The organism is Commensalibacter sp. Nvir (assembly GCF_963921845.1).
Taxonomy (GTDB): Bacteria; Pseudomonadota; Alphaproteobacteria; order Acetobacterales; family Acetobacteraceae; genus Commensalibacter.
Genome location: NZ_CAWUGZ010000016.1, coordinates 1 through 56827, shown reverse-complemented (window position 1 = coordinate 56827; position 56827 = coordinate 1). Strand labels below are relative to the sequence as shown.

The 56827-nt window shown below is 37.6% G+C and carries 53 protein-coding genes; 31 read left to right on the top strand and 22 right to left on the bottom strand.

Going from position 1 to position 56827, the window contains the following annotated elements:
• Window positions 1-47: 47 nt before the first annotated feature.
• The 3 genes from greA (at window position 48) to AABE15_RS01150 (ending at window position 2474) form a co-directional block, all read left to right on the top strand.
• Window positions 48-524: a transcription elongation factor GreA gene (greA, locus tag AABE15_RS01160; protein WP_338329446.1), complete on the top strand. Its 477-nt coding sequence runs from the start codon at window positions 48-50 to the stop codon at window positions 522-524.
• Between the two features lie 17 nt (window positions 525-541).
• Window positions 542-1741 (top strand): threonine ammonia-lyase, encoded by a 1200-nt coding sequence (locus tag AABE15_RS01155; RefSeq protein WP_338329445.1) that lies wholly within the window; start codon window positions 542-544, stop codon window positions 1739-1741.
• 193 nt (window positions 1742-1934) lie between these two features.
• Complete coding sequence (locus AABE15_RS01150) at window positions 1935-2474, top strand: chorismate lyase (protein ID WP_338329444.1); 540 nt, start codon at window positions 1935-1937, stop codon at window positions 2472-2474.
• Window positions 2475-2686: 212 nt separating this feature from the next.
• Here AABE15_RS01150 and carB read toward each other — a convergent pair whose 3' ends face one another.
• Window positions 2687-5935, bottom strand: a complete 3249-nt coding sequence (gene carB, locus AABE15_RS01145; protein WP_338329443.1) for a carbamoyl-phosphate synthase large subunit — start codon at window positions 5933-5935, stop codon at window positions 2687-2689.
• A 20-nt stretch (window positions 5936-5955) separates the two neighbouring features.
• Window positions 5956-7323, bottom strand: a complete 1368-nt coding sequence (carA, locus tag AABE15_RS01140) for a glutamine-hydrolyzing carbamoyl-phosphate synthase small subunit (RefSeq protein ID WP_338329442.1) — start codon at window positions 7321-7323, stop codon at window positions 5956-5958.
• Between the two features lie 156 nt (window positions 7324-7479).
• Between carA and AABE15_RS01135 the strand changes: the two genes are divergently transcribed.
• The 8 genes from AABE15_RS01135 (at window position 7480) to AABE15_RS01100 (ending at window position 15569) form a co-directional block, all read left to right on the top strand.
• Entirely contained in the window at window positions 7480-7935 is a 456-nt protein-coding gene (locus AABE15_RS01135; RefSeq protein ID WP_338329441.1) for a GatB/YqeY domain-containing protein, read from the top strand.
• 8 nt (window positions 7936-7943) lie between these two features.
• Window positions 7944-9755, top strand: coding sequence for a DNA primase (gene dnaG, locus AABE15_RS01130; RefSeq protein ID WP_338329440.1), 1812 nt, complete (start codon window positions 7944-7946; stop codon window positions 9753-9755).
• Between the two features lie 246 nt (window positions 9756-10001).
• Window positions 10002-11984 carry an RNA polymerase sigma factor RpoD gene (gene rpoD / locus AABE15_RS01125; protein ID WP_338329439.1) on the top strand — a complete coding sequence of 661 codons (1983 nt, stop codon included), beginning with the start codon at window positions 10002-10004 and terminating at the stop codon, window positions 11982-11984.
• A gap of 45 nt (window positions 11985-12029) precedes the next feature.
• A complete protein-coding gene (locus AABE15_RS01120; RefSeq protein ID WP_338329438.1) occupies window positions 12030-12605 on the top strand; it encodes a GNAT family N-acetyltransferase in 576 nt (191 codons plus the stop codon).
• Window positions 12606-12764: 159 nt separating this feature from the next.
• On the top strand, window positions 12765-13247 hold the full coding sequence (gene rpsF, locus AABE15_RS01115) for a 30S ribosomal protein S6 (RefSeq protein WP_338329437.1): 483 nt from the start codon (window positions 12765-12767) through the stop codon (window positions 13245-13247).
• A 3-nt stretch (window positions 13248-13250) separates the two neighbouring features.
• On the top strand, window positions 13251-13526 hold the full coding sequence (gene rpsR / locus AABE15_RS01110; RefSeq protein WP_338329436.1) for a 30S ribosomal protein S18: 276 nt from the start codon (window positions 13251-13253) through the stop codon (window positions 13524-13526).
• A gap of 12 nt (window positions 13527-13538) precedes the next feature.
• On the top strand, window positions 13539-14117 hold the full coding sequence (gene rplI / locus AABE15_RS01105) for a 50S ribosomal protein L9 (protein WP_408870236.1): 579 nt from the start codon (window positions 13539-13541) through the stop codon (window positions 14115-14117).
• A gap of 225 nt (window positions 14118-14342) precedes the next feature.
• Entirely contained in the window at window positions 14343-15569 is a 1227-nt protein-coding gene (locus tag AABE15_RS01100; RefSeq protein ID WP_338329435.1) for a cyclopropane-fatty-acyl-phospholipid synthase family protein, read from the top strand.
• Here the strand turns inward: AABE15_RS01100 and rsmA are convergent.
• The 8 genes from rsmA to cysQ all read right to left on the bottom strand — a co-directional run bounded on the left by rsmA (window position 15533) and on the right by cysQ (window position 25487).
• On the bottom strand, window positions 15533-16387 hold the full coding sequence (gene rsmA / locus AABE15_RS01095) for a 16S rRNA (adenine(1518)-N(6)/adenine(1519)-N(6))-dimethyltransferase RsmA (protein ID WP_338329434.1): 855 nt from the start codon (window positions 16385-16387) through the stop codon (window positions 15533-15535). The genes AABE15_RS01100 and rsmA overlap by 37 nt on opposite strands.
• Window positions 16341-17801: a peptidylprolyl isomerase gene (locus AABE15_RS01090; protein ID WP_338329433.1), complete on the bottom strand. Its 1461-nt coding sequence runs from the start codon at window positions 17799-17801 to the stop codon at window positions 16341-16343. Before AABE15_RS01090 ends, rsmA begins: the two co-directional genes overlap by 47 nt.
• Window positions 17798-20164: an LPS assembly protein LptD gene (locus tag AABE15_RS01085; protein ID WP_338329432.1), complete on the bottom strand. Its 2367-nt coding sequence runs from the start codon at window positions 20162-20164 to the stop codon at window positions 17798-17800. The genes AABE15_RS01090 and AABE15_RS01085 overlap by 4 nt, the downstream gene beginning before the upstream one ends.
• Window positions 20165-20169: 5 nt before the next feature.
• The gene (lptG, locus tag AABE15_RS01080) at window positions 20170-21288 is read right to left on the bottom strand and encodes an LPS export ABC transporter permease LptG (RefSeq protein ID WP_338329431.1); all 1119 of its coding nucleotides are present in this window, start codon (window positions 21286-21288) and stop codon (window positions 20170-20172) included.
• 2 nt (window positions 21289-21290) lie between these two features.
• Entirely contained in the window at window positions 21291-22445 is a 1155-nt protein-coding gene (lptF, locus tag AABE15_RS01075; RefSeq protein ID WP_338329430.1) for an LPS export ABC transporter permease LptF, read from the bottom strand.
• Between the two features lie 726 nt (window positions 22446-23171).
• A complete protein-coding gene (locus tag AABE15_RS01070) occupies window positions 23172-23705 on the bottom strand; it encodes a hypothetical protein (RefSeq protein WP_338329429.1) in 534 nt (177 codons plus the stop codon).
• A 10-nt stretch (window positions 23706-23715) separates the two neighbouring features.
• Window positions 23716-24678: an L-threonylcarbamoyladenylate synthase gene (locus tag AABE15_RS01065; protein ID WP_338329428.1), complete on the bottom strand. Its 963-nt coding sequence runs from the start codon at window positions 24676-24678 to the stop codon at window positions 23716-23718.
• On the bottom strand, window positions 24675-25487 hold the full coding sequence (gene cysQ, locus AABE15_RS01060) for a 3'(2'),5'-bisphosphate nucleotidase CysQ (RefSeq protein ID WP_338329427.1): 813 nt from the start codon (window positions 25485-25487) through the stop codon (window positions 24675-24677). The genes AABE15_RS01065 and cysQ overlap by 4 nt, the downstream gene beginning before the upstream one ends.
• A gap of 223 nt (window positions 25488-25710) precedes the next feature.
• Between cysQ and AABE15_RS01055 the strand changes: the two genes are divergently transcribed.
• The 8 genes from AABE15_RS01055 (at window position 25711) to AABE15_RS01020 (ending at window position 34411) form a co-directional block, all read left to right on the top strand.
• The gene (locus tag AABE15_RS01055) at window positions 25711-27183 is read left to right on the top strand and encodes a leucyl aminopeptidase (RefSeq protein ID WP_408870238.1); all 1473 of its coding nucleotides are present in this window, start codon (window positions 25711-25713) and stop codon (window positions 27181-27183) included.
• Window positions 27184-27194: 11 nt separating this feature from the next.
• On the top strand, window positions 27195-27650 hold the full coding sequence (locus AABE15_RS01050) for a DNA polymerase III subunit chi (RefSeq protein ID WP_338329425.1): 456 nt from the start codon (window positions 27195-27197) through the stop codon (window positions 27648-27650).
• A 154-nt stretch (window positions 27651-27804) separates the two neighbouring features.
• Entirely contained in the window at window positions 27805-29565 is a 1761-nt protein-coding gene (locus tag AABE15_RS01045) for a hypothetical protein (RefSeq protein WP_338329424.1), read from the top strand.
• On the top strand, window positions 29550-30512 hold the full coding sequence (locus AABE15_RS01040) for a hypothetical protein (protein WP_338329423.1): 963 nt from the start codon (window positions 29550-29552) through the stop codon (window positions 30510-30512). The genes AABE15_RS01045 and AABE15_RS01040 overlap by 16 nt, the downstream gene beginning before the upstream one ends.
• 7 nt (window positions 30513-30519) lie before the next feature.
• Window positions 30520-31071, top strand: coding sequence for a hypothetical protein (locus AABE15_RS01035; protein ID WP_338329422.1), 552 nt, complete (start codon window positions 30520-30522; stop codon window positions 31069-31071).
• Window positions 31064-32374 (top strand): hypothetical protein, encoded by a 1311-nt coding sequence (locus AABE15_RS01030; protein WP_338329421.1) that lies wholly within the window; start codon window positions 31064-31066, stop codon window positions 32372-32374. The genes AABE15_RS01035 and AABE15_RS01030 overlap by 8 nt, the downstream gene beginning before the upstream one ends.
• The gene (locus AABE15_RS01025) at window positions 32374-33918 is read left to right on the top strand and encodes a hypothetical protein (RefSeq protein ID WP_338329420.1); all 1545 of its coding nucleotides are present in this window, start codon (window positions 32374-32376) and stop codon (window positions 33916-33918) included. The genes AABE15_RS01030 and AABE15_RS01025 overlap by 1 nt, the downstream gene beginning before the upstream one ends.
• A gap of 7 nt (window positions 33919-33925) precedes the next feature.
• Window positions 33926-34411: an NADH-quinone oxidoreductase subunit B gene (locus AABE15_RS01020; RefSeq protein ID WP_338329419.1), complete on the top strand. Its 486-nt coding sequence runs from the start codon at window positions 33926-33928 to the stop codon at window positions 34409-34411.
• Here AABE15_RS01020 and pssA read toward each other — a convergent pair.
• The 3 genes from pssA to AABE15_RS01005 are packed head-to-tail and all read right to left on the bottom strand — an operon-like array spanning window position 34368 to window position 36698.
• Window positions 34368-35276, bottom strand: coding sequence for a CDP-diacylglycerol--serine O-phosphatidyltransferase (gene pssA / locus AABE15_RS01015; RefSeq protein WP_408870235.1), 909 nt, complete (start codon window positions 35274-35276; stop codon window positions 34368-34370). The genes AABE15_RS01020 and pssA overlap by 44 nt on opposite strands.
• Window positions 35248-35925, bottom strand: coding sequence for a phosphatidylserine decarboxylase (locus AABE15_RS01010; RefSeq protein ID WP_338329418.1), 678 nt, complete (start codon window positions 35923-35925; stop codon window positions 35248-35250). The genes pssA and AABE15_RS01010 overlap by 29 nt, the downstream gene beginning before the upstream one ends.
• 11 nt (window positions 35926-35936) lie before the next feature.
• Window positions 35937-36698: a hypothetical protein gene (locus AABE15_RS01005; RefSeq protein WP_338329417.1), complete on the bottom strand. Its 762-nt coding sequence runs from the start codon at window positions 36696-36698 to the stop codon at window positions 35937-35939.
• A gap of 64 nt (window positions 36699-36762) precedes the next feature.
• On the opposite strand from AABE15_RS01005, the gene gloB reads away from it, so the two are divergent.
• Window positions 36763-37494, top strand: a complete 732-nt coding sequence (gloB, locus tag AABE15_RS01000; RefSeq protein ID WP_338329416.1) for a hydroxyacylglutathione hydrolase — start codon at window positions 36763-36765, stop codon at window positions 37492-37494.
• A 16-nt stretch (window positions 37495-37510) separates the two neighbouring features.
• Here the strand turns inward: gloB and AABE15_RS00995 are convergent, their stop codons facing one another.
• From AABE15_RS00995 to AABE15_RS00970, 6 genes are all read right to left on the bottom strand, one after another.
• Complete coding sequence (locus AABE15_RS00995; RefSeq protein ID WP_338329415.1) at window positions 37511-38530, bottom strand: hypothetical protein; 1020 nt, start codon at window positions 38528-38530, stop codon at window positions 37511-37513.
• A 68-nt stretch (window positions 38531-38598) separates the two neighbouring features.
• Entirely contained in the window at window positions 38599-39288 is a 690-nt protein-coding gene (locus tag AABE15_RS00990; protein ID WP_338329414.1) for a lysophospholipid acyltransferase family protein, read from the bottom strand.
• 41 nt (window positions 39289-39329) lie between these two features.
• Window positions 39330-39920: a YdcF family protein gene (locus tag AABE15_RS00985; RefSeq protein WP_338329413.1), complete on the bottom strand. Its 591-nt coding sequence runs from the start codon at window positions 39918-39920 to the stop codon at window positions 39330-39332.
• Window position 39921: 1 nt separating this feature from the next.
• On the bottom strand, window positions 39922-40881 hold the full coding sequence (locus AABE15_RS00980; RefSeq protein ID WP_338329412.1) for a hypothetical protein: 960 nt from the start codon (window positions 40879-40881) through the stop codon (window positions 39922-39924).
• A complete protein-coding gene (locus AABE15_RS00975; protein ID WP_338329411.1) occupies window positions 40871-41536 on the bottom strand; it encodes an ATP-binding cassette domain-containing protein in 666 nt (221 codons plus the stop codon). The genes AABE15_RS00980 and AABE15_RS00975 overlap by 11 nt, the downstream gene beginning before the upstream one ends.
• Before the next feature lie 69 nt (window positions 41537-41605).
• Window positions 41606-42025, bottom strand: coding sequence for a hypothetical protein (locus tag AABE15_RS00970; protein WP_338329410.1), 420 nt, complete (start codon window positions 42023-42025; stop codon window positions 41606-41608).
• Window positions 42026-42311: 286 nt separating this feature from the next.
• Here AABE15_RS00970 and AABE15_RS00965 point away from each other — a divergent pair, with 286 nt between their 5' ends.
• From AABE15_RS00965 to AABE15_RS00940, 6 genes are all read left to right on the top strand, one after another.
• Window positions 42312-43895 carry an ATP-binding protein gene (locus AABE15_RS00965; protein WP_338329409.1) on the top strand — a complete coding sequence of 528 codons (1584 nt, stop codon included), beginning with the start codon at window positions 42312-42314 and terminating at the stop codon, window positions 43893-43895.
• Between the two features lie 240 nt (window positions 43896-44135).
• The gene (locus AABE15_RS00960; protein ID WP_338329408.1) at window positions 44136-44531 is read left to right on the top strand and encodes a response regulator; all 396 of its coding nucleotides are present in this window, start codon (window positions 44136-44138) and stop codon (window positions 44529-44531) included.
• A 27-nt stretch (window positions 44532-44558) separates the two neighbouring features.
• Window positions 44559-45137, top strand: a complete 579-nt coding sequence (gene hslV, locus AABE15_RS00955; protein ID WP_338329407.1) for an ATP-dependent protease subunit HslV — start codon at window positions 44559-44561, stop codon at window positions 45135-45137.
• Window positions 45138-45142: 5 nt separating this feature from the next.
• Window positions 45143-46465: an ATP-dependent protease ATPase subunit HslU gene (gene hslU / locus AABE15_RS00950; protein WP_338329406.1), complete on the top strand. Its 1323-nt coding sequence runs from the start codon at window positions 45143-45145 to the stop codon at window positions 46463-46465.
• A 20-nt stretch (window positions 46466-46485) separates the two neighbouring features.
• Window positions 46486-46944 carry a SufE family protein gene (locus AABE15_RS00945; protein ID WP_338329405.1) on the top strand — a complete coding sequence of 153 codons (459 nt, stop codon included), beginning with the start codon at window positions 46486-46488 and terminating at the stop codon, window positions 46942-46944.
• Window positions 46945-47051: 107 nt separating this feature from the next.
• A complete protein-coding gene (locus AABE15_RS00940) occupies window positions 47052-48743 on the top strand; it encodes a thiamine pyrophosphate-binding protein (protein WP_338329404.1) in 1692 nt (563 codons plus the stop codon).
• Window positions 48744-48810: 67 nt separating this feature from the next.
• On the opposite strand, the gene minE is transcribed toward AABE15_RS00940, so the two are convergent.
• From minE to minC, 3 genes are all read right to left on the bottom strand, one after another.
• Window positions 48811-49077, bottom strand: a complete 267-nt coding sequence (minE, locus tag AABE15_RS00935; RefSeq protein ID WP_338329403.1) for a cell division topological specificity factor MinE — start codon at window positions 49075-49077, stop codon at window positions 48811-48813.
• On the bottom strand, window positions 49074-49889 hold the full coding sequence (gene minD / locus AABE15_RS00930) for a septum site-determining protein MinD (protein WP_338329402.1): 816 nt from the start codon (window positions 49887-49889) through the stop codon (window positions 49074-49076). The genes minE and minD overlap by 4 nt, the downstream gene beginning before the upstream one ends.
• A 92-nt stretch (window positions 49890-49981) precedes the next feature.
• On the bottom strand, window positions 49982-50692 hold the full coding sequence (gene minC, locus AABE15_RS00925; RefSeq protein ID WP_338329401.1) for a septum site-determining protein MinC: 711 nt from the start codon (window positions 50690-50692) through the stop codon (window positions 49982-49984).
• Between the two features lie 303 nt (window positions 50693-50995).
• Between minC and AABE15_RS00920 the strand changes: the two genes are divergently transcribed.
• The 5 genes from AABE15_RS00920 (at window position 50996) to infC (ending at window position 56475) form a co-directional block, all read left to right on the top strand.
• The gene (locus tag AABE15_RS00920) at window positions 50996-51664 is read left to right on the top strand and encodes a glutathione S-transferase family protein (RefSeq protein WP_338329400.1); all 669 of its coding nucleotides are present in this window, start codon (window positions 50996-50998) and stop codon (window positions 51662-51664) included.
• A 21-nt stretch (window positions 51665-51685) separates the two neighbouring features.
• Complete coding sequence (locus AABE15_RS00915) at window positions 51686-52858, top strand: glycosyltransferase family 4 protein (protein WP_338329399.1); 1173 nt, start codon at window positions 51686-51688, stop codon at window positions 52856-52858.
• Entirely contained in the window at window positions 52845-53762 is a 918-nt protein-coding gene (locus AABE15_RS00910) for a glycosyltransferase family 9 protein (RefSeq protein WP_338329398.1), read from the top strand. The genes AABE15_RS00915 and AABE15_RS00910 overlap by 14 nt, the downstream gene beginning before the upstream one ends.
• A gap of 44 nt (window positions 53763-53806) precedes the next feature.
• Window positions 53807-55777: a threonine--tRNA ligase gene (gene thrS, locus AABE15_RS00905; RefSeq protein ID WP_338329397.1), complete on the top strand. Its 1971-nt coding sequence runs from the start codon at window positions 53807-53809 to the stop codon at window positions 55775-55777.
• A gap of 176 nt (window positions 55778-55953) precedes the next feature.
• Complete coding sequence (infC, locus tag AABE15_RS00900) at window positions 55954-56475, top strand: translation initiation factor IF-3 (protein ID WP_408870237.1); 522 nt, start codon at window positions 55954-55956, stop codon at window positions 56473-56475.
• The last annotated feature ends 352 nt before the right edge of the window (window positions 56476-56827 follow it).

Below are 56827 nucleotides of genomic sequence, written 5' to 3'. Positions count from 1 at the left end.
GTTTCAGTATAATACTTGCTTATTTGTTTTTTAAAGGATGATAAATCTTGCAAAAATTTCCAATGACGGCTCTAGGGTTACAACGTCTGGAAGAAGAGCTGCGTAGACTTAAAGATAAAGAACGCCCTGAAATTATTCGTGCTATTGTAGAAGCTAGAAGTCACGGGGATTTATCTGAAAATGCTGAATACGAAGCGGCACGTGAGCGCCAATCCTTTACGGAGGGTCGTATTCTTGAACTTGAACAAATTATATCGTCAGCCCAGGTGATTGATCCTTCCTCTTTATCAGGGAATACCGTTAAATTTGGTGCCAAAGTTGTGTTGATTGATGAGGAAACAGATAAAGAGATTACTTACCAGATTGTGGGGCTACACGAAGCGGATATTAAAGCTGGTTTATTGTCAATTTCTTCTCCTTTAGCTAAATCACTTATTGGGAAAGAAAAAGGTTCTGTTATTTCTGTACCTGCACCAGGCGGTGATCGCTCTTATGAGATTTTAGATATTATTTACGGTGCTTAATTCTGGTTTTTTAAACAATGCTTTCAATTGATGATATCTATGATGCTTCAAAACGTATTCACGGTCGCGTCATGCGAACGCCTACGCTTTTTTGTGAATCGCTTTCCAAAAGGGTAAACGCTCATATCACGTTAAAACTAGAGAATTTGCAAGTTGTTGGTTCTTTCAAAGAAAGGGGTGCCGCTAATCGTTTAGCCCTTTTGTCTGATGATGAAAAACAAAAGGGTGTCATTACTGTTTCAGCGGGAAACCATGCGCAAGGGGTGGCGCGTCACTCAAAGCTTTTAGGCATTAAAGCAGTGATCGTTATGCCTAAATTTACTCCTGTTACGAAAGTTAATCGTACAGCGGCTTGGGGTGCTGAGATTATACTTGAGGGGGGAGATTTCGCTGAAGCCAATGCATATGCCGTTCAGCTTGCTGAAAAAGAAGGGTATATTTTTATTCATCCTTATGATGATCCTGCTGTCATGGCTGGGCAGGGTACAGCAGCACTTGAAATATTCGAGGAATGTAAAGATTTAGATTATTTATTGGTTCCCGTTGGAGGGGGCGGCTTAATTTCAGGTTTTGCGGTAGCAGCGGCGGCGCTTCGTCCTTATACTAAAGTTATTGGGGTGCAGTGTGAACATTATCATTCGTATTCATGTAAAAAGCACAGCGAGTTAAAAACAGTGGGCGGGGCAACGATTGCTGAGGGTATAGCGGTACGAAAATTGGGAATGCATCCTTTAAAAGTCATTCAAAAATATGTATCCGATATTATATCGGTCACCGAACAGTCAATTGAAGATTCCATAACCTTAATCGCTGAACACGCTAAACAAGTGACAGAAGGGGCGGGTGCAACTGCTTTAGCTGCTGTATTGAGTTATCCCGATCGGTTTAAAGAGAAAAAAATTGCTTTTCCCATTAGTGGTGCCAACATTGATACAAGAATTTTAGCGAATACTATGTTGCGAACGCTTTTACGTGAAGGTAGAATCTTAAGGCTTAGATTTTCTATTCCAGATCGTCCAGGTGTGTTAGCCGATATTTCCCATCGTATTGGGACACTGAAAGGCGGAAATATTATTGAGGTTTCTCATCAGCGTTTATTTTTAACTTCCAGTGTTCAATCTGCAATTCTAGAGATTATGGTTGAAACAAGAAATGCTCAGCATTCGCAAGAAATCATCGAATGTTTGAAAGAAACATACACTGTTGAAAGAATATGATTTTTTTGAATCAGTACAGATAGATTATCTTCGAACGCTATTTCAATAGTATAATGCTATACTATTAATTTGTAAGTCGTTAGAAACTTCAGGGCGATAATTTATTGATAAGTGGAATTTCCTCCTCAATTTATTTAATGTTAATAATATAAAACAAATTTATTTTAAGAACATAGTATTGATTGATACGAAAATGGTCTCTTTAAAATGGTCAGAGACATTGCTTCAGCAGTCCGAAGTCACTTCGCAACAAAACTGGCTAACGGATAGAGCTTCTTTGACAAAGCGCCTCATTGAGTTGAGTAACAATCATTTTTCCGTCGAACTTATACGAGAAGGTTGGTCAATTATACGACCTGATGAATGCCAGCAGTTGGAAGGAAGCTCTTCCGAACGGTACTGGTTACGCGAGGTTTTTTTAACGGGTCAAACCACGCGGTGGGTTTATGCAAGGACTGTAGCCAATTCTTTTTCAGCAACCCATGCCCATTGTGATCTTACCCAGTTAGGAAATAAATCTCTTGGCAATTGTATGTTTACGGGGGATCATTTTACTCGAACCCCTTTTAGTTATGGTGTTTACCCTAAAAATTTGCTTACTATGCTGAATTTATCCAATGATCTCGTGGCAAGACGTTCCTGTTTTGTCAAAGATGCAATTTGTTTGCTGGTACAAGAAGTTTTTTTACCCGAATTTTGGGCTGCTATAGATAAAACAACCAAGTCTTCTTGAATATTTAATAGAAATTAGATCATAGATAGGGACAAATTAAATTATTTTGGCATAGTCTTTAAAGGTATTGAGCTATTTATTGCTTTTGCTTAAAAATTTTAAATAGTACCATAAAATAAAGATTTAAGGTTTTAAATCCTTTACAATTTATAAAAATATGATCAGAATTTAAAACGATATCTTGCTTTAAACTCTGATCGTTTATTATGATCTTAATGAACGAAATAAGATTGTAATGTTGAAACGTCTAATTCCCCTTCTTTTAAAGCAGATATAGCATGAACGGCAGCAATTGCGCCGGCCATGGTTGTGTAATGCGGTATACCGTGCGTAAGGGCAGAGTGTCTTATATCAAAGCTGTCTGCAGTAGCCTGTGCGCCAAGAACAGTGTTAACAATGAGTTGTACTTCACCTGAGACAATAGCGTCAACGCAATGCGGTCTACCTTCGAGTACTTTGTTAACTATTTTTGCCTCAATGCCTGCTTTTTTTAACGTTTCTGCAGTGCCTCTGGTGGCTAAAATCATAAATCCCATTTCAACAAGTTTGCGCCCTAGGGGGAGTAATGCGGGACGATCGCTATGCCTTACAGATAAAAAAACCGTTCCGGATAAGGGGAGCATTACCCCAGCAGCAAGCTGAGATTTGGCAAAAGCACGTTCGAAAGAAGCATCTATACCCATGACTTCACCCGTAGAACGCATTTCAGGTCCTAAAATAATATCGACATGGGGAAAACGTGCAAATGGAAACACGGCTTCTTTGACTGCAACATGTCCCGAAATAGAACGATCTTTCAGCTGGAAGGATTTCAGTTTTTCCCCTGCCATTACCCTTGCCCCGATTTTTGCTACGGGTACTCCTGTTGCTTTGGCAACAAAAGGTACGGTTCTTGAGGCCCTAGGGTTAACTTCTAAAATAAAGATTTCATTATTTTTAATCGCATACTGAACGTTCATTAAACCAATGATGCCGAGCGCTTTGGCTAGGGTGGAGGTTTGTGCTTTGAGTTCAGTAACAATAGCAGGCGAAAGCGTATAAGGCGGGATAGAGCAAGCGCTGTCCCCCGAATGAATCCCCGCTTGTTCGATATGCTCCATGACGCCGGCTACATAAACGTCTTCGCCATCTGCGATACAATCCACATCGGTTTCGATGGCATCGCTTAAATAATGGTCAATAAGCAATGGTCCAGAGGTTACTTCACTGCCTGCAAATTGCAAAACTTCGTGTAAATAACGTTGTAAACTGTGGCGATCATAAACAATTTCCATAGCACGGCCGCCTAAGACATACGATGGTCTAATGACGACAGGATAACCAATTTTTTCGGCAACAGCTTCGGCATCATTATGATGATGGGCTATACCGTTGGAGGGTTGACGCAGCCCTAATTTTTTTAATAAAGCTTGGAAACGCTCTCTATCTTCTGCTAAATCAATTGCATCTGCAGGCGTTCCTAAAAGAGGAATGCCTGCTTCTTCAAGTGCTTGTGAGAGTTTTAAAGGTGTTTGGCCGCCGTATTGAACAATACACCCTTTCAAGCTGCCGTTTTCTTTTTCTTTTTGAATAAGAGAGATAACATCTTCATTGGTTAAAGGCTCGAAATATAGCCTATCGGATGTATCATAATCCGTCGAAACCGTTTCTGGATTGCAATTAACCATAATCGTTTCGTATCCTGCTTCCCTAAGGGCATAAGAAGCATGAACGCAGCAATAATCGAATTCTATTCCTTGGCCAATACGATTTGGACCGCCCCCTAGAATAATAATTTTTTCTTTGTTGGTTGGATTGCTTTCGCATAGGGGTGGATTAAAACTTCCTTCATACGTTGAATACATATAAGAGGTTGAAGAGGCAAATTCACCCGCACAAGTATCAATTCTTTTATAGACAGGATATACATTTAACTTTGCACGTAGGGCAGCAATCTGGGCTTCAGTATAGTGCGTAAGTTCTGCAATCTGTTTATCTGAAAATCCAAGCGATTTGATTGTTCTTAAGCAGAAACTAGTAGTAGGTAAACCGTTTGTTTGAAGTTCTTTTTCAACCTCCACGATTTTTTTGAGCTCTTCAAGAAACCAAAGATCAAATTTGCATGCTTCATGTATCAATTGTAAAGAGAAACCTGCGCGAATCGCTTGAGCAGCCATTAAAATACGATTGGGTCTGGGCTGGGATAAGGCGGCCCGAAAAGAATCTTCATCACCGTCCCCAGGAATTTCGACAGGGTTAAGTCCCGATAACCCTATTTCCATAGAACGCAGTCCTTTTTGCAAGGCCTCGGCAAAGTTTCTGCCTATGGCCATTGCTTCCCCAACCGACTTCATGCTGGTGCTCAGCAAAGCTGGTGTACCTGGGAATTTTTCAAAGGTAAATCGTGGAATTTTAACGACAACGTAATCAATTGTTGGTTCAAAAGAAGCAGGGGTTGTTTTTGTGATGTCGTTTTTTAATTCATCCAAGGTATAGCCAATAGCAAGTTTTGCCGCAATTTTGGCAATAGGAAACCCTGTTGCTTTTGAAGCGAGTGCTGATGAACGTGAAACGCGAGGATTCATTTCAATAACAACCATACGTCCGTCTGCGGGATTTAAACCAAATTGTACATTGGATCCCCCCGTATCAACACCGATTGCTCTCAAGCAAGCAATAGATGCATCGCGCATACGTTGGTATTCCTTATCTGTTAAGGTTAAGGCGGGTGCAACGGTTATTGAATCCCCGGTATGTATTCCCATAGGATCGATATTTTCGATAGAACAAATAATAATACAATTATCTGCTTTGTCCCGAACCACTTCCATTTCGTATTCTTTCCATCCAAGAATACTTTCCTCAATCAGCACTTCTGTGGTGGGCGAGGCTTCAAGTCCAAAGGAAACAATTTCCTCGAATTCATCTTTGTTATAGGCAATACCCCCGCCAGATCCTCCTAAAGTAAAGGAAGGTCGAATAACGGCGGGCAATCCGGTTATTTTTAATGCTTCTTTTGCTTGTTCGAGTGAGTGTGCGATTGCACTTTTAGGACTTTCAATACCAATAGCATCCATCGTTTGGCGAAATTTTAATCGATCTTCGGCACGCTCAATCACTTCGGCTTTGGCACCAATGAGTTCGACATTATGTTTCTTTAAAAAACAAGAACGATCCAGAGCGATGGCTGTGTTTAAAGCCGTTTGCCCCCCCATGGTGGGTAAAATGGCGTCAGGTTTTTCTTTGAGAATAATACGCTCAACCGTTTCTAACGTAATGGGTTCAATATAGGTTGCATCCGCCATATCCGGATCAGTCATAATGGTAGCTGGATTGGAGTTAAGTAAAACGACTCGGAAGCCTTCTTCTTTAAGCGCTTTACACGCTTGTGCGCCGGAATAATCGAATTCACAAGCTTGGCCAATAACGATTGGGCCAGCACCAATGATCATAATAGATGTTAAATCTGTACGTTTGGGCATAACGGTAAGTAACCTTATCTTTATCTTTTATTAGGGGAATAGTGATCCATTAAGTTTGCAAAGCGTGCAAAAAGATAATGACTGTCCGACGGACCTGGACTTGCTTCGGGATGGTATTGTACGGAAAATGCAGGGTAACTGTCTGAGGTAATCCCTTCGTTTGATCCATCAAAGAGATTAATGTGGGTTTCATGTACTGTTGGGGGTAAACTTTTAATGTCAACAGCAAACCCATGATTTTGACTGGTAATTTCTACTTTACCTGTTTTTAAATCTTTAACGGGTTGATTGGCCCCTCGATGCCCTTGGCTGAGCTTGTAAGTTTTACCACCGAGGGCGTGTGCCAATAGTTGATGGCCTAGGCAAATCCCAAATATAGGTATTTTATTTTGCAAAAGTTCTTTTAAAGTCGGCACACTATACGAGGCGGTTGCTGCAGGATCCGCCGGACCATTGGATAGAAAAACGCCATCCGGATTGTAATTCAGTATTTCCTTAGCCGTTGTGGTCGCAGGAACAACAATCAGGTCGCATCCAATATGAATAAGATTACGAAAAATATTTTGTTTTGCGCCGTAATCAATGGCAACAACTTTATATTTACGCTCTGGCGTTTTAGAATCCTTTCCTGCCCATTGCCAAATATTTTTGTTCCAAGTGTGTATTTGATCGCAGCTGACTTTTTTTGCTAAATCCAGTCCTTGCAATCCAGGCCAAATTTTTACTTGTTCTTGCAAAAATGTAAGATCAAAAAAATTGTCTTTTGGCCAATAAATTAACGCATTCTGTGGTCCATTGTTTCTGATTTTAAGTGTCAACGCCCGCGTATCAATACCATATATGCCCGTAACACCGTGCTTTTGTAACCAAGGTTCTAAAGGACACGTTGAACGCCAACTTGAAGGTTGAGTAATTTTTTCTTTAACAATTAAACCTTTGGCGAAAATGGTAGAGGCTTCTTCATCTTCTTTGTTTGTACCTACGTTGCCAATATGAGGGAAAGTAAAAACAATGAGTTGTGAGGCAAAGGAAGGGTCTGTTAAGGTTTCTTGATAACCGGTCATGCTTGTGGAAAAGCAAATCTCACCTATAGGTAAATTTGTTTTTAAGGAGTAAGCACCAAAACCTTTCCCCCACAGAATTTCACCGTCCTGTAAAATAAGTACAGCATTCACACCATCTGGGCAAACGTTGGACAAAGTATCGTTTGTGTCCTCTGGTTGCAAATCAGAGAGTTTCAAACCTGTCTCTTGTATAATAACGGACCAATGTTTTGATGGGATTGCCTTGGATTGCTTCCATTTTCGAATGGCTTCTGGGCTGACTTTGGTAATACGGGCAGTTTGTTCTATCCCACCAAGTCGGGATATAATGGTATCAATATTCATCGTGTCCTTTAAGTCCTTCTTTGGACGAACAATTTGTATTATACTATATAATCAATTTGGAAAAAAATTCCCATAGGGAATATGAAAATAATTACACAAGAAATTTTTTCCAAGTTTTGTTTTATTAACGTTTGAGCCACAAGTAAAGGTACTACCATGCAATTGCGTGAACGAATCAAAGAAGAATTAAAAATTGCTATGAAATCAAAAGATAGTTTGAAGGTTACTACATTACGAATGGTGGGGGCCAAACTAAAAGATTTAGATATTAATGCGCGTCCAAAAGGAATTGAACAGATTAGTGAAACCGATATTATAGCCATGTTAAAAGGGATGATAAAATCTAGAAATGAATCTCTTGAAATATACAGACAGGCAAATCGTGAAGATTTGGTTGATAAAGAAAGTAAGGAAATAGAAATCATTGAACTTTTTTTACCCAAACAATTAGATCAAGCCCAAACGGAAAAAGTTGTTGAAGAAGCAATTAATAAAACAGGTGCTCAATCCATTAAAGAAATGGGTAAAGTTATGGCTTATCTTAAAGAGCATTATGCTGCGGTGTTAGATTTTTCCAAAGTAAATCGCATTGTTAAACAAAATCTTTCATAGAAAAAATAATGGCGTTTGATCAACAGTTTTTAGATGAATTGAGACAAAGGCTACCGCTGCAATCCATTGTTTCAAAAAAATTAAAATTAATACGTTCAGGGCGTAACTGGAAAGCGTGTTGTCCTTTTCATGGAGAAAAAACCCCTTCACTCTATATTTACGATGATCATTATCATTGCTATGGTTGTCAAGCTCACGGCGATGTCATTTCATTTTACATGGAAACTGAAGGTAAAAATTTTAACGAAACGATTCGCGAGTTGGCCGCTCTTGCGGGTTTAGAAGTCCCAGAACAGACGCTTCAGCAAAAACAAAGTCAGGAAAGAAATAATGTTCTTTATGATGTATTAACCTGTGCCCATCGCTATTACATAGAGTTGTTACGGTCGAATAAAGCCAATGTAGTTCGCAATTATTTGTATCAACGAGGGATAACGGATCAAACATTTGCTGAGTTCGGTTTAGGATGGTCTGGTGACGGACGTGGCGGGTTAATAAGTCATTTAAAACAAAATGGATATGGTTTAAAAGAAATCGGTCAAGCAGGGCTGTTGCGCAAAATAAATGAAAATGAATGGGGGGGAGAGCTTTTTTTTAAACGAATTATGTATCCCATTATGAATCGACGAGGTCAAATTATTGCATTTGGTGGTCGGGTAATGGGTGACGGTCAGCCAAAATATTTAAATAGCCCGGAAACACCCTTATTTGTTAAACGTAAAATGTTATTTGGCTTTCATCGATTGTCGGCTTTGAACAAATCTAAAGATAGTGACCCTTTATACCATCAGGTACTTGTGGTTGAAGGATATATGGATGTCATTGCATTACATCAAGCGGGTTTTGGTGGGGCTGTAGCCCCTTTGGGTACTGCACTAACGCAAGAACAACTGACATTATTATGGCGAGTAACACGCCAGCCCCTTATCTGTTTTGATGGAGATGATGCTGGTAGAAGAGCAAGCTTGCATGCAGCAGAAGAAGCGTTACCTCTTTTAACCTCTAATCAAACATTGGGTTTTGTGTATTTAGACAATCAAGAAGATCCTGATAGTTTTATACGTAAAAAAGGGAAAGAGGCTTTTCTAGAAGTTTTGAGAAATAAGCTTAATCTCAGTGATGTCCTTTATGAGTTGTCTTTAGAGGCAATGGTAGATAATACGCCAGAGCAGCGTGCTGTTTTGAAGTCAAGACTTTTATCGTTATCAAAGACCATTAAGGACAGCAATTTATCACAAGAATACCGCAAAACGTTATTAGATCGCTTTTATCAGGATTTTTATTCTAAAACTATACAAAATAAGAGCAAAAGACAGCATTCTCAAACACGACACGCTTCACGTTTGGTCTTGTCTCAACACCAAGTAAAATACAAAAGATTATGTATACTTCTTATCATTTTGATTTATTTTCCCAATATCATTCAAAATGTTGAGGAAGCTTTGTGCAAATTACCTTTGCCAAAAGAGTTAGCTAAAATTAGAGAAATTATTATAGAAATGAATGGTCTTTGTGATAACATAAATGATTTAATAGAAAAGAACGGATTGACTTTTTTGGTTCAAAAAATTAAAGAGCAAGCTGACTTGCCTGGTCTTGAACAAATGAAAAATGTCCACGATCTTCATGTTATTGAAAAACAGTGGTGGCATTTTTATGGGTGGATAAATATCCATGAGTTGGAAGAACAGGTTTTACACGCACAGCAAGCTTGGCTTCTTCACCCGGATCAAGAGAACCAACAGGCTTACATTGCAAGATTAAACGCACTTGAAAAGCTTAAGTGCGGAGAAGACGATATTTTTGATGAAGAATTTTGATGAAAAAATGTTGATGCTTTTATCTTGATTTCTTGGCTTAAACATATCATTTCTATATATGTTTTACTTTATCCAATAGTGAGGGTTGCTCCGCTTTTTTCTCAAATGAAATTTTGGCGCAAGGGTTAATTTTATAAAGCCGTTAATAAACTAATAATTCAATTAAAATTAGCAAGTCTATTTCATTATTTGGCTTTAAGAAATATGTAGTTTATTAGAGAGTATACAGTAATTTTGAGGCGGAAAATGGTTGTAAAAACGATATCAAAAAATGATGATGGTTCAAATGAACGTGATCATGATACAACAATATTAGATACCCGTTCTGCGGATGTAAAACATTTAATTAGTAAAGGGAAAGAAAGAGGATATGTTACCCTTGATGAATTAAATGCTATTCTTCCTCAAGATAAAATGTCTTCTGAACAAATAGAAGATGTTATGGCTGCGTTTTCTGAAATGAGTATTCAAATTATTGAAAATGAAGAAAGTGAAGAAAGCGAAGAGGAATTTTCCGAAGCCGATGATAATGAAATTAAAATAAATGAGGAATCGGAAGAAAATGCAAACGCGGTAGTGGCTGAGACCACTACAGGGAGGACAGACGATCCTGTTCGTATGTATTTGCGAGAAATGGGTGCTGTTGAACTTCTTTCACGTGAGGGTGAAATTGCCATTGCTAAGCGCATAGAAGCAGGGCGGAACCAAATGATTGGTGGTTTATGCGAAAGCCCTTTGACTTTTAAAGCGATTATTGGTTGGCATACTCAGTTGAAAGCGGGAGAAGTTTTACTTAGAGATATTGTTGATTTAGAAGCGACTCAAACTGAATACGATCAAACCGATATTGAAGAAATTGCAAGTGGTATGGAAAACGACGAAGCAATTCAAAGCGGTGAGCACGATGATGTTGATGTTGAAACAGAAGAGGTGGATGAGGAAAGAAGTGAAAGAAGCAGTTTGTCTTTATCCGCTCTCGAGGATAAATATAAAGATGAAATACTTTTTCATTTTGCCGAAATTGAAAAAATATATAAAAAACTTTATCAATTACAAATTCAACGTTTAGAAATTATTCAAGCCGGGGAAAAATTAACCGCTAAGTTTGAGCAAAAATATGAAGACCTCCGGAATAAGTTGATACTCGAAGTTCAACAAGTTCATTTACAAAGCAATAAAATAGAATTTTTAGTAGATCAATTAAAAACGGTATTGAGAGAGCTTGCGAGTTTAGAAGGTGCATTATTACGCTTGGCGGAAAAATGCAAAATATCACGTGCTGATTTTCTTTCAAAATATCACGGCTATGAGTTAAACCCAGATTGGATAGAAGCGGTTAGCGAACTTCCTAGTAAATATTGGAGAGCTTTTATTGAGAAATATGGGAAAGAAGTAGCTTCTTATCGTGACCAAATTGCCGAGTTATCGCAAAAAATGGGATTGCCCATTTCTGAGTTCCGACGTGTTTTTTCTACGGTTTCTCGTGGGGAACGCGACGCTTCGCGTGCTAAAAAAGAAATGATTGAAGCTAATTTAAGATTGGTAATTTCTATTGCTAAAAAATATACCAACTGTGGGTTGCAATTTCTTGATTTAATTCAAGAAGGTAATATTGGATTAATGAAAGCGGTTGATAAATTTGAATATAGACGTGGATATAAATTTTCAACCTATGCTACTTGGTGGATTAGGCAAGCCATTACGCGTTCTATCGCAGATCAAGCAAGAACTATTCGTATTCCTGTTCACATGATCGAAACCATCAACAAATTGGTGAGAACATCGCGTCAAATGCTTCATGAAATTGGCAGAGAACCTACCCCAGAAGAGCTAGCGGAAAAACTTGGTATGCCTCTGGAAAAGGTAAGAAAAGTAATGAAAATTGCCAAGGAACCTATTTCTCTTGAAATACCTATTGGGGATGAAGAAGATAGTCATCTTGGTGATTTTATTGAAGATAAAAGTGCCGTTATTCCCTTGGATGCAGCCATTCAAACTAATTTAAGAGAAGCAACGACGCGTGTGCTGGCTTCATTAACGCCTAGAGAAGAACGTGTATTGCGGATGCGTTTTGGAATAGGAATGAATACCGACCATACACTTGAAGAGGTAGGTCAACAGTTTAATGTAACCAGAGAGCGTATACGTCAGATTGAGGCAAAGGCTCTTAGAAAATTAAAACATCCAAGTCGTAGTCGTAAATTGCGCTCTTTTTTAGATGATAATTGATAAAATAGAGAAGGTAACATGTTCTTTGTTATTAATTAAATCGTAATGGGACAATATTTTAAAGATCGTTCGATCACTTCTTTACCTGTAAAAATCGTTTTTCTGCGTATGGATTGCGAACCTTCGCAATACATTGATTTGCCCCAGGAATACAAGCTTGAACACTATAAAATTGTTCCACTCTCGCTCTATAGATATGTTTACAATCACGTTGGGCAGTCTTATTGTTGGTGGATGCGAAAAATAATTTCTGATGCTCAGTTGGCGAAGTATTTCGATAATTCGTTAATTGAGGTTTATTTCTTGAAAAACGTAGAGGATAACGTAATAGGATTTTGCGAACTGGATTGCCGTATTGGTTCCAGTATCAATATATCTTATTTTGGTCTTATGCCGCGTTGGATAGGCAAAAGAATTGGACGCTCTTTTTTTAGTCAAGTACTTAAGGTAGCGTGGGCCAAAAACCCTGAAAATGTTCGTATCAACACGTGTGAGCTAGATCACCCAAAAGCATTGCCCTTATATTTGGAGTCGGGTTTTAAACGTATTGCTAACGAAGTAGAGCTGTGGCATATACCCCAATATCTTAACTTACCTGTTCCAGATGCAATAAAATTATAAATAAATCAATCAAATACTTGCAAAAAAAGATTTTTTATGCTTTTTGAAATTCTCTTTCCTGCCAAGATTTAATACGGCTATGTCTTGGCTATACCCATGGTTAGAAAAAAAACTATTTTTATAGTTTTTACGGGTTGAAGTCAGCCGAAGGGAGATACTATGCCATTATATGAATGCGTGTTTATTGCACGTAATGATATTACTCAACAACAAGTTGAAGATATTGCAGATGGGATTGCTTCATTAATTGAAAGTGAAGAGGGTTCCATAAAAAAACGTGAATACTGGGGTCTGCGTAATTTAGCTTATCGAGTTAAAAAAAACCGTAAAGGTCACTATTTACTTTTAGCTGTGGATGCCAAATCAACTACGATTAAAGAGATTGAGCGACAATTAAATCTGAACGAAGATGTATTGCGTTTTATTACCTTACGTATTGAGGAGATTGATGAGGCACCTTCTGCTATTTTGTCTCGCAAAGGAGATGAAAAAGAACGTTCTTCTACCAATCGTCCACCAAAAGCATCAGGACGATACGATAGTGGACGCAAGCATGTGTCTGAAGAAGCCAGTGTTCTTGAGGTCAATACGAGCGAAGAAACACTTCGTTTAGAAACGACCTCTGTAGAAGAGGGAGTTTAATTAATGTCCGAAACACTTCAAGTCAATATCGCCAGTCGACGTATTGCAGTTGGAGCGCGTCGTCCGTTTCATCGTAGACGCAAGACATGCCCTTTTTCTGCTGCTAATGCACCAAAGATTGACTATAAAGATATTCGTTTACTGTCTCGGTTTTTATCTGAAAGAGGAAAAATAGTTCCTAGTCGCATTACTGCAGTTTCGGCAAAGAAACAACGTGAATTGGCTCAAGCCATTAAACGAGCACGTTTTTTGGCACTTTTGCCTTATGTTCAAGATTGAGGGAAATAAATAATGTCAGTTACTGAGGTTATTCTACTTCAAAGGGTCGAAAAACTAGGACAAATGGGCGATGTCGTTAAGGTAAAACCTGGATATGCGCGCAATTATTTGTTACCTCAAGGTCGCGCTATGCGCGCTACTCCTGCAAATCGTGAACGTTTTGAAAGAGAGCGTGGCCAATTAGAAGCCCATAATTTAAAAAGACGTGAAGAGGCTGAACGTTTATTGGAGCGTCTTCATGGGTTATCGTTTGTTATTGTGCGCCAAGCGGGTGAAAGTGGAAGCTTGTACGGATCGGTTACTGCAAAAGATATTGCAGAAGCTGCTGGCAAAGAAGGGTTAACCATTACCCGTCAACAAGTGGAAATTGCCCATCCTATTAAAGCGATTGGCGTTTATCGTGTCTCCATTAAACTTCATCCTGAAGTTCATTTGGATGTGACGGTTAACGTTGCTCGGTCTGTAGAAGAGGCAGAACGCCAAGCAAAAGGTGAAGCAACTAAAGTTGAGGTTGTTGAAGAGGTTGTTGCAACAGAGATCAATCTTGAAATGTTAGAAAACAATTCAACAGAAGATGAACAGCCACTCTAAATTATCAAAATATGTGATATAGAGAGTAAAAAAATGGAAGAGTATTCTTCCATTTTTTTTTGTTTTCAATTCAGTTTGGTTTTTTCGTTGTAGGATATACAACACCTCACACAAATCTTACTAAAATTAAATAATTCTCTTTTTTTTTTCTCCAAATAGATGAGATCATCAAGAAGGTAAATGAAATTATTGGAATAAATCATCGCGCGATAAACGGAGAAAATAATGTTCGGTTTATTGGATAATATTCTTAAACATCTTATTAAAAAAGGGCAGTTAGAAGTTGTCTTCCCTGATTATAAACGCAGGATATATGGGGATTTTTCATCAAAGGATAAAGCTGGATTTCAATTATTGACGCATAAAATTTGCTTTCGATTAATCGTCAACCCTGGTCTTGCATTTGGCGAAGGGTATATGAGTGGTGAAATCAAAACAATAGATTGCTCGATTTATGAGGTTTTAAAAGTTTTTTTACAAAACGATTTGCAGCATGATCACATCGGGGAAAAGTTTGCTTCATTAATCAGATTCGGCAAACGATCATGGTCACAACTCAATCGTGTTCATCAGGCACGCAAAAACGTTGCCCATCATTATGACTTAAAAAATTCGCTTTATCAGCTTTTTTTAGGGCAAGATAAACAATATTCTTGTGCTTATTTTAATCGTGATACCCAATCACTGGACGAAGCACAAGAAGCCAAAAAAAGGCACATTGCCTCTAAACTCTATTTAAATAAAACTGAATTAACCATATTAGATATCGGCTGTGGCTGGGGCGGCATGGCGTTATACCTCGCCAAGAATTTTGATGCCAGGGTTACGGGTATAACATTATCCAAAGAGCAATTACAGGTTGCACAAGAAAGAGCCGTTGCAGAAGGGCTTCAAGATAAAGTGCATTTTGAATTACAAGACTATCGCCTTATTAACTCGAAATATGACCGCATCGTTTCCGTTGGCATGTTCGAGCATGTTGGGGTTCGATTCTATAACGAATTTTTCAGAGATATAAAAAAACTTTTAAAGGAAGACGGGGTGATGTTGCTTCATTCGATTGGCCGCTCGGATGGGCCTGGTTCAACGAATGCTTGGATTAACAAATATATTTTTCCAGGCGGGTATTCGCCAGCTTTGAGTGAGGTATTTCCTGCTATAGAAAAAAGTGGATTATACGTTACGGACTGTGAAATTCTTCGACTGCATTATGCGAAAACTTTACAATTATGGAGAGAAGCCATCGAAAAACAAAAAGATAAAATTATAAAAATGTATGATGAGCGTTTCTATCGTATGTTTGAGTTTTATCTTTCTGGGTGTGAGTTAACTTTTTACTATCAAAATTGTATCAATTTTCAAATACAGCTTAGTTCTAAATTGGATATCTTACCCATAACGCGAGACTATATGTATCAAGCTGAACACGATTTTTCATCACAGTTGCGTTGATACGCATGGGCTAATCTATCGAATTCATCTAGTGTTAGCGTTTCGGCTCTTCTTGACCCATCAATGCGTGCTGTCGATAATAAACGCTCGCCATTAATAGTTTTTAGGGCTCCTTTAAGCATTTTTCGACGCTGTCCAAAAGCGGTTCGTGTAATTTTTTCCATGGATTGGAAAAGTTGTTGGGTGGGTTGCACAGCATGAGGCACAATCTGAACAACTGCTGAATATACTTTTGGTGCAGGGGTAAAAGCTCCTGGAGGCAATTTTTTTACAATCGAACAATCGGCAATCCATTGAGAGATGACAGATAACCTGCCATAGTGTTTGCTGTTGGGTTGTGCACAAATTCGTTCCGCTACTTCTAATTGAAACATAAGAGTCAGTTTTTGCCATTTTTGAGCTTGTTTCAACCAATTTAATAACAAAATTGTTCCGACATTGTATGGAAGATTAGCTATAATTTGCCTCGGCGCTTGGCATAATTGGGTTAAATCTGTTGTTAAGGCATCGCCTTCAATTAACTGAAACCGTTCTGCATAAATGTGTTTAAGTTCCTGCAACAAGGGTACAGCACGTCGATCCATTTCGATAGCGGTAACCGTTTTCGCGGGACTGGATAATATTGCTCTTGTTAACCCTCCTGGTCCGGGGCCAATTTCTACAACGTTTTTACCTGTAAGATTGCCAGCGGTGGAGACAATTTGTTGGTTAATATGAGGATCTAAGAGAAAATGCTGACCTAAGGATTTTTTAGCTTTTAAGTTATAAGAATTAATGGTTTCTTTTAGTGTCTTTAAGTTTTGATGGGCTAGGTCCATTGGTAAGGGGTTTCCGCATTTCTATAATGGCTTGACGGTGAAGGTCCCGATCAAGTTCTTGAGAGGCCTGTTCTACGCGTTGTCCGAGTAATTGGTTTGCTATTTCACTGGTAGAAATATCAGATATGTTTTTCTTTTCACGTGAACAGACCATTAATAAAGCAATACCTGTAAGCGAAACAAGAGGTTTACTAACCTGTTGAGGTTGCAAATCTTGTAAAATATTAGCCATTTCTGGGTTCAAATGTTCCAATTGTAATTCACCTGGATCAGAATCTCTAACATTTCCCGCTTTTTGATTCGCTTGTTCGGCTTCTTGGCATGTTTTTAAGGTAGCTCTTAATTTGTTTGCCTGATTAAGAGTGCCAACTTGCTGGGGCGTTGGGTTATGAGGATCAAGTTTAGAAGAAAAAGGCAGAAAGATTTGCCTTATCCGCACGATGGTGCCCATTTCATTACCAATGGTTCTTCGCCCCCCCAGTGCGGCGATGATATAACCCCCTGCAACTTTTATAGGGTTAGAGATTGCTCCTACAGGCATTTTTTTAATAATATCATAGACTTGAGGGTCAAGATTATCTTTTTGCACCCAACCTAAAGATCCCCCTTGCAATGCACTTTGCGCCTGAGAAAATTGCGCGGCAATTATTGGAAAAGGAGCCCCCTTTCTTAATTGATCAATAATAGTCTGAGTAAACTGTAACTCTTGTTCAGGATGCCTAGCATTTATAACCGGTACAAAAATTTCACTCACTTCAAATTCTTGTTGACCGACTTCTTTTTTTAGTGCTTTTTGCCGTTGTTCTACCATATCAGCCGTAATTTGATTCTGCCTACCCAGCTCTTGCTGTAGAACTTTACCCCATCCAAGTTGTAGACGTATCTGGTCAATAAGGGTGTTTAATGAAACCCCATCTTGAGATAGTTTATTTCTAAGTGAATTAGGAGCCATACCGTTGCGTTTTTCAATATCGCTTATCGCTTGAGCAATTTGCTCAGGTGCAATATTAATATTACGTTTGAGCATCTCTTGGGTATGCAGTTTTTCTGTGATTAATTGGTTCGTTAGTTGCGGGCGCATTCTTTGCATGACGTCCGGTGATAATTTGATTCCAGCGGTAAGTTGAAACAGTTGCTCTCGGTTATGTATGTCCCTTTCGGTTAACAATTGACCATTAATAACAGCCACAATTTTACTTGTCTCATCGGCTTGGGCATCAAACGTAGAAAATTCTTTCCCCATGGCTTTGGAGTTAATCGTGGAGGATTTTGCGGGTTGACGGGTGGGGTGGGTGGTACCTATGGTATAAGGGGTAAATAAAAACAGTAGTCCTGTTACGCCCATGCCTATGCAAAATAATTTTGGGAATTGTAATAACAAGAATATTTTTTTCTTATCATGTATACGGATCATCCGTTTATTCCAAACGTTCCAAGAGTTTTAAAAGTTAACATAAACAGCAGGGTATCACTGTTTTCTTCACCATTGATCATAGTATATTGTTTAAAATAGATGGTATCAAGACTGAAGCATTCATTTCGATACCCTAAAGAGCCTCCTAATGCAACATTTTCCTTTCTAGAAATGCTGCGCCTACCAAAAACAGAAGCATGCCAATGATCCCAATCGGTGGATGCTCCATAAGAGATTTCGCTTACTTTGGTTAAATATTCACTGGAAAGTCCTTGGCTGTTAATAGAATTGTTGAAGTAATAATAAGGGGTAATCGGTTGATAAACATACCCGCCATTAAAACCGAAATGCCTAAACCCAGCATTAAATACGCCTTCGCCAAAATTAACGCTTCCACTATAAGGGTCAATTCGTGCTCTTCCTGTAGTACTAAACCATTGTGTAGGGGAAAGACGTAATCTTGAAACCACGTCTGACATATGATGATTTAAACCAGAATATTTTGGCATGTTAATAGGAAGATGTTCTTGGTAACTTTGTCCAACTAAAAAGTCAATTTGATGACCATTCCATGCCCAATTTCCGTGTATACCTACGTTTGCTCTTGCTCCTCCGTCAAGAAGATCCGTTCCTTGAAAACGGTTAAGGGCAAATAGGGTAGAATCCGTAAACTCGTAATTGTAACTGTCTTCGTTTGGCATTAACCAAGATCGTCCTCCTTTAGCATTAGGGGCCGCGATTAACTGCACAATGGGTTCAAGGATTTGAGTACCGGGGGAATCATCAATATGAAAATCTCTTAGAAAAGGCCAATTCATTTTTAAGGCGATTGTTGGGAGGGCTTGTCCACTCGTCTTGGTTCCATAATGATTTAAAAACATGGGTTGCTCATTAAGGTGTGAGGCTCGATAAACATTTGAATCAAGGTGTAACGTTAACAACCATTTTTGGCCTAGATTGTTTTCAAAGGGTCGATCCCAGTTTAATGCGAGTTGTCCTCTTTGATCAGAAACGCCAGTAGGGCGGTAAAGGACAAAGCTAGTCGTGTCTAAGGAAAAACGTCCGCCTAATGCATCGGGTTGCCCAAAGAAACTATACGTATAGCGTGGCAAAACAAACGGCAGATCAGAATCATTGATAACGCCTCGGTTTAACCCTTGAAACCCTTGCATGGTTACTTTTGAATAAGCCCCTTCTCCGAAACCTTCTAAATATAAATCTGACGATAAAGTATCTTGACCATAGCCACTGATTCGATAGTCCCGCATGTAATCGGCTGAGGTTGCTAAATTTATGTCCGCACCGTATCGCCAGTGATCGTTTAACGCCCACTCAGTTTTTAAAAATAAATAGCCTTGAGTCCCATCCCCGGTACCTTTAATCAAATCCCCTGCGTCATTATGCCAAGATCTGTCACCAACGGTGTTATCGGCTATACCTTCTTCAATTCGTAGCATTCCTTGATTAAAACGGGCTCTATAAATTGAGCTGAGTTGAGGTCCCGAGTCGGTGGCAACCAGCGGTGAAAACGTAGCATCCGACCATTGATTAATTGCCCAATAATAAGGAATAGTTGTGTAGGTTCCTATATATTTACTACTCCAGTTAAAGCTGGGTATTAAAAAACCACTTTGTCTTTTTTCTGAAGGATCAACAATTGAGAAAAAGGGCATATAAAAAAGAGGAACACCGTAAAAATCAATGAAGGTATCGGAAAAATCAATACGTTTATTCTCAAGATCTCGTATTGCTTTGTACGAGCGCATTTGCCAAAAAGGAGGTTTTTCGGGGTTTTTCATGCAGATAGGACAAGCCGTATATACAGACCTACTGAAATCATAGACTTTCCCTCCTGTACGCCTGGCGCCGTTTGCTGCCAGTTTGCCATTATCGGCTAACAAGGCATAAACTTGGTCCATAACGCCTTCACGCATGTTTTCGCCAAGTTGAACATGTTGTGTAAAAAGCATTTCTCCATCGGGTTCGACCATGGTTACATTGCCACTGGCAGAAGCTATATTGGTCGTTCGATCGTAAACAACTTTATCGGCACGCAATATATGATCGTTTTGCCAGATATGTACGTCTCCTTGCCAAACAGCCCTTCCATTTTTAGAGTCGTAAGAGACCTTGTTGGCTTGAAACGTGATGGGATCTTTGCCAGAAAATGGTTTGCCACCTGTTTTTCCGATATTACTGGCTGCTATTGCCATTTGCTGTTGAGCATAGGCATTACACGTGCTGATCAGTCCTAAGGTCACCAGTGCCGTAGGAAGTAAATTTAAAAAAAGAAAGGAATTACACTGTGGTGTAACGTAAAATGTCTCTATAAAATGACTAAAAAAATTAATTTTTTTTTTCATAAGGATTAGCCATCTTCTAAATGAATAAGAAGTGAAATCGCTAAACATAATCCCGCTGCTGTTGGTGCCCACGCTGCCATGAATATGGGTAACGCTCCGGACTCTCCAAATTGTTCAGCAACTTTCGAAATAGTAAACAAAGTAAAACCGGCCGCAACGCCTGAGCCAATCATTTGGGTAACTCCGCCCCTGCGTGTTGAACGTGTAGCAAAGCCAGCCGCAACAAGTGCCATAGTACTCGCTAAGAGGGGTTGTGCAAGTAAAGATTGAAAATGAAGTCGATGGCTTATAGAAGAGAAACCCGACCGATCAAGTAACTTAATAAAACTGGGCAATACCCAGAAGGACAGTGTGTCGGGTGACGAGAAACTTTCTTGTATGTTTCCCAAAGATAAATTGGTGGGCAGTCGAACGACGCCCATAAATTTAGGAAGCTTGTCGGGTTTAATAAAACGAGCGTTGTTCAAAACCCAATATTGATTATGTTCTAGGTAACCCGATGGCGATTCAATACGAAGTAAAAGATGATCCATATCGTCTAATCTAAAGACGGTAATACCTTTCATGGTAAGAACGTTTTTATTAACTTTGACTTCTTGTGCATGTAAAATGGCTACGCCCTTAGATTTGAGTTCATCATCAGATTGTCTAACCCATAAGGAACCCGCAGATAAATCGGTTAATTTCCCCCCGCCTGATCTTAAATACGTCTGGTCTAAAATTTCAGCTTGACGAAAAAAAGTAGATGAGATTGGTGATATAATCGTCGTTGAGAACAGACCAATAAAAAATGCACAGGCCACCGGTGCCATAAGAAATTGCCATGCAGATATCCCTGCAGCCCTAGTAACAATTAATTCTGATGAACGCGTTAAACGCCAAAAACAAATTATTCCTCCTAGTAATATTCCAAAAGGTAATATTTGCATACAAAAGTTTGGTATGTGGTAAAGCGCTATGGTGGTGGCTATGTTGGTTGACACATGGGGTCGTGTTGCAACGCGACGAAGTAAATCAATAAAGTCGAACAAAGAGACCAAACCTGTCAACGCAAGAATCATAGATATAGAGGCTAACGTAAATTGCTTAGCGATATAAAATGAAATTGTTTTCGCAATAAACATGTCTATATTTTCTGTTCTTGGGTCGGTGATTCAGTCTTGGACAAAAAGGTATTTTTATATTCGGATGCAAATAAAATAAAAGAAGAAATAACCCCTGGCATTATAGCGATCAACCAGATTAAAGGAATCAAAATCGTATTACGACTGGCAAGATTTTGAACAATTAACGACAGAGCCATACAACCAATTACCGTAAAAATAGCCCCAAGCGGTCTTAATATATTGCCATATCGTGCAAATCCTCCTTTTAAAATACTCACCAAAGCAATAAATGCAAACGATAGAACGGTTAACGGAGAGGTTAATCGTCTATGGGCTTCCACCGCTAATTTTCCATAATCTCGGTTAAAAACTTCTTCTGAATTAGGGTGTAGCAATTCATAAAGGGACATTTCGGTTGCGTCCCTGGATCGGCCGCTATCGGTTTTATTTGAAGAGAGGTCAATCGTATTTCTTTGAAAATTCAAGACATTTAAACGACCTGTTTTTTTATCAATGACTTCTCTTGATCCATTAAATAATACCACTTGAGGTTTATCATTAATGATAACTATATTCCCATGTTCAGCTAAAACGGTGGCTTTATTAGTGGGTTGGCGATCGTCTTCCACTAAAATACCTTTTAAATCTCCGTTATGATCTTTTGAACGTATATATACGGTTAAATTATCCGATACATTGGTAAAGACACCTTCTTGTAACATAAACGCAGCCATCTTGTTGCGTATTTTATATTCAAATCTACGAAAAGAATGGTAAGAATGCGGCACAATCCATAAATTTAACAATAAACACGCTAGCGTAGCAAGAAATGCACAAATTATACCGGGTCTGGCTAAATAAAACGTTGATACACCTGCCGCTCGCATGACAATAATTTCTCTATCGCCGGCAAGTCTTTGATAAATAAATTGCGTCACGACAAAGGCAGTAATAGGCAAAATTACAGCAACAAAGGAAGGTATAAGTAACCCTGTTAATTGCAAAAAAACTTTGAGGGACAAGCCTCGGTCAACAACAAGCGATACAAAACGAAGGGATTGTGTTAGCCATATAAGTGCTGCCAATCCTCCTGTGGTGGCCAATAAAGCAATGAGTAATTGGCGGAGAATATAGCGGTCGAACATAGGTAAACGCAGGGAATCAGGTAAGCGCATTCAAATTTTCCTGCATGACAAATTGCGTTAATTTATTAACCATAGAGTTTATACGGTTATAAGACGAAGGTTTAATAGTTTTCAAATAACCTAATTTTATAACTAGGTGCTAGTATAAACTGTATAAATGTTTTTTGAATATAGGTTAAATACAAATTTGATTATTTTGATTTAATGGTAAAGGGTCTGAGGTCATTATTCCTAGATTAAAAAAATTATAAACATTAAATGCAGTGCTGATTTCATTAATTTCTTAAATCTTACCTTTCTACTCTAACCAAATTAAATGATTATATTTTAAATTATATACCCCCTTGTTTGGTTTAAAAGCGACTTGGCTTGCGGTATGTATCAACTATCAATCGCTTATCTTTATGCATTAGGTGTATTGAAATATTTTTTTAAATGTAAAAAAATGAAAAAAATTGCCATTATTGGAATCCCTATTTTACAATTAAAAGATTAATTAGAAACATTATTCTTAATATTACTTCTAATCCCACGTCGTGATGCTGCTTTAAAGGAAAACAAGCAGCATCACGATGTTAAATTTATCATGTATTTTTCTTAAATTACAAATGCACCTAGTGGTGACAAGCCCCAATAAAATTAATATTTATTTCTAGTGTTTTTTGGAGTCTATATTCCAAAGTTCTACGTTTGTTTTTAATTAAAATAAATTTAATCTAAAGAATTTTTCAATTGATATAACAACGGGTAATTTCATTATCGTAAATAAATTGTGTTATTAGGAAGGTTGGGCGATGGATTCAGGGTATGCACAACCATAGTTCCTGCGATGCCAACGAAAAGGCCGCATATAAATGAAACTGTAATTAAAATAGTTCTATAAGGGGATTTTGATTCTGCACAATATAAAGCGGATTGGAGTTCTGCCCTAGAGCGTTGCGTTAAAGTTAGTTCAGATCTTAACGATTCATTGCTTCTCCTTAAACCACGTACTGTGGCATCTAAACGATTAATACTTTGCGTAAGATCATTTATTTGTGAACGAGCTTTAATAAGTTCGGCAAGATCATTTGTTTTCTGGGTTTTCGATTGTCTGGGTTGTTTTGTAGGTGGAGAATTGACTATCGAAGAAAATAGATTTTTTAAAGCCCCACCCGTAATCGCATTTTTTTTTGCTCTTTTTTTTAAGGTTTCGAGTGCGCTTGCGGATTGTCCAGACTGTTCTTCAAGAACAAGGGCAAGAATATCAGATAAAATCTTAAGCTCTTTTGGATCGAGTTTTTCGTTCATCTTTGTTTGTCTATTTAGGTGCCGAAGCACGTTGAAGTCTATCGCAAATTGCCAATCCGACACCGATTTTGGGTATGGGCATAACGGCTATACCTTTTAAACCTAATCGAAGCCCTTCACGGTCCAAATAGTGTAGACTATCAAATAAATTTTTTGCTGCCTCTTCTAAATTCATATTTAGGCTTAAATTTTTGCATAGTCCATTATGTTGAAGTGGCACGCCAAATGCAAGTAAAGCCTCGTTTGGGGCAACGCAATTGGCATTCAATCGTATGGAAAGCGTTGTAGCGTAATGTGAACTTAACTGTCCGGGTGCAATGATTTTTTCATTCTGGTTTTTTTTTAAGTTTATTACACCACATAGTGAGCGTAATGCTTCAAAGGACACCCCCCCGGGTCGTAAAAGTGTAGGAATTTCAGACGATAAATCAAGAATAGTGCTTTCAACACCAACTTGGCAAGGACCATTATCTATAATGGCATCTATCTTATCATTCAAAGCGTTAAGAACATGTTGAGCTGTTGTTGGGCTTACTTTTCCAGACACGTTTGCTGAAGGAGCAGCGAGCGGCTGTTCACACAAATGTATAAACTTCAAAGCAACTTGTGTATTTGGGATTCTTACGGCGAGTGTATTTAAATTGGAAGAAGCAACTGGACTGATTGAAGAATTGTTCCGTTTATTTAAAACCAACGTTAAAGGTCCTGGCCAAAATTTGGTCGCCAGCTTATACGCTAAAGGTGTCTTTTCTACATAGTTAAATACATGATCTATGCTGTCAAAATGGATAATTAAAGGATTCGTACTTGGTCTTCCTTTGGCTTTATAAATTTTGTTAACAGCCTCGGTATTGGTAGCATCTGCCCCCAATCCATAGACAGTTTCGGTGCCGAAGGCAACGATGCCCCCTTGATTAATAAGCGATGCTGCAAATCGAATGTCTGCTTCGCTTGAAGATAAAATATAGGTCATAGATTGGAAATCTTAAATAAAGGTAGATCTAAGAGGATAGGTGAACCTAAACATACAAATTGTTGATTTCTCCAATTTTTTTTACCATACGTTAAAGGATTGCGGTCAAAAGTACATAGGGTTCCCCCCGCTGCTTCTAAAACGGCTTGGGGTGCAGCCGTATCCCATTCCATAATTGAATTCAGCCGTATGTGCAAATCGGCTTTGCCTTCTGCAATGCGCATGATTTTTGCCGCTGATCCCATATGTTCAATAGACGAAAGTGACAAAGGTGTAAGGATTTCTTGTAACGTATGTTGATGTTTAAAAGAATGTGAAACCATAATTCTCAGACCTTGGGCTGGGGGGACTGGCGATACATGTATGGGTATCTTATTGCCATTTTCATCTATCTTCCATGCGTTTTCACCTTGGATACCGCAATAAACAATATTATAAGCGGGTAAAGCAACAACGCCTAATACAGGTTTCCCATATTGAATTAAACCGATATTAACGGTGAAATGATTGGAGCCCTTTATAAATTCTTTTGTACCATCCAATGGATCGACTAGCCAAAATTTATCTTTGAATGTAGGAGTAAATCCTGAAGCAAATTCTTCTTCAGACACGATAGGTATATCAGGATAATATTTTCTTAAACCTGTTAAAATTATTTTTTCCGAAGCATGATCAGCTTCTGTAACTGGGCTTAAATCTTCTTTTAATTCAATTTGAAAGTTATTTTTTCGGATCTCATTAATAATTTTTGACGCTTTAATGGCAAGATTGGTAGTAATTTCAATAAGTTCTTGACTTTTTAAGTGCATGAATGAAATCCAAAAGAAAGAAATAATTCTTTTAAAAGAGTAGTGGCTTTTATTCTTAAAGTAAAACCTCTTTTATTTTAAGTCTTAACAGTTGTAACAAACTAAATTTAAATTTTCAAAAAAAAGAGTTTTAAATATAAACTATAGATAAAAGGTTAGCTTAACGTTAATCATTGTGTTTAAATTTGGCTATATAGTATTTTATTCAGGGGAAAATTGGATGATTCCACACGTGCATTTTGATAGTTTGAAAAAACCAGACAAAGGGGACATTGTACTATTCGTATTTGAAGGAAAAGAGGGTGGGGATTCTTTTCGTTTTATTAATAAAATTTTAGATGGTGCGTTAGACAGAGCTTTAAAAGCAAATAATTTTACTGGAAAATTAGGCGAGGTTTGTGCGTTGATTGCCCCCAATACGTGTTATTCGCAGGTTGCGGTGGTTGGGCTTGGACCTCAAGTACAATTTTCCATACCTCAAGCGCGTCGAGTGGGGGGTATTGCTTTGGAAAAATTGCAAGGGAAAGTCCACGCGTTAAAATTAATGGCGGATTGGGATTTTACAGAACTTGCTGCGCATATTGTTTTAGGAATTGTTTTAAAAAATTATGCGTTCGATGGGTATAAAACGAAAAAAAATCCATCAAATTCTCAAAAACTTACTGAAATTTACGTCTATGCTTCCGATTATGAAGGAGCAGAACAACAATGGCAAAAACTCAATCCATTGGCTTACGGGGTCTATCAGACCAGAGATTTAGTTAACGAACCCGCTAATCACCTTACCCCTCCACTATTCGCTGAGCGTATAAAAGAGTTAGAATCCCTAGGAATAGAGGTTGAAATTCTTAATAAAAGTCAAATGGAACATTTTGGATTTGGAGCCTTATTAGGCGTTGCTCAGGGAAGCAATCAAGAGCCAAAAACTGTCATTATGAGTTGGAAAGGGGCTCCGCACGATCCTCAACCTCCGCTAGCATTTGTCGGTAAAGGCGTTACATTTGATTCTGGGGGTATTTCCATCAAACCTTCTAATGGGATGGAAGATATGAAAATGGATATGGCTGGTGCCGCTACCGTAGTAGGGTTAATGGTAACATTAGCCAAAAGAAAAGCCAAAACGAATGTCATTGGTGTAGTGGGATTAGTAGAAAATATGCTGTCGGGAGACGCACAACGTCCTGGCGATATTGTTAAAAGTGCTTCGGGTCAGACAATAGAGGTATTAAATACAGATGCTGAAGGTCGATTGGTTTTAGCAGATATTCTTTGGTATACCCAAGATCGTTTTAAACCGCGTTTTATGATTAATTTGGCAACGTTGACTGGGGCTATTGTGGTTGCTTTGGGCCATGTTTACGCAGGATTATTTTCTAATAACGACGAACTAGCGGAACGCCTTTATACTATTGGTTGTAAGGTTGGTGAAAAAATGTGGCGAATGCCTTTGGGGGAAGAATACGACAAAGCCTTGGATGGTGATTTTGCTGATATGAAAAATATTGGGGGTCGGGATGGCGGCTCTATAACGGCAGCTCAGTTTTTGCAACGTTTTGTTAGTACAACACCATGGGCACATATTGATATTGCGGGCACTGCATACACAGACAAAGACAATGCGAATGGACCAAAAGGTGCCACAGCATTTGGAGTCTACGTGCTTAATGAATTTATTGAGACGTATTACGAAAATTAGACATTAAAACCATGGCCTCAATAGGATTTTATCATCTTACTCGAACGCGTCTTGATCAAGCGCTTCCTGCGTTGCTTTCAAAAACCATGAAGATCAAGCAGCATGCTTTGGTTTTATGTAAAGACGATCAGCACGTTATAACCCTTTCTGAGGCCCTGTGGGATAACGCTTCTTTATTATGGTTGCCTCATGGATGCCATACATCGAACAGACTTGATGACATGCCCTTATGGCAACCTATATGGCTAAGTATTTATGAAGAAAATGTAAATGAGGCAAATTACGTATTTCTTGTAGGGGGGCAATGCTTACAAAATATTGGCCCTCACCAACGTATTTTTGATTTGTTTGACGGTATGGATGCTCAGTCGATTCAGTTGGCTAGAGAACGTTGGTCAATACTAAAAGCACAAAATCATGCGCTTTCGTATTGGAAACAAGGGGATAAAGGGTGGGTAAAAGAATAATGAATTTAAAATTCTAGCCAAACCTTGGTTAAACCTTAACGATCATTAATCATGGAATAAATTGATATTGTTTTTGTAAATTTACAAAAGGAGATAGGGTCAGCCTCGCTATCAGCATTTTGTTATTTTAAGTGTTTCTATGGTAATAGGTTTTATGGCACAAATACACGGGGTTCGTTGGTTTATAAGTAATATATACGGTTTTTTCTTACTGACAGGCATAAGCTTATGCATAAGCATGTTGGTTGGTAATTTTCCTGTTGTATCACTTAATTTGACGGTTTTTGGAAATCATTTCGGTGCTGTTTTTGGTTTTGATTCGTTTAGTGCTTTCTTTTTGCTTATTCTTTTGCTTAGTGTTAGTTTGATATCTTTTTTTCAAAAAGAAATTTTACTGTCACATTGTCCTAAATTTTTAATTGTCAATGCTATCTTAATATTATTGACTTCAAACCTATATGGGTTGTTGTTACTGTTAATTGTTTTTGTTTTGATTTTATCTTTTTATGCGCAAATAAAATCCTTTTACCCAGCGATCATAGCATCTTTAGTATTAATTATTTTAATTTTATCCAACTATAACCAAGAATCCATTGACTTTGCACGGTTGGATTTCGCAAAAGTTCGACTGAATCATACTATCAATTATCTTTCAATATTATACACTATAATCGTCTTTCCTTTTATGGGATTATTCTCCTTTAATAAATGGGAAGCTGTTCCTGCACAAAATGAAAAAACGAGTTTTTCATTAACGTTAGTTATTTTGTTAACATCGGTTTTGGCTATCTATCTTTTGGCGCGCATCTGGCTGGATTTATACGTATTCAACTGTACATGGTTACTTGTATACTTATTGCAACTTATTGTCCTTTTCATGAGTATCTGGACAGGTTGGCAATGTTTGAATGCACAAAAATCTTCTCACATACTGGGGCACTTAGTTTCGCTGAGTAACGGTTTGTTGGTTCAAATTATTTTTTTATTAAACCTAACGAATAGGGGGGATGCTGATCAAAATACTCTGACAGTTTCTAAACAATTTAGTATGATTTGTTTTGTCATGTATCTGGGGTTTACGCTTTTATCGTGCATACAGTTTGAAAATATTAAATCAACTTACCCTATAAAATATTATAAATTTTTCACGTTTTTTGGCGTATATTTTATACTTTGTAGTTGCCCAGCTTTTATGGGATATGTTTTGTTTGACATTAATTCTCAACTCGATGTTTCATCTTCTCATTTAATGCAATTTATTCATGTTTTATTTTTTATTACTACTATGAGTTTAGTTTCGGTTGCAGTGGCTTTATCATTTATCGGTTGGGCTAGGTTTTTGATAACGCAGAGGTTCATAATTAAAAAATTAAATCAAAGGGGAATACTACAACATTATACACATGAAAGGCTTATAGGTTTTGCAGGTATAATTTTATTTTTAAGTTGTTTTTTATTTCAAACGTTTCCGTTCCCCTCCCTCTTAAGGAGTTCGTTCATTTCTAAAGCAAAAAATTTACATTCATTGCAGAACACAGTTAATTTTGGCCCATTTTTTATTATCGTTATCGGTTTAATCTCTATGGGGTTGCTGCAAAAAATAATGTTTGCTGGAAAGTTAAAAAAAGTAAGTTTTTTATTTTCGAATGAAGAACATATTGCACAGGCCGAAGATGAGCAGTTTATAAATAATTTAGCGTTTGAGAAATGGGGTAATATTCTACAAAACCGTCTAAATTTTTTTGGTTTTTCCAGTGCTGTGGAAGAAAAATTTTATTATTTTAAAGTGAAATTATACACGGTAACCCAGGAAAGTCTGAAATGTGTGTTAGAAACAACCCATCAGTATAAATATCCAATTTTTTTATTCATGACAGGGACAGGATTAGTTTTTATTGGGTGGGTTTGCCGTTGATCGTTCTTTATATAAGTTTCTTTGGTTTGATTTTTTTATTAAATTGGGGTTGTGTGGTATACTTAGCCCCATGGGTTATGGGGCTAGAACAATGGTTAGAGGATCGATTACAAGGCAAACCCACTACGCCTATACATTTTCGGCGGTTAACTTATTTTAACACTTCGAATTCACATCCACCACAATCAAAGATTGTCTCAACGTCGTCGCTATCCTTCTTACCTGTTTTGGCGTTGAGTATTGCATTCCTTTTAGCGGCTATCACCCCGGCGTTTGCCTCAGGTTTATGTTCTGGATTTGGAATTGATAATTTTTTTCTTATTATTTATTTGTTACTAACATTGCCTTTTTTTATGTTGCTTTCTGGATATGGGAAGCCTGCATTTATCGATATTCGAACATTACAGTTTTTTTTATTCGACAATATTTTGTTTTTACCTACGTTATTCGTAGTTGGCATTATTTTAAAATTAACAACGAATGAAGTATCTCTTGGAAAAATTGTTGTTTTTTTTCACTCATCCAATCCATTTCCTATGATGGCTTATTGTCCATTGTTAACCAGTGCATTCGTAGTGTTACTGATGACATGGAACGTATTGGATTTTAAAGATCGAGTAAATACTATAAAAATTCTGAAAACGAGCGACAAACTGTTATATTTATATGCTTACGATATACAGTTTTTAGTTATGCTATCGTTGATTTCCTTGTTTATATGGCCTAATAGTCTGATTTATTTCGATACGAGTCATATAAATATAGTAACAACTTTATGTGCTCTCCCGTTTGCGGTTTTAGCTTGGATAGCAAAAATTGTTTTTACATGTGTGATACTAGCTATCTTTCGAAGCATATATTTGTTAACTGCGAATGCGTATAAAGCAAGACTGGCATTTATTGTTAGCATTGTTTCCATTATAACTTATTTTACTGGGTTAAAATGAACATAAAATGATGTTATCTTTTTTTTTAGGTCTTTTATTGCTTATTACCATTAGCGGATTTCTAAATACGACCCTTCACGCAGTATCCCATACTGTACTAACAATGTTATGCATAATTTTTGGAAAGACCGATGTTTTAAGTAATGAAATTACGGTAATTTTGTTATGTTCGCTTGCTTTGTTTGGAAGTTGTTTTGGTCTTCTTCTCAGAGGTTATAGAATCGAACGTTCTTTTAAAGAGTTCGTCGGTGTTTTAATTTTTACCGTTATTAGCATCATGCTGACCGCACAATTTTTTTCATCTTCGCTATCAAGTTTTGAGTATGCGGTTTCCTCGTCCATTATATGGATTGGATTTGTATACAATATGCTTAGTCGTTCGTATATAGCTCAACTATTAGGTATTTTTTTTTCCTTAAACGCACTTTGCCTCATAAGTTCATTATGGGGAAACACAACAAATATTGCCGTCACCTTATTTTTGTATATTCCTTTTTTATGTGCAACATTAATTTTGTCCATTAAAACGGAACGTTTTATGCGCAACAAGCATGGATGATTTTTTAAAAGCATTGTATTGGGGATACATGTTATGTCCATTGGTAGGGGGCATAGGGGTTTCCTCGTGCAAGCATTACAATTCAAAAATGAATTGTCACCTTATGATATGTTGCGTAATGTTTTTTGCTGCACTCCTTTCTATAATTTGCGGGTTTCCGACTCTGCATTTTGATCTGTGGAACGATGACGGATTAACGCGGTTTTTCAAAGTGCTTATAAGTTTAGGAACCCTTTTGGCATCTTGGATGCAAAAAATATTTTTTCCTAAATTTTATTTAAAGGAGAGCCTTGCCCAATTATCAAAAAATTTTTTGTTAATTTATTCGTTGCTTACCCTTTCAGTCTTATGCGTTTCTGCGAAAACCCCTTTTCTAATTAGTGTTTTTATCGTTCTATTAATGTTGTTTTTAATGATAGGATCTTTGTATTGTTCTGATAGAGATTGTTTTAATTCAACGTGGAACATATTTCGAATTATTATTTGTATTTTAATTGTAATCTTATTTAATCTGGTTTTCTATCAACATTTTACGCAGAAGGTGGCGCTTTCTACAATAAGTGAAAGTGGTCGTATCAGCATATTAGGAATTACCTTTGCGATAGGTATGTTCCCGTTACCCTTAATCTATGAGGAGCTCATTGAAAAATCGCCTACTTTTCTTGCAGCACTATATACGTTTATCATCCCTATCCCTGTACTTATGCTTTATATACGTTTATTAAATCTATATCCTTTTGCGCGTTATTCTGATTTTATCGTTTTGTTGTGTTTGGTAACTATTGCTTACAGCATAGTGGGTGAATATGTAAGTCATCGAATTACACCTATAAAATCAGTTAGTATGCTTGTGGGATGTGTTGTGCTTTCTATCATGCTTCCAATGCATAGTAACGTTTACCTAGCCTGTTTATTCTTAATGAGTTTGGTTATCTATGCGCCTCTATGTGTGATGATAGATCGGAGTTCGGATGATAATCAGAACGACTTAGTTGGCTGGTTGTATCTTGCTTTATCCGGTTTCCCCCCCATAGGCATATTTTGGCCTTGTTTTTTATTAATATTTAATTGGAGCAATCAAACCTTTTTCCCTGCCTGTATTCTCTTTTTAATGTTAATAATAAGAGGAAATGTGTTTTTTTATAAACTTCGCTCTTCCTTTTTATCCTTAGATTTAAAAAGTAAAGAAGTGAGGTTTGTTTGGTATTGTCTTGTGATTCAGATAATTATTTTACCGTTATGTTTCTCTGATTGGATTTGGAATTTATTTAAATTTTCTCTTCCTATTCAAGGGTTAGGCTGATGCGGTCAAGGGATTCGACTACAGTACATTCTGATTGTAAGATAATTGAAGCCATTCGAAAATTACCCCAAGAAGGCAAATTCTTTTTTCGTATTGAGGAAAAAGAATGGTTTGAGCTTGTAAGGTCTTTGCCTTCAAAAAAACTATCGTTTTTAATGTTGTGGTGTCACGCAAATGACGTGCAGATTTTATTTTTGGAAAATGGCTATCGACCTATAGGGATCAAGGTGGCTTTATCATTAAATCGATATCAGGCAATCTCTCCGTTTCTTCCTGCAGCCATTCCTTATGAGCGAATGCTTGTGGATTTTTTGGGCAAAGAAGGGATGAATGCAGTCGATTTGCGTCCGTGGATTGATCGTGGTTACTGGGAATATACTTGGCCTTGGCTAGATAAGCCTATTCTTTCTCACGCTAAAAATACAAATGACAATTTTGAAGAACTTTCTGATTCTTCAAAAATGAAGGGTCAAATTGATCTTAAGATTACATCCAACGATTGCGATAGGGCGTTAACACCCGTGTGGCACCTATCGCTTACAAACGATAAAATTATTCAAGCTGAAAGTTTATATGGCTACACCCATAGAGGTATACTTTCTTCGCTTAGAGGAAAAAATATCTCTGAGTGTATGCCAAGTATTAATCGTATTAATGCCCTAGATAATGTTGCCCATCAAATTGCTTTTTCTCATGCTATTGAAGATATGGCGGGTAGGGTGCCATCTAGACCAGTGTTGCAGGGGCGTATCATTTTACTTGAGCTTTCAAGAATGAGCGCGTATTTGCTTTACCTGTCTCAACTATTTGAAGGTTTGCAAGTGAAATTGCTTAGCTCTCGTTTAGAAATTGCGCGTGAGTTATTAATGCGTTGGTGCCACGATTGTTTCGGACACCGTTGGTTAATGGAATGCATTGATTTCGGTTGTGTAAAATCGGTAAAACCAAAACACAGACAAGATTTAAAACGATTACCTTATAAAATAAAACAGCTTTACGATGAAGCCAAAGCGTTGTTTCAAGAGTTTCCAGATTTGGTAAAACGTCTTGAAAAAATAGGTATTTTAACTTACGAGCAAGCGTTGCAATTTAACGTTGGCGGGGTAATTGGCAGAGCTTCTGGGAGAGATCTGGATATAAGACGCTATGCAGACGAATATCAATTGGAATGGTTACCTCCTTGTAATGGTACGGGTGGAGATGTTTTAACAAGAGTACGGCTTTATTTTCATGAAATTGATAATTCTTTGCGTATAATAGATACGTTATTATACGGATTATATGGCGACGATACCTTCAAGAATTGTAAAGAGAGTTTTACTGAGAAAAACAGTGGCGAAGGAGTAGGTGTTTGTGAAGGCATTAATGGCGATTTATGGTATTATGTGAGCGTTGAAAAAGGTAAAATCGACGATATATTTATTAGAGATCCTGCTACCAATCAAGCCTTTGCATTGCAACAGATTATGAAAAATACCTTATGGCACGACTGGGATTTAATTCAATCGTCTTTTGGTATCTTAGTCACCGGTGTTGATTTTTAAAAAAAATATGTCACTTACAAAAGCTTTATTGCATTCTATTTTTGGTTATGTTCAGGTTTTAGACCCTCTAACAGGGGCTAAGAATATACCCCTGAATATTTTTCCATTAGCTTGTGGAGATTGCGGGGGATGTATTCTGGAATTGTTGGCTTTAAAAGGAGCTGCTTTTAATTTAAGTTCATATGGGTTTTCACTTGTTCATCATTTAGAAAGTGCTAATGCATTGTTAGTGACAGGTGTTTTAAATCGATCCATGTTACCTTCTTTAGAGCAAAGTTGGGCTACTATGCGAGAACCTAAAGCAATTATTATGCTAGGCGCTTGTGCAAGCAATAAAGGCATTTTTGAAAAAAACTATACCATTTTAAATAAAGCAATTAACACGCATGATTGTATTTTAAATATTGAAGGATGTCCGCCAGCACCCAAAGATATTGTCGAGAGTATAATTAAGTTGCTTCAAAATGGGTCGAATCCTTCTGGTCTTCGTTAGCGTGTTGCTGAAGTTTTTCAGTATCTGCTTTAAGTTGATGAAAGCTACGATAGCTTAAAGGAATGGTGCAAAGATATAAGATACCACTAAAGGCAAGCGTTCCCCATGGATCAGAAACTAATACCGTTGCATAAATTGCAGTTCCAAGAAACACAGGAAGAACATAACGGGTAGGTACTTTAAAATTTTTAAAAGACCATATCGGCACGGTTGAAATAAGTAAGAACGCGGTCAATACAAGAATAGTTATCGTTAACAATGGAGAGTGAGCCACCTCTACCATAAAATTCCATTTTAAGCTGCTTCCTTCAAGGCCCAAAAAAATAGGAAACAAGACTATACCTGCTCCAGCAGGGGCAGGGACGCCAGTAAAAAAACTGCTTGCGTATTTTGGTTTGTCTGTTTTATCTATAGCCGCGTTAAATCGTGCTAGGCGTAAAGCCATGCATACCGCAAACAAAGCACAAGGGACAAAATTATAATTCCCCCCACTTTCTTTTAAAGCCCACAGATATAAAATAAAACTTGGCGCAACACCGAACGATAAAAAATCAGCTAAACTATCCAATTCTGCACCAAAGCGACTGGTGCCTCTTAATAATCTTGCAATACGACCATCAAGACCATCAAAGCAAGCCGCTATCACTATGGCAATAACCGCTTTATCAAATTGTTCATGAATGGCACTCCGTATTCCGATGAAACCTGCGCATAATCCTAGTAATGTTAAAAGATTAGGAACAATTCGATTAAAAGAAATGCCTTTAACTCTAGGTCTAATTTTTTGGCGCAAGTTTTTCTTGTGCATAGCGCGCTGGAATGAAAGCTGCTTTCGTCTAGTATTGAGAGACAATGGTTTCCCCACCTATCATCGTTTGTCCTATTTGGACATCAGGTTCGCTTCCTTCGGGTAAATATAAATCAACTCGTGAGCCAAAACGCACTAAGCCGTAAAGATCACCTGTATTATAGCTCTGATTAATATCCGCATAGCAAACTATGCGTCTTGCAATTATGCCCGCAATTTGTACAACCACAAGTTGTTTTTGATTGGGTAAGGTAATGCATAAAGCATTACGTTCATTCTGCTCTGAAGCTTTATCCAACGAAGCATTGAAAAATTTGCCCTTTATGTAAGATCGTGCCGTAACGGTTCCTTGAGCAGGGATGCGCTGTAAATGAACGTTAAAGACGGAAAGAAATATAGAAATACGGTAAACGGGTACATCGGGCATACCCAAATTAGTGGGGGGGGGTACATATTCTATAGCACAAACGGTTCCGTCAGCAGGAGAAACAATAAGATTAGCTTTCGCTGGAATAACTCTTTTAGGATTTCTAAAAAAATACCAACAAGCCCCAAAGAAGAATATTCCTAATTTGCCGATAGAGCGGGTAAAGCGCCAGGGCAAGCCATAGCCTATAAGTGCTAAAATACCACCCAAAAGTAAAAATGGATAACTGGCGGCATGAGGTTTGTTTATGCTAGATCGAATTGTTTTTAAAAGGGACATTAAAAATAACCTTATATAAGCTTAGGGGGTATTAAAGGATTTCTGTGAGTGGAAATCGATTTTGATAATTCACTTTGTAATATATAATTTTTTTTCAAAGGAGCCATAGTTATAGGGGCGAAAAGATTTTTTTCTATTTCGATTAAATGATAGCCACCCAAAAATGGTACGAAAAAAAGACCTATAAAATCTAAGGATCGGTTTATGCATAGCGATAAGCGATTCATAAGTTGTGGTGGGAAATATAATACACGTTCATAATAACTTATACGAAATAAATGTTGGGTAAGTAATCTATTTATTTTTTGCATAAGAAATGTATTTCTAAATCGTAGTGCTAGATTATCAATTAAAGACCACCAACCTAATCGATTAGGTATGAGAAACATCATCTTACCATGATCGCAAAGTGTTTTCCAACAGGATCGCAAGAGGGCTTGAAATTGATATTTATTGATTTTTGTATCGTGTAAATAAACAATTCGATCCATGCTGCATTCTTGAAAAGGAAAGTTGTTTGGTGACAGATAACAGGTTTTTTTTACAAAATAAGGACTTTCCGAAGACAAAGGGTCGTATAAAAACTGACCGTGTACATAATTGGCTGGGTACCACATTGTTTGTGGGACTAAGTAATTTCCATGTCCAAGCGTTAAAAGGGACAAACCGTAGAGATCTGGCCAAATTTGGCTTAACCTATATTGAAGGTAAGTGGCGATACCACGTTTAGGGTACCGTACGTCCTTCAAAAAGAATTGCAGATCGAAAGTCATGTCGACTCGTTCCTAGTCATCTCGTGTTATAATTTTTAGAATATCAAAAAAATGAGGAAAAACCATGTCTATTATTATTGAACCTATTCCATTTTATGAGACAAATTATGCTTGGCTAGTGGTGGGGAAAACAAATAAAGCTATTGTAATTGATCCTGGGGATGCAAATCCTATCATGAAAACGTTAAATGAAAAAAAACTGCTTTTGCAAGTCATTTTAATTACTCATTTTCATAACGATCATATTGGTGGCGTTCGCACGTTAAAAAATACATTTGGTTGTCAAGTGATTGGTCCCTTAAAAGAAGCCGACAAAATAGGTGTGTTAGACGTTAAAGTTGGTGATAAAGATTTATTAGATTTTGATGGTTTGGGTTTGGGTCAGGCAGAAGTAATTTGTACACCAGGTCATACTTTAGGATCAATTTGTTATTATCTCCCTAAATTTCGTATGTTGTTTACAGGGGATACAGTATTCAGTTTAGGGTGCGGTCGTTTGTTTGAAGGTACCTACCTTCAAATGTTTAATAGTTTACAGAAATTAGCCAGCTATCCCGATGATACAAACATTTATTGCGCACACGAATACACATTAGATAACGGTAGATTTGCAGAAACCTTGCCTACAAGAAATGATCTTTTAAAAGAAAGAATGGCCGAAGTTATCTATGAAAGGCAAAATAATCGCCCCACGTTACCCATTTCATTGAGTGTTGAGAAACAAACGAATCCTTTTTTAATGGCAAAAACTCTTGAACTTTTTACAGCCTTACGAAAAGCAAAAGATCATTTTTGATAATGAGAAAGAAATTCTAATATCGCTCTATTTTGAAAAAAAAAATTAGAGGAACAATTCCCAAATAGGGTTCCCCTTCTTTAAAGGAAAAAGGTAACGTTAAATGAGAGGGAATGGGTAAGCGTAAAAGATTTTCTTTGAGTTTTGTACAGCATTTTATTACCGCTATATTTTGTTTTACAAATTGATCCACTCCAGAAATATACAGGGGAAGATCACCTGTAGCAGAATTAAATTTTCCATCATTAAAATATAATGTCCCATTCATTTTGAAGGCGAGGGTTGCAAGTTGAAATGAAAAATCCTGTAGCAAAATTTTAACAGTTTTGTAGGGAGCGGGTACATTTTCGATTGAATCATACGGTGTGTTTTCATTTTTGATATAAAAAGCAAAATGAAGAGTATCAATTTGGTTTAATGACTCATAAGGAGATTGGATGAATATGGAAGCTATCGAACCCTTAGCTGAAAAAAAACTGCTTTTTGAATTTTTATGCTTCTCCAAAAAAAGCTCGCTGCGCAAATCTTTTAAACTGAATGGCATAAAAGAGGAATAAAGGGGTGAAGGAACTGAAAAATCTATAGCAGGGCTGGTTATTTTTATCCTTACATCATGCTTGAATATAGCATAAAAGAACGTGATTTTAAATGTAGGGCTAAAAAATTGAAAACACTGACTTTCCTTGGTAATTAGGCAAACAGATTGGTTGCTTTTAATGGTCATAGTAAATGTTAATGGGTGAAGAAAAGAGGAAGAAAGAATTGCTTTCGAACTTTTCCAATGTATAGGAGAAGAATTGCTTTGATCAAAAAATATGAGTTTGGGATCAATAATTTTTTTCTTAATCAGCGGAAACCAGGACAAATTTTCAATGGCGGAATAGTGGAAAGAAAAGGATTGATTTTGGGTGTGTTGGTGTTGATGGTAAATCCATTTATTTATTTGGTAATTCGAAAAGGTCCATAGTAAAATATAAAGGCTTAGCAGGCAAATGAAGAGAAGCATTGCCATGAAAAAAAACAATTTTTGAGTCAATGTTTTCTCCTAGACGATACATAAATGAGATAAATAGATCCGAACGTTATAGGTTTATGAGCAAGGGTTTAAAATTTAGACCAGCAATCTTCAATATATTGCATAACGTGCTTACGATTTTCGACAGTAAAACTTGGTTTATGAACTATTATATGAATGGTTCCAGGGTATTTTAAAAAAGAACGTTTGGGCCAGTATATTCCTGAATTGGTACTAACAGGGGTAATAGGTAGTTTTAATTGGCTTGCAACCGCGACGGCTCCAGAATGCAATTTTACTTTTTGGCCTATTTTTGTTCGTGTCCCCTCAGGAAAAATGATAATTTGTCTGGAATCGTTTATAGCGTTTCGGCATTGCTGGGTTAAATGTTTTAATGCTTTTATTCCCCCTTTTCTATCCAGGGGGATCATTCCCGATAACAACAACATGGGACCGACCAACGGTATTCGGGTCAATTCTTGCTTCATAACGTAAGCAGGCCGTTTAAGTAGATTCATCCACACTAAGGTATCGTAGGCTGATTGATGCTGAGAGGCGATAATAAACGGCCGATCATTAAGTAGATGTTCTTGTCCATGAAGTTGCAAAGAAATATGGCAGATTTTTTCAAGGCCAAGTAACGTGAGATGCGCCCAATATTTTGCATAGGCTAAGGCGTGTTGTTTTGCAAAAAAACGTAAAGGGAAAGCAAGCACACCCATAATCAGCGTTAATAAGAAGAAATAGATTGCAAATGCAGTAGAGCGTATAATCACCATGGCGTTACTTCTTTATATACGTTATCAATACAATAAGGTTGTTAATGGACGGTATGTATTAGGCCGACGTAGGCCATAAGAAATTTGTTATATTCGATGAATAATGTACGTATAAAAATAAACTTAAAAAAATTATTAGATTTATCGTTTCTTATAACATAAGGATAAAGGGTTATAGCGTTTAATTGACTTTTAAGCTCGATTAATGCTCTCCTCATATGGTAATTTGATGTGACAACAATTAAAGAATTAAGATGATGTTCGTTTGCCCATGAGGCTGTTTCAAATGCATTTCCTAATGTTGAAGTGGCGTTGTATCCTAATGTAATTTTATTTCGAATTAATGGGGATATTTTGTGGGGCAAATACGATTCTAAATTTGCTAAAGTAGTTTTTGATCGAACACCGGAAATTAAAAGGAATTCTCCATAATTTGCCCCTAAAAGATTTATGGCAGCGTCCACTCTTCCGGTTCCACCTGTTAAAACCACGATTCCGCCTGCTTTATGCAAAGGAGGGGTATAAATAAACACATCGGTAACAAAAACAACAAACCCTATCAACCAAAAGCAAGAGAGGCTTAATAAAAGTTTAAAAATTAAAATTGGGGCGTTACTACGTTTTTTTTCCATGTTACGATAATTGTCTCAACCAATAAAATACAATTATTGTCGTACTCGTCCAGCCTATAACGTAATTACATATAGGTAGAAAAGTAAGTAAACCCAATAAGGAATATGGCAGTATAGAAAAAAAATATAACCAGCTTTGTTCGAGTAATTGTTGTCCGTTTGGATTGCTGCTAAAAGGCAAACAAATATAAATAAAAAACAAAATAAATGGTAAGGAACACAGTGATCCGATTAAACCTCCGACCAGAGCGAGAAAAGCATTTCGTTTGGCAAATCTTGTGCAAATATATGGATCACTTGCCCCCATATTATGCAGAATTTCTATAGTTTGTTTGCATTGAATTAATCCCGTTTTGGTAGAAAGAGCAATTACCGAGCCAGCAATTAAAAATACAAGCATAAGCGATAATAAAGAGCATGTTTGTAGGCTATCGGCTAAACTATTCAGACGTTGTTCCCAAAAATTATTTTTTTCAATCACTATGTCTGGAACGAGTTCTTTAATTTTTTCTTCAAATTTTATAGATAGAGTATTGCCTTTTTTAAGATGAATTTCAATAATTTCAGGGAGTGGCAACGCAAGCTTTTGAATATCTTCATGTAACCAAGGAAAGAGAAGAGAGTTGATTTCCTCAGGGGTTAAATGATGAAAGCTTTCCAATTCAGACGAAGAAGAAAGAACAGAGATGACAGAGTTAATTTTTTCTTGCAATAGGTTGCCATTTGTCAATTCACCAGGATGGTTAAAGATAGGGAACGTTTCCATATTGGGAAGGATTTGTAAAATAAGGGTAGACGTTGCCCCTTTACTCCAACGTTGTGCTAATTGATGGCTGGCATAGGCGCCGGATAATGTCAGTGCGGCTAAAAAAGTCATCGCCGCAATTAATGGAATAAGAAGTCGCCCTGGTAATGCAAGGGTTAGTTTTAAGCCGTCCGAATTGCGATGGTTAACACGCATTCTCTGCCCACAGTTTGCCTTGCTCTAAATGCAGATGAAAAGCATTATATTGCTTTATAAGGGCTTCGTTGTGCGTTGCAATAATAATGGTACACCCTAATTCATTTAAATCGTAAAACAGATCCATTAAACGCTTGACTTGAAATTCGTCCAAGGCGTTCGTGGGTTCATCGGCTAGGAGCAAACTTGGACGGTGAACAATAGCTCTCGCTATGGCAACCCGTTGCTGTTCCCCACCAGAAAGGTTATTTGGTAAGTTTGTTTGTTTCTTTTTTAATCCCATCCAGTCCACAATTCGATTTGTCCATTTTTGTATAGTACCATCCTCTTCATGTTGTAGTCTAAGTGGCAGTGCAATATTGTCATAAATAGTCAAATTGGGCATAAGTTTGTAGTTTTGATAAACAATACCAATTTTTCGTTTTAATAAACACCGTGCTTTTCTTTTCATTTTATTGGTATTAACGTCTAAAATGGTCAGATCCCCAGAGGAAGGTTTTATTTCCAAGTGTAACATTTTGAGTAAGGTGGATTTCCCTGCACCAGAAGAACCCGTTAGCCAGCAAAAAGCCCCTTGAGGGAGTGTAAAACAAGCATTTTCCAAAATAGGAAAATGGTTATCGTACGTAAAATTAATATGATCAAGTTTTATCATTTTTTATTGTTGTGAGGATTAAAATAAGTTAAAAACTGATCGTTTCACATAAAGAAAATTAGAAGTTGATTAATTTTTATACCCAAAAAAACTGGTAAGCGTTGCGCTCAAAGCAGCTAACGCCAGCAAAAGAATTCCCCAAAATATCAAGGTAGAAGCACTTAAAGTATACCCTGAAAAATTTATAGAAGTGGGTATCAAGTTGGATCCGTTAGTCACGATGTCCCTGATTTGAGGATCAGCATTGTCGGTTAAATGCATCATAGAATGGAGCAAAGTGGGTATAAATTTCCAAACTAGCCCAATAATGAGCAGCATTGGTGCAAAGATTTCGGCGACTTGTTGTAAAAAATAAAAGATAAAATAGCTTATAGCCGAAAGTGCCGTACGGATTAATGTATTAGGGGATTTTTTGTTTTGAAAGGATAGTTGGTTAGGTGCTTGTTCTGGAGTTAGGCGTCCTTCGGTTCTTAATGAATTTATTTGCATTTTACGAAACTGTCCTTTGATTTATTGGCTTACTCAGGGATCAATTTTAATTTCTTATAGAGTATACAAATAATTTAAAAGGTTAAACTAGGATTTTGTGTTAATTAAAAATTAATTTATAAGAAAAAAGACCCGTTTGGTTTACAAACTTACCTATTTTTAACTTGGTTTTTAATAAAGAAACTCTATTTGTAAGTCTAATACTTAAATTAATTATTTTATAAAAATTCAAAATCCATTAAAAACAAAGTCGGACTATGCTGATGCGTAAAAGAGGAGGACGGGTATGGAAACCCTACCAGCGATATTGGTTGTGGATAATAACCCGATCATTTTACAAGAAATAGAAATCATATTAGGGAAAAATTATAGCGTATATAAAACGGAATCACCCTACGTTGCCTTAGATTTAATTAAAAAAGGCAATCGTTTTTCTGCAATATTGTATAATTATTGTATGCCTTCTATGTCAGGTAATATTTTCTTTGGGAGAGTAAGGAATATTACGGTCGCTACTCGTATTCTTTTGGCTGCAAACACGCGCACCGATTATTTGATTTCTGCTTTAAACCAAGGAGGTATATCTTTTTTTATTGCAAAACCCCTTGACCCTTTATCGGTTTGTGAGGTTGTTGAAAGAGCAGTTTTGCGTTCGGAATATAGAAGGCAACTTCGTCACGAGCAATTGCTTTTGAAAGGATTGTTGGATCATCTTCCTTATGGAGTAGCCTTTAAAGACGAGCAAGGTAAATTTACACGTATGAACGAATTGGCGGCTTCACGTCGCGGTCGTTCGGTTGAAGAATGTTTAGGCAAAACAGAAGAAGAAATTGAGCCCTCATTTAAGCCTGAAGAGCTAAAACAATTTCAAAATCGATTGCTCAAAGAAGAATGTTTTGTGGCAACTTTAGAAGTTCCAAGCAATGAAATTAATTCGCCCTCTCGTTGGTTTTTAATTACTCGATTACTTTTAGGTAGAGCAAGAGGGGAAATAACTAGACCTTCTGTAATTATGGAATTGGATATTAGCGATCAAAAAAATTGGGAAGCAAAGCTCCAGCAAGCAGAGAAACTTCATGCGTTGGGCACAATGGCCGGTAGCATTGCCCATGATTTTAATAATTTATTGACTACAATTTCTGGATCAATTGAGTTATGCGCAGCGTTTTTACTTAAATCTGATCCCAAGTCGGAATTCAAAAAGGAATATATTGAACGTTTACTTGAAAATGCTTTGTCCGCCTCTCAAAAAGGTTCATTGATGACAGAACGTTTGCTTAGTTTTAGTCGTCGTAAAAAAATGTCTATTCAAAACGTAGATATTTTCAAGGTTATCAAAGATTATCAAGATTTGTTGTCGCAAACGTTGTCAATGCGATTGTATTCTCGACGAAATGAGATAGAATGTGTAACACGTAAACCTCAATTAACGTTAGCGATAGCAGACTATAAAGGAAAAAAAACATTTGTTAAAACGGATCCCTCTCAATTAGAATTGGCCATAATGAATTTGTGTATTAATTCCGTTGACGCTATGCCTGAAGGTGGAGAGATTAAGATTACGTTTAAAAATGTGAAAATTGACGATAGAAACGATCTAAAGCATCTTGAAAAGGGCTGGTATGTTGTTGTGACCGTTAAAGATAATGGTCAAGGAATGTCAACTGAAATTATTGACCATATTTTCGAACCTTTTTTTACGACCAAAGAAGTGGGTTGGGGTACAGGGCTAGGATTGGCTATGGTTTACGGTTTTGCACAGCAATCGGGCGGGGATGTTTTGGTCAAAAGTCAGCTGGGTCAGGGTACTGCCATAAGTATCTATTTGCCTGCTTTCTCGCAAAAAAATTGTTTGGATAGTACTAAATAAAAGGCAAATGACATTTGTTTTTTTGAAGTTTAGTAAGTTTTGTTGAAAATGAACTTAGAAAAGGGATATTTTTTTAAGTTTTGGCGCCTGCTATCCAAAACGTTACTATAATTTTGCCACTATTATGTTGATTTCTTTAGCTGTTCTCAAGAAAATAATAAGGAGTATTTGTTGGTTTTGGATATTAGAATATGGCCATAGTGAATAGCAGTATTTTCTTTACCGTTAAAAAGGGTTATCATGGTTGAAGAAAAAAAGGATCACAAGAAATTAATATTGGTCGTTGAAGACGATTCAGTTTTGCGGCCGTTACTCGTTGAATTGCTTAACGAAATGGAGTTCAAGGTTATGGTTGCCGCAGATGGTAAGGTTGCCTTAACTTTTCTAGAAGAAATAAGCCAAAAAAGAGATAATATCGATTTGCTCTTAACCGATATAGGGTTGCCGGGCATTAATGGCAATGATCTGGCAAAAAAAGCAAGAAAGCTGTGGCCTGGCTTGTCGATTTTATTTATGACGGGTTATGCACACGGTGTTGGCAATTTACCTACGGATGATAATATTAAGCTCATTACGAAACCTTTTTCTTTGGGTATGCTAACCAAAAGGGTTAAAGAGTTAACAGTTAATCCCTAGATAACTTTAGAAGGTATTTATTCATTTATGAATCAGCAACAGTTTAATTCCTATGATCCTATACAGTGGCATGGGACCACCATTTTGTGTGTGCGTCGCGACGGTCAAGTAGCGATGGCGGGGGATGGGCAAGTTACATTAGGAAATACAGTAATAAAAGGGAATGCAAAAAAAGTTAGAAAAATCGGCTTAAACGGACAAATTCTTGCTGGCTTTGCAGGGGCTACTGCCGATGCTTTTACTTTGTTAGAACGATTAGAAAAAAAGTTAGAACGCTATCCCAATCAACTTGAAAGAGCATGTGTTGAATTGGCACAGGATTGGCGTACGGATCGTTATTTGCGCAGATTAGAGGCAATGATGCTCGTAGCAAATCAAGCGCACTCATTCACACTGACAGGAAATGGCGATGTATTAGAGCCAGAAGATGGTGTTCTTGCCATTGGTTCGGGGGGCAATTATGCGATGGCTGCTGCAAGGGCACTGTTAACAGTCGAGGGATTAACCTCTGAAGAAATAGCTAAACGTGCCATGAAAATTGCTGCAGATATTTGTATCTATACGAACACTTCTCTTGTCGTCGAAACTTTATTAGTCAAGGGCTAACACCAATGGACATTCCTACTTATTCCCCCAAAAAAATCGTTACGGAACTTGATCGTTATATTGTAGGGCAAGCAGAAGCAAAACGTGCAGTTGCCATTGCGTTACGTAATCGCTGGAGACGTGCAAAATTACCGGATGGTATACGCGAAGAAGTGGTGCCGAAAAATATTTTAATGATCGGTCCGACAGGGTGTGGAAAAACGGAAATAGCCCGACGATTGGCTCGTCTTTCTCAAGCTCCTTTTTTAAAAGTCGAGGCGACTAAATTCACGGAAGTGGGTTATGTTGGTAGAGACGTTGAAAGCATCATTAGAGATTTAGTTGAAACTTCCTTATCGATGCTTCGTGATGTAAAACGCCGTGATGTTCAGGAAAAAGCAAATGAAGCGGCAAAACAACGGTTAATTACTGCCTTGGTCGGTGAAGGGGCTTCGGCGGAAACGCGCAATAAATTTTCACAAATGCTTTCGGAAGGGCAATTGGAAGATAAGGAGATTGAAATTAGTTTATCCGATGCTTCGTCATCTCCTATTGGGCAAATAGATATTCCTGGTATGCCGCCAGCGCAGGTTATTAATTTTACGGACATGATGAAAGGATTTATGAATAGAGCTGAAAAATCCAAGCACATGACCGTATCAAAGGCCCGAGAAGCGCTAATACGGGAAGAATCAGATAAATTGCTGGATAATGACATGCTTGTAAGAGAAGCCATTCATAGAACACAAAATCATGGTATTGTGTTTTTAGATGAGATTGATAAAGTGTGTGCTCGTTCCTTTGAAGGTGGTGGGCGTGGGGGTGCTGACATTTCACGTGAGGGTGTTCAAAGAGATTTACTTCCATTGATTGAAGGGACGACCGTTTCAACAAAATATGGAGCGGTAAAAACAGATCATATTTTATTTATTGCTTCTGGTGCTTTTCATCTTGCTAAACCCGCCGATCTTTTGCCAGAGTTACAAGGAAGATTGCCTATTCGTGTAGAACTGTCCCCTTTAACCAAAGAAGATATGCGAAGAATACTGACAGAGCCAGAGCATTCTTTACTCAAACAATATGTGTCGTTAATGGCTACTGAAGGGGTTGTATTGCATTTAAATGAAGAAGCAATCGATGAAATAGCTCAATTAACCACGGATATTAATGAACGTGTCGAAAACATAGGTGCGCGAAGATTAGCGACCGTAATGGAAAAATTATTAGAAGAAGTTTCTTTTACTGCTTCCGAACGTTCGGGTGAAACTATAGAAATTACAGCAGAGGATGTAAGAAAAAATGTTGGCTCCTTGGCTAATAAAGGCGATTTAAGTCGTTTTATTTTATAATTTTGCCTTAAAGGTCGATAATGAATCCCGCTTTTATCAAGCCTGCTACGAATACATCTTCTGAAGCAATTGAAACGATCCGTGAAGAATTGGACTTATTTGACGATTGGGTACAGCGTTATCGTTATCTTATTGATCTTGGAAAAAAATTACCTGATTTTCCACTAGAGTGGCAACAAGACCAATACCGCGTCCTGGGTTGTCAAAGTCAGGTTTGGTTAAATTATCATTTTCAGGAGGGATGCCTGTTTTTTGCAGGCAATTCGGATGCTGCTATTGTTAGAGGCTTAATTTTTCTGATATTGCGTATTTATTCTGGCCGATCCATCAAAGAAATTTTAAATATTGATCCAAGGTTTGTAAAAGACCTTGGATTGTCTGGCGCATTATCAGCAAACCGAAGCAATGGTATTGCTTCAATGATCCAGTATATGCAAACGATTGCTACTAAGTATAAATTTAACACAAATAAACTGTAGCAATAAGTCAAACGCGCCAGCGTGACTTCTATTTGTCTACGTTAGAAAATGAGATTGTAAGGATAAGCAAAAAATATAATTTTTTGAGAAATTAAAACGAGGTTTAAATGAAAAGAACAGTTGGTGATTTCTTATTGGATCGATTAGCGCAAGTGGGTGTAAAAAATATTTTTGGCGTTCCAGGGGACTACAATCTACAATTTCTTCAGCAAATTGAAAAAAGACAAGATATACAATTTGTCGGCACTCGAAACGAATTAAATGGTGCCTATGCGGCAGATGGTTATGCCCGATTGAATGGAATTGCCGCGATTGTGACGACCTACGGTGTGGGCGATTTAAGTGCAATAAATGGAATTGCGGGGGCTTTTGCAGAGTATGTTCCTGTTATTTTTATCACTGGTGCGCCCCCATTAAACAGTGTATATCGCCATCGTTTATTGCATCATACGACCGCCGAAGGTAATTTCGAAGATATAATGGATTGTTATCGACCTTTTACCGTTGCACAAGCAAGAATAACGCCTCAAAATGCAGTGGAAGAAATTGATCGCGTTTTTCGGGCTTGCTTTCGTGAAAAAAGGCCTGTTTATTTACAACTCCCTTCTGATATTAGCTTTTTTGAAATTGATGTCTACAATCAAGTTTTGTCCTTACGTCATCAAACGAGTGACGTGCAACAACTAGAATCGTTATTGCAACATATAATAAAAAAGTTGCGCAAAGCTGAAAATCCAGCGGCTTTGCTTGGTATGGCCCTTGATCGCTTTGAGCTTGATAAATTGATACAATTGACTGTTGAAAATCTTAATATTCCCTTTGCAACCTTATCAGCAGCGCAGTGTGTGTTGGATGGTGATCATGCGCACTGGATTGGGGGGTATAGTGGTTGTTCATCTTCAGAAAGTGTAAAACGTGTTATTGAAAAGTCGGATTGTTTGTTTGGGTTAAATGTTAAATTTATAGATAGCAACTCAGGCTATTTTACTCAAAAAATACCTGATGATATGATTAATATTCAGCCTTTTCGGACCATTATTGGTCACGATATTTTTGAAGGCGTGTCCGCAATAGAATTGCTGGGTCATTTGGCTACGATGAAGCCTGTAAAAAAGTATAAAATTTCAAAAAATGTAATACAAAAAAATACAAAAGATTGGGCTATTAAGCCGAAAAAAAAATTAATTCAAGAGCGTTTTTGGAAGAGAACGGAGAAATTTATTAAATCAAATGATGTGATTGTTGCTGAAGCGGGAACCTCAATGCGTGGGGTAAAGATTATGGATATGCCTTCAAAAATCACCATAATCAGTCAACCCCTTTGGTTATCGATAGGGTATTCTTTGCCTGCGCTTTTTGGTTCGTTGATGGCCAACTCTACTCGAAGACACGTTTTATTTATTGGCGACGGATCGTTTCAACTGACCGCACAAGAAGTTGCTTCTCTTTTTTTATATGATCTTAAACCTATTTTATTTCTCATTAACAATAAAGGTTATACGATAGAACGAGCGATTATGGGACTTCATGCGGGTTATAATAATATACCCCTTTGGGATTATAAAAAATTTTTTGAATCCGGAGGAGGAAATAAAAGCTTTTTTGCTAAAAAAGTTGAAACTGAAGGGGAATTAAATGATGCGTTATTGGAAATTGATCGGCATACCGATACATTGTGTTTAATCGAAGTTATGCTGGAGCCTCTAGATATTCCAAAAGCAATGCAAGAATCTGCGGATATGGTTGCTGCGTTTAACTATGGACCTAGAGGTTTGGAAGAGCTAAAGGATAAAAAATGATTGTAACGCCATATAAGGCTAGTAAGGTTTCTTTACTAGCCCACTGTAAGTTACATGCCGTTATCAATCAAATAGTTTTAATTTGTTCCGGAACTTCGATATCAATTTCTAAAGTCGAAAAGTCATTTCCACGATCAACTTTAACCTGAATTTTGTCTTGATCAATGGAAATATGTTTTTGGATGACTTCCATTATTTCTTTTTCTAACCTTTGTAACAAATCAGAGTTGGTTGTCGTTGTGGAAGAACGTTCGTGTGCAAGGAGGATTTGCAATCGATCCTTAGCCACAGGGGCGCTGTTTCTTTTTGTGAAAAAATTAGAAAAGAAACTCATGAGCGGCTCCTTCCAAGTAACCAGCTGATAAACCCTTTTTTATCTGAAGGTACAATAATGTCTAGTTTTTCACCTTGAAGTCTTTGTACAGCCTCATTATAGGCCTTTGCTACATTCGAATGGGGGCAGCATAAGGTAATCGGAGAGCCCAAATTGGATGCTTTGAGCACCTCTTCACTTTCAGGAATAATTCCGATAAGCGGTATGGAAAGAATATCCAATATATCATCTGTATTAAGCATATCACCTCGTGCAGCACGGTCCGCCGCATAACGGGTAATCAAGAGATGCTTAGGAATTTTATCACCTTGCAAAGCTTTCTGAGTCGTACTATCCAAGATACCTATAATGCGATCGCTGTCTCGTACCGAGGAAACTTCTGGATTTGTAATAATAATGGCTTCGTCAGCAAAGTGCATCGCCATTTTAGCCCCCCGCTCAATACCAGCGGGGCTATCACAAATAATCCAGTCGAATTTTTCTTTTAATTCGTTGATGACTTTTTGAACGCCTTCTTCGGTTAAGGCATCTTTATCTCGAGTTTGAGAAGCGGCGAGAATAAAAAGATTTTCGAGCCTTTTATCTTTTATTAACGCTTGAGGAAGGCTAGCTTCACCATGAATGACGTTGACAAAATCGAACACAACGCGTCTTTCAGAACCCATGACAAGGTCAAGGTTTCTTAACCCTACGTCAAAGTCAACGACAACAACTTTTTGACCGGCTTGTGCCAAGGCTGCTCCGATTGCCGCGGTTGAAGTTGTTTTACCAACACCTCCTTTTCCTGAAGTGATGACGACGACTTTTGCCATATTCTTTCCTTTTAATCCTCAACAGTTTTAAATTATTTGTACCGCACTTTAAATATAAATCTATTCGCAAACTAGTCTAGTATAATTTGTTATCAAGATTTCATTTTCATGAGCGGCGCTACTGTCATAACGTTTTGATCCAAATAAACTTGTGCAGGTTTTAATATCAAGTTTTCTGGTATTTCTTCAGCGGTCATATAGTACCCATCAATAGCCATAAGTTCGGCTTCAAGTTGGTATGCAAAAATTCTTGCCTTGGGTTGTCCATTGATACCGGCAATGGCTCTACCTCTTAATGCACCATAAACGTGAATTGATCCACCAGCAACAATTTCAGATCCAGAAGAAACGGAATTGGTAATAATAACGTCCCCTTCTGGGAAAAAAATACTTTGACCTGATCGCACGGGTTCTTCGATAATGTGGTAGGGTGCAGTCGGAGGCTTTGGTTTGGTTTTATCAAGTATGTGTATAGGATCAACGGTTTTACCGTTACTAAAAATTCCTAATTTTGGCCAGGTTTGAATAGCGTTACAAACCGTAGATATGTTTTCAATTGATATAATCTGAATATTTCTAGTCATTAGCTCATTGTACAGATCGCTCAATCCTTCTTCAGTTTCTGAAACGCGTTCTAAATTTAGTATGATGGGTTTCCCTAAAAAAAATGAAGCGGAACGTTGTATCTGTTTATCTAAACTTTTCAACCAAGCTTCCAACGGAGCTTCGGGGGATAATACTAATGCCAAAAAAGATCGCCCCAGTATACGTATTTGCAATTGGTTTTTAGAGGGTTTTGCCACGAATTATCGTTCCTATAGTGTTTTGGACAAAATATGCAAAAGTTAATTTATCTTGTTTTTACGGTAGTGAATATTAAAAAAATTTGTTTTTAATAAAAATAAAAACGTTGTAACTTAATCTCAATAGCTTACACTTAATATCCTTCCTGCGATAAATTTTTTCCTAAAAATTTGCTCAATTTTAATTTTGTAGACACTTGATGTAAGTTTAGATAAAAGCGTGTTACTAATGGTTTTTATACTATAATTTACCTCATCTTGACGAGTAAAATTGAGTTTTGATATGCAAGTGGTTGGAATTATATGCGCAAATTGTTTCATCAACCTCTTTGTCCATTCTGTCGAAAAGTTCGTTTGGTTATGTCCGAAAAACGTTTATCTTTCGAACTCATTACCGAGACAGTATGGAAAAAAAGGCCTGAATTTCTTTTGTTAAATGCAGCTGGTACTGTACCTGTATTGGTGGAGGAGACCGGATTAACTATTCCAGATTCATATGCGATTTGTGAATATTTAGAAGAAGCCTATCCGGACACAATGTTAATGGGAAGAACTTTAGCCGAGCGGGTGGAGGTAAGACGGATAGTTGCTTGGTTTGATGATAAATTTAATCGAGAAGTAACACGGAATTTACTCTACGAAAAAATATTTAAACGATTTTTTATGAATAGTAATCCAAGCGCCCAATCTATACGAATGGGATATCAGCAAATTAAATTTCATCTCAATTATTTATCAGAACTTGTTGATAAAAGATCCTGGCTTACGGGCAACCATTTATCTTTAGCAGATTTCGCTGCTGCTGCTCATGTTTCAGCTTTGGATTATATTGGGGACATACAATGGGAAAAATACCCTGCCGTTAGGGAATGGTATGCTCGATTAAAGTCTAGGCCAAGTTTTCGCGCCTTGCTGAGTGATCGAATAAGTGGGTTGGTGCCTCCAAAGTATTATTCTGATTTAGATTTTTAATGTAATGTTTTGAATATCAAGATGAAAACCAAACCGACTGTGATGCAAGTACTTCCTACCTTAGGTACAGGAGGGGTAGAGCGGGGTACTGTCGACATGGCAAAAGCTATTGTTAGATGTAATGGCGTTGCTCTTGTCGTGAGTTCGGGTGGAGAGGCATGGAAAGAAATATTAAAAAAATCGGGTATTATCCATATTACTCTACCTTTGAATTCAAAAAATCCATTTAAAATTTGGAAAAATCAATTTGTATTAAAGAAAATTATTACCACTTTTAAAGTGGACATTGTTCATGCTCGCTCGCGAGCGCCTGCTTGGTCGTGTTGGTTTGCCTGTAAAAAAACACAGACCAGCTTTATAACCACGTGGCATGGGGTTTATAATGAAAATTTTCAACTTAAACGCTGCTATAATCAGGTGATGGCAAAAGGTCATCGGGTTATAGCTATCAGTCATTTTATTGCCAAACGATTACGAGATCGTTACCATGTAGATCGCTCACGTTTGAGAATAATTCCCAGAAGTGTTGATACACATATTTTTAATGTTAATCATTCCATTGGGGAACGCGTTGGCAAATTGGCCTTTCAATGGAATATACCGGAAGATAAAAAAATTATCATGTTGCCTGCTCGATTGAGTGCATGGAAGGGGCACGAACTTTTATTACGTGCGTTCGCACGAATTTGTAATCCAGAATCATGGGTTTGTGTTTTTGTTGGACCTGAAAAGCCTAAACAAAATCTATCCAAACAGTTACGAAAAATAGCAGCAACATTAAATATAATGGACCGTGTTTATTTTGTGGGGGACTGCCAAGATATGCCTGCAGCTTTTGCCTTGGCAAATATTGTGGTTATTCCCTCTTTGAAACCGGAACCTTTTGGTCGTGTTGTTATCGAAGCGCAAGCAATGGGCAAACCTGTATTAGTTGCCAATCACGGGGGAGCTTGTGAAACCGTTACGCATGAACAAACAGGGTTCGTTTTTGAGGCAGGCAATTTATCTTCTTTGTCTTATGTTCTCAATGCGCTTACGGAAATGTCTGAAAATGATTTGCAATGGATAGGGCGCCGCGCACAGGAGATGGTTAAAGAAAAATATGACGTTAAGCTTATGCAACGGGCAACCCTTAAGGTGTATAATGAAGTTTTAACGCAAGAAAAACAGTTTGATTTGCATGCATTTGAGTAAAAAAATATTAATTATACGTCTTGGTGCTTTGGGAGATTTTATTCAGAGTTTTTTTGCCTTCGCCGCCATAAGACAGCATCACACGTCAGATCATATTACTTTATTAACGACAAAACCTTTTGTTGAGCTTGGTCATAATAGCCCTTGGTTTGACCGTGTTTTAATTGATGAACGTCCTCATTTTTTCAATTTAATTGGAAATTTAAAATTAGCACAGAATCTTAGTGGATATGACTTTGTATATGATCTACAAACTTCGAAGCGTTCTACGAGATATTTTAAATTGGCTGGAAAGCCAAAATGGTCTGGTATTGCTCGGAATGCTTCGCATCAACATAGTAATCCTAAGCGCAATGAGATGCATACCATTGATCGCCAAAGAGATCAGTTGCGACAAACGGGCATAACGCGTTTCCCCGCGCCCGAAGTGAATTGGCTAATACGTCAGTTCCCAGGCATAAAGGACCTTAAACGTTATGCGGTTCTTGTACCAGGGTGCTCAAAGAAACGTCCAGAAAAACGTTGGCCTATTGAATCCTACGCTGAAATTGCTAATCTATGTATTCATAATAATATAACTCCAGTAGTAGTGGGTGGATATGAAGAGCGTAGCTTAGTTGCTGTGCTTCAAAGTAAATGCCCAGAGGTAGTCAATTTAGTGGGTAAAACGTCTATATTTAATTTAGCAGCCGTCTTTGCGGACGCTTTGTTTGCTTTGGGCAATGATACGGGCCCCATGCATATTGCCGCTATAGTAGGGTGTCCGAGCATTGTATTATTTTCTTCCTCCAGTGATCCTTTGTTAACAGCTCCTAGAGGAAAAAATGTAAAAATTATTACTCAACCTATTTTAAAAGATCTAACTGTAAAAAAAGTTGCCCGCGAATTAAAGTGGGTTCATTAACATTTATAAAAGATTGAAATTGTGTTGTTTTGGAGAATTCAATTATGCCTTCTATAACTCTGCCTGATGGTTCTGTTCGTTATTTTGATGAACCTGTTTCAGGCTTATCAATTGCACAATCCATTGGGGCAGGGTTGGCACGTGCAGTATTAGCAATGAAGCTCGATGATACCTTGGTTGATTTACAGACAATGGTTGATCATGATGCAGCCGTTCGATTTATTACTCGTAAAGACGATGAGGCGTTAGACCTTATTCGGCATGATGCAGCGCATGTACTGGCACAAGCGGTTAAAGAACTTTATCCAGACACACAGGTAACGATTGGTCCAACCATTGAAAATGGGTTTTACTATGATTTTGCTCGTAATGAACCTTTTAAACTGGAGGATTTACCGGCAATTGAACAGCGTATGCATGAAATTATTGCCCGAGATGAGCCGTTGGTTCGTGAAATTATCCCAAGAAATGAAGCCATTGCTTATTTTTTAGAGATTGGGGAAACATACAAAGCAGAATTAATACGCGATTTACCCGAAACGGAGCGCATCTCAGTTTATAAACAAGGTCAGTGGTCGGATCTTTGTCGGGGGCCTCATTTGCGTTCGACCGGCGACGTTGGAAATGCTTTCAAATTGACCAAAGTTGCAGGCGCGTATTGGAGAGGCGACTCCAAAAGGGCAATGCTTTCTCGCATTTATGGAACGGCGTGGCGGGATAAAAAAGAGTTGAATAGTTATTTGACTCAACAAGAAGAGGCCGTCAGGAGGGATCACAGGCGTATTGGTAAAGAGATGGATCTTTTTCATTTACAAGATGAAGCCGTGGGTTCTATCTTTTGGCATCCAAAAGGCTGGCAAATTTACCAAGTTTTGCAAAATTATATTCAACGGATACAAAAAAATTATGGGTATGTTGAAGTTCGTACACCTCAGCTTGTGGATCGTTCTTTATGGGAAGCTTCAGGACATTGGGAAAAATTTAGAGAAAATATGTTTATTGCTTCGGTAGAGGATGAAGATCGTACCTATGCCTTAAAACCAATGAATTGTCCGTGTCATATCCAAATTTTTAATAATGTACTACGTTCGTACCGTGAATTGCCTTTACGAATGGCTGAGTTTGGAGCATGTAACCGCTACGAACCTTCTGGAGCCCTTCATGGGATTATGCGTGTGCGTTCTTTTGTCCAAGATGATGCGCATATTTTTTGCACGCAGGAGCAAATTACTTCTGAAACAGCGTTGTTTGTTCGTATGTTGTCCGAAGTCTATAAAGACTTAGGTTTTGAAAATTTTCGAATTAAATTCTCTGATAGACCGGACGTTCGGGCTGGAGACGATCAAACATGGGACAAAGCTGAAAATAGTTTAAAAGAAGCTTGCCATCAAGTAGGCGTTGCGTTTGAGTTAAATAAAGGTGAAGGCGCTTTTTATGGACCTAAGCTTGAATTTGTATTAAGGGATGCGATTGGCAGAGATTGGCAATGCGGTACATTGCAAGTAGACTATGTTTTGCCTGAACGTTTAAAGGCTTCCTATATTGGTGAAGATAGTGCAAGGCACAGACCTGTTATGCTCCATCGTGCTATTGTTGGATCTTTTGAACGATTTATTGGTATTCTTATTGAACAACACGCGGGCCATTTCCCTTTATGGCTAGCACCCGTTCAAATTGTTATTGCAACAATTGTGAATGATGTTGAGGACTATGCACAAGGAATTGCGGAATCGTTGATTGCCCAGGGATTAAGGGTTGAATTGGATACGCGGAATGAAAAAATTAACGCTAAAATAAGAGAACATAGCTTGCAGCATGTGCCTATTATTATGGTTATTGGTCGCAAGGAAGCAGAAGAGGGCAACGTAGCCCTAAGACGACTAGGGAAAGGAAATGTTCAAGAAATTTTACCGAGTGAACAGGCTATTGAAATCCTTAAAAATGAAGCTTTGCCCCCTGATACTGGACGCGCTAGAGTGGCCACTTATAAAACAAATCTTCGATGTGAAAGCTAGATTCAATTGAAAAAATAGGTTATAATATTCTCTGGATTATGTAACATTTATCTTTAGAAAGAAAATATCACCCATTTCATGTATGTTTACGGTTATATAAAGCTAACTTACGTTAATAGGTTAATTCTTTCTAGAGTTGAAGTTTAGAAGGAAACTTAACCATAGTAAAAACACCGATACCCCCCACGACAAACCGTGAAGGTCCGCTTGTTGATGAGGAAATCCGCGCCCCTCAAGTTAGACTTGTTGGAGCAGATGGCGAAATGTTAGGCATTGTTGCAACGCGTGAAGCTTTGAAAATGGCTCATGCGGTGGGCTTGAATCTTTTGGAGGTAAGTCCGAACGCTGATCCTCCCGTTGCTAAAATTCTTGATAATGGTAAGTTCAAATATGAGCAACAGAAAAAAAAGAACGAAGCTCGAAAAAAACAAAAAGTAATCGATATTAAAGAAATTAAGATTCGCCCCAATATTGATCAGAACGATTACCAGGTGAAATTAAATGCCGCAAAGCGTTTTATTGGCGCTGGCGACAAAGTAAAAATAACGCTGCGTTTTCGTGGTAGAGAGATGGCTCATCAAGAGTTGGGTATCCAGTTGTTAGAGCGTTTTCGAATTGATATGGAATCTGAAACCAAAGTTGAACAATTGCCGAAGTTAGAAAATCGGCAAATGATTATGGTATTAGCACCTAAATAACTATTAAAAAGGTATGCGTCGCATACCTTTTTAATAGAGAAATTTCTTCTATTTATTTTGGATACAAATTTTCAATGAGATGGAATTGCGCTGCTTGTGCAGAACGAAGTAGATTCTATTTGCATTATATTAAAGTAACAATTTTTTTTAAGTAATTTACTCATTTAGCCACGTTAAAAAAACCTTTTAAATTTTTGTAGTTACCAACAGATAAAACAGAATGAGAATTTAAAAAAAATATAAAGAAAATAAATTAATTTTTACAAATAATTGTAATTTTATTTTAAATTTTTGATTTACAAAAAAAGATACAAACGATTTTTATGGTTCGATTGGTTCGATTGGTTCGATT

Coding starts and splice junctions, on each gene's coding strand:
- AABE15_RS01155 (WP_338329445.1), top strand. CDS start 542: ATGCTTTCAATTGATGATATCTATGATGCTTCAAAACGTATTCACGGT.
- AABE15_RS01150 (WP_338329444.1), top strand. CDS start 1,935: ATGGTCTCTTTAAAATGGTCAGAGACATTGCTTCAGCAGTCCGAAGTC.
- carB (WP_338329443.1), bottom strand. CDS start 5,935: ATGCCCAAACGTACAGATTTAACATCTATTATGATCATTGGTGCTGGC.
- carA (WP_338329442.1), bottom strand. CDS start 7,323: ATGAATATTGATACCATTATATCCCGACTTGGTGGGATAGAACAAACT.
- AABE15_RS01135 (WP_338329441.1), top strand. CDS start 7,480: ATGCAATTGCGTGAACGAATCAAAGAAGAATTAAAAATTGCTATGAAA.
- dnaG (WP_338329440.1), top strand. CDS start 7,944: ATGGCGTTTGATCAACAGTTTTTAGATGAATTGAGACAAAGGCTACCG.
- rpoD (WP_338329439.1), top strand. CDS start 10,002: ATGGTTGTAAAAACGATATCAAAAAATGATGATGGTTCAAATGAACGT.
- AABE15_RS01120 (WP_338329438.1), top strand. CDS start 12,030: ATGGGACAATATTTTAAAGATCGTTCGATCACTTCTTTACCTGTAAAA.
- rpsF (WP_338329437.1), top strand. CDS start 12,765: ATGCCATTATATGAATGCGTGTTTATTGCACGTAATGATATTACTCAA.
- rpsR (WP_338329436.1), top strand. CDS start 13,251: ATGTCCGAAACACTTCAAGTCAATATCGCCAGTCGACGTATTGCAGTT.
- rplI (WP_408870236.1), top strand. CDS start 13,539: ATGTCAGTTACTGAGGTTATTCTACTTCAAAGGGTCGAAAAACTAGGA.
- AABE15_RS01100 (WP_338329435.1), top strand. CDS start 14,343: ATGTTCGGTTTATTGGATAATATTCTTAAACATCTTATTAAAAAAGGG.
- rsmA (WP_338329434.1), bottom strand. CDS start 16,387: ATGGACCTAGCCCATCAAAACTTAAAGACACTAAAAGAAACCATTAAT.
- AABE15_RS01090 (WP_338329433.1), bottom strand. CDS start 17,801: ATGATCCGTATACATGATAAGAAAAAAATATTCTTGTTATTACAATTC.
- AABE15_RS01085 (WP_338329432.1), bottom strand. CDS start 20,164: ATGAAAAAAAAAATTAATTTTTTTAGTCATTTTATAGAGACATTTTAC.
- lptG (WP_338329431.1), bottom strand. CDS start 21,288: ATGTTTATTGCGAAAACAATTTCATTTTATATCGCTAAGCAATTTACG.
- lptF (WP_338329430.1), bottom strand. CDS start 22,445: ATGCGCTTACCTGATTCCCTGCGTTTACCTATGTTCGACCGCTATATT.
- AABE15_RS01070 (WP_338329429.1), bottom strand. CDS start 23,705: ATGAACGAAAAACTCGATCCAAAAGAGCTTAAGATTTTATCTGATATT.
- AABE15_RS01065 (WP_338329428.1), bottom strand. CDS start 24,678: ATGACCTATATTTTATCTTCAAGCGAAGCAGACATTCGATTTGCAGCA.
- cysQ (WP_338329427.1), bottom strand. CDS start 25,487: ATGCACTTAAAAAGTCAAGAACTTATTGAAATTACTACCAATCTTGCC.
- AABE15_RS01050 (WP_338329425.1), top strand. CDS start 27,195: ATGGCCTCAATAGGATTTTATCATCTTACTCGAACGCGTCTTGATCAA.
- AABE15_RS01045 (WP_338329424.1), top strand. CDS start 27,805: ATGGCACAAATACACGGGGTTCGTTGGTTTATAAGTAATATATACGGT.
- AABE15_RS01035 (WP_338329422.1), top strand. CDS start 30,520: ATGATGTTATCTTTTTTTTTAGGTCTTTTATTGCTTATTACCATTAGC.
- AABE15_RS01030 (WP_338329421.1), top strand. CDS start 31,064: ATGGATGATTTTTTAAAAGCATTGTATTGGGGATACATGTTATGTCCA.
- AABE15_RS01025 (WP_338329420.1), top strand. CDS start 32,374: ATGCGGTCAAGGGATTCGACTACAGTACATTCTGATTGTAAGATAATT.
- AABE15_RS01020 (WP_338329419.1), top strand. CDS start 33,926: ATGTCACTTACAAAAGCTTTATTGCATTCTATTTTTGGTTATGTTCAG.
- AABE15_RS01010 (WP_338329418.1), bottom strand. CDS start 35,925: ATGTCCCTTTTAAAAACAATTCGATCTAGCATAAACAAACCTCATGCC.
- AABE15_RS01005 (WP_338329417.1), bottom strand. CDS start 36,698: ATGACTTTCGATCTGCAATTCTTTTTGAAGGACGTACGGTACCCTAAA.
- gloB (WP_338329416.1), top strand. CDS start 36,763: ATGTCTATTATTATTGAACCTATTCCATTTTATGAGACAAATTATGCT.
- AABE15_RS00990 (WP_338329414.1), bottom strand. CDS start 39,288: ATGGTGATTATACGCTCTACTGCATTTGCAATCTATTTCTTCTTATTA.
- AABE15_RS00985 (WP_338329413.1), bottom strand. CDS start 39,920: ATGGAAAAAAAACGTAGTAACGCCCCAATTTTAATTTTTAAACTTTTA.
- AABE15_RS00980 (WP_338329412.1), bottom strand. CDS start 40,881: ATGCGTGTTAACCATCGCAATTCGGACGGCTTAAAACTAACCCTTGCA.
- AABE15_RS00975 (WP_338329411.1), bottom strand. CDS start 41,536: ATGATAAAACTTGATCATATTAATTTTACGTACGATAACCATTTTCCT.
- AABE15_RS00970 (WP_338329410.1), bottom strand. CDS start 42,025: ATGCAAATAAATTCATTAAGAACCGAAGGACGCCTAACTCCAGAACAA.
- AABE15_RS00965 (WP_338329409.1), top strand. CDS start 42,312: ATGGAAACCCTACCAGCGATATTGGTTGTGGATAATAACCCGATCATT.
- AABE15_RS00960 (WP_338329408.1), top strand. CDS start 44,136: ATGGTTGAAGAAAAAAAGGATCACAAGAAATTAATATTGGTCGTTGAA.
- hslV (WP_338329407.1), top strand. CDS start 44,559: ATGAATCAGCAACAGTTTAATTCCTATGATCCTATACAGTGGCATGGG.
- hslU (WP_338329406.1), top strand. CDS start 45,143: ATGGACATTCCTACTTATTCCCCCAAAAAAATCGTTACGGAACTTGAT.
- AABE15_RS00945 (WP_338329405.1), top strand. CDS start 46,486: ATGAATCCCGCTTTTATCAAGCCTGCTACGAATACATCTTCTGAAGCA.
- AABE15_RS00940 (WP_338329404.1), top strand. CDS start 47,052: ATGAAAAGAACAGTTGGTGATTTCTTATTGGATCGATTAGCGCAAGTG.
- minE (WP_338329403.1), bottom strand. CDS start 49,077: ATGAGTTTCTTTTCTAATTTTTTCACAAAAAGAAACAGCGCCCCTGTG.
- minD (WP_338329402.1), bottom strand. CDS start 49,889: ATGGCAAAAGTCGTCGTCATCACTTCAGGAAAAGGAGGTGTTGGTAAA.
- AABE15_RS00920 (WP_338329400.1), top strand. CDS start 50,996: ATGCGCAAATTGTTTCATCAACCTCTTTGTCCATTCTGTCGAAAAGTT.
- AABE15_RS00915 (WP_338329399.1), top strand. CDS start 51,686: ATGAAAACCAAACCGACTGTGATGCAAGTACTTCCTACCTTAGGTACA.
- AABE15_RS00910 (WP_338329398.1), top strand. CDS start 52,845: ATGCATTTGAGTAAAAAAATATTAATTATACGTCTTGGTGCTTTGGGA.
- thrS (WP_338329397.1), top strand. CDS start 53,807: ATGCCTTCTATAACTCTGCCTGATGGTTCTGTTCGTTATTTTGATGAA.